Source organism: Cupriavidus sp. 2TAF22 (assembly GCF_052115045.1).
In the GTDB taxonomy this organism is placed as follows: Bacteria; Pseudomonadota; Gammaproteobacteria; order Burkholderiales; family Burkholderiaceae; genus Cupriavidus.
Window position 1 is genome coordinate 56,094 of record NZ_JBFRFX010000029.1, and the last position, 42,242, is coordinate 98,335.

Sequence of the window (42,242 nt, forward strand, 5' to 3'; positions counted from 1 at the left end):
CAGCCCGATGCCGAGCACCAGCAGGGCGAACAGATAGGACAGCCCATCCAGGCGCAGGCTGAGGTTCAGGCCGATCTCTTCCAGCCAGGGCTGGCGCCACGCGATCACGCCGCCGTCCAGCGCCTGCCCGCCCATGCCCAGCAGCAGCGCCAGGCCCGCCAGCGGCGCGCCTGCCACGATGGGTGCGGCCAGCACGCGCGCATGGCGGCGCGCCGGCAGTACCAGCATCGCCGCCAGCAGCGGTAGCGCGATCAGGCAAACCATCAACATCGCCCATCTCCAGGAACCGGCTTGCCAGGCACCGCCATGCGCGCAATGCAGATGCGCGCGGTCCCGGGCATGCTCAATGGTGGTCGGCGCCCGCCGTGGGCGGCCGCGCTTCGGGCACGCTCAGGCCATGTTCGGTAATGTCTTGGACCATCTCCAGTCGTCGGCAGAAGGTGAGTCGGGCATTCTGATGGCTGTTCATCCGGCTGGGCTCCTGGAAGTCTGGGAGTCCACTGTCATTGTGCAAGACCCTCCAGTCCGGCGCGGTCCCGGCGGGCGCCTGCGGTCATTCTGCGCCACAACGGCCATGGCCCGCCCGCACGGGGCCATGGCAGGGAAAAAATTCAGATCGGCTGCGAAAACGCTAAAGTCGGCGCCCCGGCGAACCGGGCGGCGCTCACGCCATCGCCGTGAACAGCAGGCCGGCGATGCCAAGCCCCACCGCGGCCAGCGCGTCGCCCGCGATCAGCCCGCCGCCCAGCAGCGAGGTCGTGCTCATGTCCTGCGGCAACGGATCCGCCGCGCCGCGGCGTCCCGGCAGGCCGTTGGCCACGCTGGCCACCACGCCGCCGGCGGCGAACCAGGCCGAAGTCGGCAGGTTCACGAAGCCGCCGAACGACGACGCATAGGGCGAAGGCAGCAAGACCGTATCCACCAGGAAATCCACCGCCCTGCCCCGCCCGCCCCCATCGACGAAGCGCCGGTACGCCGGCCACGACCGGACCAGCAGCCGCAGTACCGCCGTGGCCAGGCCGATGCCCATGCCGATCGCCACCGCCAGCCGCTGGTGCGGCAGGTCCTGCGCCAGCCCGCGCAGCGCGCCGACGATCTTGTAGGTCATGGCGGACGCCCAGCGGTGCGGCTGCGCGTCCGCCGCCAGCACCGTCTGGTCCAGCGCCAGCTCGGGATAGGCGCGCATGAACAGCCGCGCGAACAGCACCGCCAGCACCGCGCCGGCCACGATCCCGGCCACCTGGAAACGGAACTGGACGGTACGGTCCGTGCCCAGGCGCCACCCGGTGGAGCGGTCCTGCTGCATGTCGCAGGCCTGGCTGGTGGAGACCAGCAGCACCGTCGCCGCGATCAGCCCCACCTGCGGATCCTTCAGGCCGAGCGCCGCCATCAGGATCACCGACAGCACGAAGGCCGAGGAAATCGGGTTCTGGTCCACCATGCCGACCGAGATGCCATTGACCATCGCGAACACGAACACCAGCACCACCGCCAGCAGCAGGTAGCCCGCCGGCTGGTGCAGCAGGCCCGAGCCCACCGCGACGATGGCCGCCCCCCAGAACACCACCCACGCCAGCAGCCGCCATGAGGCGCCGCGCCCTTGCGCAGCCAGCCGCGCGCCGGGTGCGGCCCGGGCCTGGCGCAAGGCCCGGCGCAGGATCAGGGAGATATCGACCAGCGCCGCGCCCATGATCATGCCGAGCGCGATCAGGAAGGTGATCTTGCGGAACGGATCGCCCGGTGCCAGCCAGCCGATCGAGACGAAGTAAGGCACCAGCGCCTGGCCCGCGAGACCCGCCACCAGCGCCGCCAGCCCGATCCGCGCCCCCACGATCATGCCAGCGCCAAAGGTGGAGGCAGACAGATCGATGGCCGCCAGCCGCGCCACGCGCGCCGCGCCGACGCCGCACGCGATGCCCAGCAGCGTGCCGCCGGCCAGGCGCGACACCGAGTGCCGCAGCAGCACCGGATCGGTCAGCGCGCGCAGGATATTGGCCACCGCCAGCCCCGACGGGAACGTCAGTTGCAGGCGGTCCACCAGGACCGGCGTATACAACATGCCCACGCCCACGCCGAACATGCCCACGCAGAGCATGTACAGGATCAGCTGCCACAGCGGCGGCTCCGGCAGGCCCAGCCACGTCATCGCCTGGATCACCACGGCCATGCCGCTCATGCCGGCGACCGACGCGGCGATGGTCTGGATATAGTTGGCGCCGTGGCGGCCATCCGCGCCGTAGCCGTAGGTGATGGTCGAGCCGAGGATGCCGGCCAGCACCTGCCCGCCCACGAAGAACCCGAGCGAGAAGTTCATATAGGCCGCGGCGATCCCGCCCAGCGGGCCCAGCACCAGCACCCCGATGGCGCCCAGCAGCGTGTAGTAGCCCCACCCGCCCTGGGCGGGCAGCCAGGCCCAGCGGCGGCCGCTGGCGGCATCCGCGACCGGCGGGGCGTCGTATGGCGGTGGACCGCCGGCTTCCGTCATTGGTTTGCCCATGCGCGTTGGCGGGGATCGGATCTGCGGGTTGGAACGAGACGACGAGAACGACCAGGACGACGAAAAAACCCGGGAAAGCCGGGCGACGGGAACGCGGGGGATACAGGGACAGATGCTACCGCAACGCCGCGCGACCGGGCGATGCCGGGCGATGCCGGGCTATTTCTGGCGGTGCCGGGCGATTCCGGGCGGTGCCGGGCGATTCCGGGCGGTGTCGGGAGAACGAGATGCCGGAGGGAGACGGGCGCGGTGAATCCGCTGCCTGGAAAAAAAGTCCGGACACGAAGCGTGTCCGGAAACCCATTTGCTGACTCAGATCGTGTCACAAACCTGAGACTCAAATAATAATGATTATCATTTGATTGGTCAAGGAAGGAACGCGCCGGGCCCGGAGATTGCCGTCACGGACAGGCGCCGGGTCTGCTCCACCGCACCTCAATGCGCCGCCGGCACGGCAGGACGCGCCGCAATGACCACCCCGGCCCGATACCGCCCCAGCCGAAGCATGGTGGCACCCGCGATCACCGCCGGCACGCCCACGATCAGGAACAGCGCCGGCATGGTCAGCCCCATCGACAACATGGCGCCGCCCCCGACCGATCCCACCACCGAGCCCATGCGCCCTACGGCGTTGGCCCAGCTCACGCCGGTGGCGCGGCAGTCGGTGGGATAGTAGGCGGCCGACAAGGCGTTGGCACCGACCTGCGAGCCTGAGATGCAGAAGCCGGCGGCGAATACGGCCACGCTTGCCAGCCACGGCGCCGACGTCAGGCTGCCGATGGCGGCGATGAACAAACCCGCCAGGGCGTAGGTCACGGCCAGCACGTAGTGCGGGTTGATGCGGTCCATCAGCCAGCCAAGCACGATGGCGCCGACGGTGCCGCCGACCTGGAACATCATGGTCACCAGCGCCGCGGTCTTGAGCGACGCGCCGGTGGCGCGCAGCAGCGTGGGCAGCCAGCTCGACAGCAGGTAGATCACCAGCAGGCTCATGAAGAAGGTGAGCCACAACAGCAGCGTGCCGCGCACCAGTTCGGGCTTGAACAGGTGGGCCACCGGCGAGCCGGGCCGGGGCGCGTCGGTGATTTTGAAGCTGCCGGCAACGACCTGCTCGCCCGGTGCGATGCGCTGCAGGGTCGCCGCCACGCGCAGCGGATGCTTGCCGCGCATCACGAGATAGCGCACGGATTCCGGCAGTTGCCACAGCAGCAAGGGCAGCAGCAACAGCGGCAGCACACCGCCCAGCAACAGCACCGAACGCCAGCCGTGCTCTTCGATCAGGCTGGCCGAGGCCAGGCCGCCCAGCGCGGAGCCAACGGTGAAACCGCAGAACATCGTGGTCACCAGGAAGGAGCGGCGCCGCGCAGGGCAGTACTCCGAGGTCAGGGTGATCGTGTTGGGCATGGCGCCGCCGAGGCCGAGGCCGGTCAGGAAGCGCAGCGCGACCAGTCCCCACAGCGAGCCGGCAAAAGCACTGGCCAGGCTGGCGATGCCGAAGAACAGCACGCAGAAGACCAGCACGCCCTTGCGGCCGAAGCGGTCCGCCAGCGGGCCGAACAGGAAGGCACCGGCCATCAGGCCGGCCAGCCCGGCGCCGAACAGGGGCGCCAGATGGGCCGGGCCGAGCTGCCATTCGGCGCGGATGGCCGGGGCGATGAAGCCGATCGCGGCGGTGTCGAAGCCGTCGATGGCGACGATCAGGAAACAAAGCGCGACGATCATGACCTGGTATGCCGATAGCGGCCGGCCGTCGATGAACTCGGTGATGCCGATGGATGGCTTGGGGGTGGGCACTGCGGTCTCCTTTGTCTTTCTCAGGCGGCCGGCTGGAGCCGGCCCGTCCCTGCCCGGCCGGGTATCGCTGACCCTGGCGCGGCTTTGCTGCCTGTCGTTGTCTGCTGCACCCAGGGTGCTTAGCGCGCGCCCTCCAGGCAGTCCTCGGCACGCCAGCCATGCAGCCATTGCAGCGCGTCGTAGAACTGCTCCTGCGTGCGGCCCACCCAGAGCGAGTTGCGCACCAGCCGCTCCACGCCCTTGGCGTGGTAGAGCCGGCCCATCTCGCGGGCGGAATACAGCACGCGCGCGGTACGCGGGATGCGGACCTTCTCGTACAGCGCGAAGGCAGCCTCGAAATCGCCGTCCCTGGCCGCGACGGCCGCGCCCAGCGTGACGGCATCCTCCAGCGCCTGGCAGGCGCCCTGCGCGAGGTACTGCGTCATCGGGTGCGCGGCATCGCCGAGGATGGTGGCGCGACCGAAGCTCCAGCGCTCGACCGGGTCGCGGTCGGCGGTGGCCCAGCGGCGCCAGGAGGTCGGACGGTCCAGCATCTGGCGGGGACGCGCGTGGATGCCCTCGAAATAGGACAGCACTTCTTCCTTGCTACCGTCGCGCACGCCCCATACCTCCTGCTCGCGGCTGTGGAAGGTCACCACCAGGTTGTACTGTTCGCCGCCGCGCAGCGGGTAGTGCACGAGATGGCAGTGCGGGCCCGCCCAGACCACCGGCGCATTGATCTGCAGGTCGGCGGGCATGTCGGCCACGTCCACCACGGCGCGATACACCACATGGCCGGTCACCCTGGGTTCGTCGCCCAGCAAGGCCTCGCGCACGGCCGATTTCACGCCGTCGCAGCCGATCACCGCATCGGCCCGGTGACGTTCGCCATGCTGGTCGACCACGGTCACGCCGCGTTCGTCCTGCTCCAGGGCGCGCACCTGCGTGGCGGTGCGAAAGCGGATCAGCGCATGGTCCTGCACCGCTTCCAGGATGGAGAGATGGATGTCGGCACGGTGGATGACCGCGTAGGGGTTGCCGAAGCGCTGGCGGTAACGCTCGCCGACATCCACCCTGGCCACTTCGGTGGCGTCGATGGCGTCCATCATCACCAGGTGGTCGGTGAAGACCGAGCGCCTGCGCGCCGCCTCGCCCACGCCCAGCGCGTCGAGCGCGGCAAAGGCGTTGGCGCCGAGCTGGATGCCCGCGCCGATCTCGCCGATCTTCTCGGCCTGTTCGAGCAACTCCACGCGGATGCCCTGCCGGGCCAGCGCCAGCGCTGCGGCCAGGCCGCCGATGCCGCCGCCCACGACGATCACCTTGCGGTCCGTGCTGCGAATGTCATTCATATTGGTCTCCTGGTTGCGGGCCCCGGCCTTGGCGCCGGCTGCCCGCGCTACCGGTTAGCGCGCCGTGTAGTCCGGCTGGCGCTGGGGTTCTGCCTGCACGAACGCAGGGTGTTCGCTGGCGTGACGGTAGACGGCCATGGCGCGCGCAAAGGCGGTGGTGTCGCAACCCATGCGCTGCGCGTTGGCGATCTGCGGCACCAGGCAGCAATCGGCCAGCGTGGGCTGGTCGCCGAAGCACCACGGGCCGCGGCCGTCCCCGGCCAGCAGGCGCTCGACCATGCCCAGGCCGTCCTCGACCCAGTGCCGGTACCACGCGTCCTTCTGCTCCGGCGATGCGCCCAGCTTGTCCTGCAGGTAGCGCAGGACGCGCAGGTTGTTGACCGGATGGATGTCGCAGGCAACGGCATAGCTCAGTTCCAGCACCCGCGCGCGCAGCGCGGGCTCCAGCGGGATCAGGCGCGGCTGCGGGTGGCGGGCATCCAGATAGTCGATGATCGCCAGCGACTGGCCGAGGTGGAAATCGCCGTCCGCCAGCGCCGGTACCGCGGCCGACGGGTTGATGGCGCTCACATAGTCCGCGGCGCGATGCTCGCCGGTGCGGATATTGACCCCCCGGTAGTCGTACGGCAGGCCCTTGAGCGCCAGCGCGATGCGCACGCGGTAGGACGTGGAGCTGTTGAAGAAACTATAGATCTGCACGATGCAGCCCTCCTGCTGAAAGCCGCCGGTACATCAGGCCACGCGCACCGACAACTCGCCCAGGCGCTCCACGCCCACCGCCATCAGGTCGCCCGGCTTGACGGCGCCCACGCCTTCGGGCGTGCCGGTGTAGATCAGGTCGCCCGGTTCCAGGCGGAAGAACTTCGACAGGTCCGCCACGGTTTCGGCCACCGACCAGATCAGGTGGGTCACGTCGCTGCGCTGCTTGTCCGCGCCGTTCACGGTCAGCCAGATCGCGCCCTGCTCGAAATGGCCCACGTCGCCGGCCGGGTGGATCGGGCCGATCGGCGCGGACACGTCGAAGGCCTTGCCGATTTCCCACGGGCGGCCCATCTCGCGCATCTTCATCTGCAGGTCGCGGCGGGTCATGTCCAGGCCCACGGCGTAGCCCCACACATGCTCCAGCGCCTGTTCCAGCGCGATGTCGGAGCCGCCCTTGCCGATCGCCACCACCAGCTCGGCCTCATAGTGGAAGTTGGCGGTCTGGGCGGGGTACGGCAGCGTCAGCGTCTCGCCGTAGGCCACGGGCACCACGGCATCGGCCGGCTTGCAGAAGAAGAACGGCGGCTCGCGGTCCGGATCGAAACCCATTTCACGGGCATGGGCGGCGTAGTTGCGGCCGACGCAGTAGACGCGGCGCACGGGAAACTGATCCTGGCTGCCGACGACCGGAATGGCGACGGTGGCGGGCGGGGTGACAACGAACGACATGCGGAACCTCATGGATAAATGGAAAACGGGAGGGCGTGCCGGCAGGCGCGCGCGGCTCAGGCGCGGCGCCTTGCCTTGCCTGCCGGAAAGCGTGAGATCAGCTGCGCTCTTCGCGCAGCAGGTTGAGCGCGGACAGCACCGGGCGGTCCGAATAGCTGAACAACACCGTATCGTCCAGCGAGGCCAGTTGCACCGGCGCCCATGAGGGCACCACGAAGGTGTCGCGCGGCTCGAACTGGAACTGCGCATCGCCGATGCGCACGGTGCCGCGCCCTTCCACCACGGAATACACGGTGGCATCGGTGCTGCGGTAGGTCTTGCCCTGGAAACCCGCCGGCAGGTACTGCATGAAGGTCGCCATGGTTGGCATCGGCCAGCCGCCGGTGGCGGGATTCACATAACGCAGCTTCACGCCGTCCCAGGCGTCCAGCTCGCCATTGCGGTAAAGCTGGTCGAGCGCCTCGCGGCTGCGGGCATAGGGATAGCTGAAGATCGGCGAAGTCGGATCGGTCACGCGGTGGCGCACCGGCAGCATGTTGTGGCCGAAGCGCGCGAAGCTGTCGCCCTCGGGGCGCAGCACGGGCTGCGAAGCCTCCGGGTAGTTCTCGGCAAAGCCGGCATCCAGGTGCACCAGCAGCGGGATGTCCAGTCCGTCGAGCCAGACCACCGGCTCGCCGCCGTCTTCCAGCGAAGGATTGCCATGGTCGTGCCAGGTCCACGACGGCGTGATGATGAAGTCACCGGGTTGCATGGTGGTGCGCTCGCCGTTGACGGCGGTCCAGGCGCCGCGGCCTTCCACGATGAAGCGCAACGCGGACTGCGTATGCCGGTGGCTGGGCGCGATCTCGCCGGGCAGGATCAGCTGCAGGCCGGCATAGAGGGTAGAAGTGATGCTCGACTTGCCTGGCAGGCCCGGGTTTTCCAGCACCAGCACGCGGCGCACCGCCTCGGCCGCGCTGATGACATTGCCCGCCTGCATCACCAGCGGGCGCACCTCGGCGTACTTCCAGATGGCAGGCTGCGCCTGCGGGCGCGGCTGCGGCGGCACCAGGGCGTGCAGGGATTCCCACAGCGGCGTCATCTGGTTGCGGCCGATGCGGTCGTAGTAGGCCGCGCGCTCTGCATTCCTGTTTGCGTCTGACATGGTTGTCTCCGGATCCTGCGCCGTGGTCCGGCGAGGTGCAGCCGCGGGTGAATGGAAGGATGCGGGCTGCGATGACGTATTTATACTTCCGGAGATATACCCTGTAAAATAATCAATTCCTCTTATCCATATTCCAATGGATATACCTCAAAGGGATAACCCTTATGGATTGGACCCAGCGCCTCCGTCTGCGCAACCTTCAGATGCTGCTCAGCCTGGCCCAGACCGGCAATATGAGCCAGACCGCCGTGGCGCTCAGCACCACGCAGCCGGCCTTGTCGAAGTGGCTCAAGGAACTGGAGGACGACATCGGGCTGCCATTGTTCGAGCGCCATGCGCGGGGCCTGCGGCCAACGCCCTACGGCGAGTCGATGATCGCGCATGCCCGGCGCATCGAAGCGCACCTGGACACCGCCCGCGACGACATGCTGGCCATGCGCGAAGGCGGCAGCGGGCTGGTGGTGCTCGGTACCTCGGGCGCGTCGGCCGCCGATACCGTGCCGCTGGCCGTCACCGCACTGCTGCAACGCCTGCCCAGGGCACGAGTGCGGCTGGTCGAAAGCACCATGAACCTGCTGATGGCGCAGCTCGCGCGCGGCGAGGTCGACATCGTGGTGGGGCGTTCCGCGCCGGAACTGCAGGACGGCCATATGCGCACCGAAGCGCTATACATGGAGCCGATCCACTTCGTGACGCGCCCGCGCCATCCGCTGTTCGAACTGGCGGAGCCCGGCTGGAGCGATGTGCAGGCCTACCGCTGGATCATCTGGCCGCGCGGCACGCCAATCCGCAATACGCTGGAATCCGCCCTGAACGCCGCCGGCAAGAGCATGCCGGCCGACTGCGTGGAATCGAACTCGGTCATCCTGAACCTGACCCTGCTCAACCACAGCAATATGATCGGCGTGGCCTCCCATCGCACCGCGCGGCGGCTGGAACAGCTGGGCGCGCTGCGCATCCTGCCGCTGCGCCTCGCCGGGTTCGGCTCCGTGTCGATGTACTGGCGTGAAGATGGCTTCGGCAGGATTGCCGTCAGTGCCGCCCTGGACGCGTTGCGCCGGGTCGCGGCGCGCTCCGCCCTGGATGCTCCGGACGAGGAGGAAAGAAGCGTATGAGTCGCTTTTCGCCGCGCCGCGATTAGCGGTTTTCCTCCATTTTTTCCGCACATTGCTGCGGTGCACCGGCGCCGGAAAAACGGCCACATCCGCCAGCCCGCCCCAGTGCTGGCCTGGCGGACGCCTCGCCAGCCAAGGTGGCAAGTGCGTCATAATTTCTTGCAGTGCAATATATCGTTTCGCCTGCTTGTCATGACAAGCTTTCGGGCTCAGTGTATGGGGCGTACAGCAGGAGTCCGTCATGAACGCCACCAATCTCGCCTGGCACTACACCACGGGGAGCCATCTACCGACGATCGCCCAGTCCCAAGGGCTGATCCCGACCGCCTTGCCGGTGTCCGCCGGCGCCGCCAAGGTGCTGTGGTTCTCGCGCCGGCAACAATGGGATCCGTCCGCGGCCAAGACCGAATGGAAGCGCCGCGACATGTTCCGCCACCGCCCGCAGGCCGGCCTGCGCGCGCAGGCTCCCCTGTTCCGCTTCGGCCTGCCGCGCAACGACACCCGCCTGCTGCCGTGGCCGGCCATCACCCGCGTGGCAGGCATCGATGTGCCCGAAGCCATGGTCATGGTGACCAAGGGGCTGCGCGCCGGCGCGAACCCGACCGACTGGCTGGGAACGATGTCCGCCATCCCGCTGGCCGACCTGCATTTCCAGGCCTGGGACGGCAAGCAGTGGCAGGACGCCAGCCTGCATGAGCATGAACTGGCGGCGCGCCACGGCGATGCCGCCGCGCCGGCCGCATCGCCGGGCGTGCCGGGCGTCGCGGCCCGCAGGGGCGCGGCACACGATCTGCATTGAGCACGGCCGCGGCACCAGCCGACGAGCACGCTGGCGATGGCGCAGGAGATTCCGGCCGCGGACGCGGAACTGCCGCAGCGGCGCCCGGGCCATTCAAGCCATTCAAGCCATTCAGGCCGTCTTGCCCCGGCTCGCCAGGTGACGCCCCGCGTCCGGCGCAAGGCGGACATAGCCGATCAACGACACCAGCGTCAGGACCCCCGCGAACAGGAAGGCCCAGCGGAAATCGCCGAGGGTGAAATGCGGCATATCGGCCTGGCCGCTCTCCCCGCGCATCGACGCCGCCACGCGCAGCGACAGCGAGCCGAACGCGATGCCCAGGCCGATCGTCATCTGCTGGGCGGCGTTCCACAGCGTGTTGGCGCTGCTCATCTGCGGCTGCGGGATATCGGCATAGGCCAGCGTGGCGAGTGTGGAAAACTGCATCGAGCGCGTCACGCCGTAGACGAACACCACCAGCAGGACCACGGCCAGCGGCGTTGCGGGGGTGAGCAGGCCGCACGCGACGATAAACAGGCTGGCGAAAGCCACGTCCACGATCGCCGTGGTGCGGAAACCGTAGCGGTGCAGCACGCGCGTGGTCAGCGCCTTCATGCCGAGGTTGCCCAGCGCACTGGCCAGCAGCAGCAGGCCCGAGCGGAACGCCGACAGCCCGAAGCCGATCTGGAACAGCAGCGGCATCAGGTACGGCACCGCGCCGATGCCCACCCGCGTGACCGAACCGGTGAGCACCGTGACCGAGAACGTCGGCACGCGCAGCGTGGTGAAGTCGAGCAGCGGATGCGGGTGGCCCGCCGCGTGGCGCACGGCCAGCACGCCCAGCACCAGCCCCGCGGCCACGAAGCCGCCTGCCGTCGCCAGGCTGGAGCCTTGCTGGCTGGCCAGCTCGGTGCCGTACAGGACGAAGGTCAGCGTGGCGCCGCTGAGCAGGAAACCGACCACATCGAGCGGCCTGGGCTCGGTCTCGCGCACGTTGCGGATCATCATCAGCGTGGCGACCAGCGCCGCGATGCCGAACGGCACATTGAGCAGGAAGATCCAGCGCCAGGACGCGTAGGTCGTGATGAAGCCACCGATGGGCGGCCCCACCACCGGCGCCACGATGGCCGGCCAGGTGATGGTGGAGATGGCCTTGATAAGGTGGCGCTTGTCCGTATTGCGCACCACGATCAGGCGCCCCACCGGTACCATCATCGCCCCGCCGATGCCCTGCAGCACGCGCGCCGCGGTGAATTCGGCGAGCCCGCTGGACGCGCCGCACAGCACCGACGCCACCGTGAACACCACGATCGCGGCGCCGAACACGGTCCTGGAGCCAAAGCGGTCGGCCACCCAGCCGCTGACCGGGATAAACACCGCCAGCGCCAGCATGTAGGAAGTCATGCCCAGGCTGAGGTCGTTCGGCCCGACCCCGAACGAGTGTGCCATCTGTGGCAAGGCCGTGGCCAGCACGGTGGTGTCCAGGTACTCCATGAAAAAGGTAGCGGCGACGAGATACGGCAGGAATCTCATCGAGGACTGGCTTTGCGTGGTTTCCATTGACGGGCGTGCGTGGAGCGGCGCGATGCCGTCCGGGGCGGAGGATTGGCAGTCTCGGGAAGCGCACCGGGGCCGGCGCGCCGGGGCAAAAGCGCCATCATACCGGGCATCGCCATTTGCCGTTGCGCCCCGGGCACCCCGCCCTGCCGCGCGCTCAGCCCCGCGGGCGCACCGGATCCACGTGCGTCATCACGTCCAGCACGTCGGTCACCTGCATGGCGCGCCGGCGCGCTTCCACCGCGATGCGGTGGCCCGCCTCCACCGTGATCGCGCCGTCGATCTCCAGATGCACGTCGGCCAGGATGAAGTCGCCCATCTTGCGCGTGCGCAGATCGTGCAGGCCTTGCACGCCGGGGGTGGCGGCCATGGCCTGGCGGATGGCTTCCACGGTCTGCGCGTCGACGGCGCCGTCCATCAGGTCATGCAGCGCCGACCACGAGAAGCGCCAGCCCATCTTGCTCACCATCAGGCCGACCACCAGCGCCGCGATCGGATCCAGCATGTGCATGCCCAGCATATTGCCGCCGACCCCCAGCGCCACCACCAGCGAAGACGCCGCGTCCGAGCGCGCGTGCCAGGCATTGGCCACCAGCATGCCCGAGCGCACGCGCTGCGCCACCGCCAGCATGTAGCGGAACAGCAGTTCCTTGGCCACCAGCGCGCCCAGCGCCACCCACAGGGCAATGCCCTTGACCGCCTGCAGCAATTCGGGATGCTCGAGCTTCTGCACCGCCGTCCACAGCATGCCGACGCCCACGGCCAGCAACAGCACGCCGATGGCCAGCGAGGCGGCCGTTTCGAAACGCTGGTGGCCATACTGGTGATCGGCATCCGCGCCCTTGCGGCTATGGTGGCTGGCGAACAGCACCACGAAGTCCGAGACCAGGTCCGACAAGGAATGCACGGCGTCGGCGATCAGCGCCTGCGAGCCAGCGACCAGCCCGGCCACCATCTGGGTGCAGGACAGCAGGATATTCACCCCGACGCTGACCCAGGTGCTGCGGCGCGCCGCCGCCGACTTGGCGGGCGTGTCGGGGGCGTCTTTCTCGTTGATTGCGTGGGCTTCGGCCTTCATGCGTTCCATGTCTTCAGTGCGTGCCGCGGTTTGCCTGCGTCCCCGGCGCGCGGGTCCGCCCGAGCCGTTCCAGCCATTCGAACAAGACCATGCCCGCCAGCATGGCCAGCACGAAAACCATGCCCTGCCACACGCCGGAGCCCAGCAGCACCAGCGCCGGGCCCGGGCAGATGCCCGCCAGTCCCCAGCCGATGCCGAACAGCAGGCTGCCGGCGAGCAGGCGCCGGTCGATCTGGCGCGTGGCGGGCAGCTGCATGGGCAGCCCAAGCCATGACGCGCTGCGCCGCCGCGCCAGCGCGAACGCCGCCAGGCCGACCGCGACGGCGCCGCCCATCACCAGTGCCAGCGAGGGATCCCAGGCCCCCGCCAGATCGAGAAAGCCAAGCACCTTGGCCGGATTCGCCATGCCGGCCAGGATCAGCCCGAAGCCGAACACCAGGCCGGCCAGCAGCGCAGACAGCAAGGGCGCGACACGGCGAACCAGAGGGAATGGGGAAGCACGTACTGTCATCTCAGCCGCCCCACAGGTGGCGAACGCCATAGACAGTGGCGAAGCCGGCCGCCATGAACGCCAGCGTGGCCACCAGTGAACGCGGCGACAGCCGGGACAGTCCGCACACGCCATGCCCGCTGGTGCAGCCCGCGCCGTAGCGGGTGCCCACGCCGACCAGCAGGCCGGCCACGACCAGCACCCCGGTGCCCGCCTCGACGTGGATCCCGGGCAGGGCCGCGAACAAGCGCCAGGCCAGGGGCGCGCCGAGCAGGCCCGCCACGAAAGCCAGCCGCCACGCCACCTCCCGCCGCGCGGGGCGCAGCAGCCCGCCCACGATGCCGCTGATGCCGGCGATGCGTCCGTTGCACAGGACAAGGAGGGCCGCGGCCAGCCCGATCAGCAAGCCGCCGGCCAGCGCGGGCAGCGGCGTGAAATGCGCCCAGTCGATAGTCATGGTGAGCCCTTGGTGGTCCAGTCAGTGCGACATGAATACGGGGATGTCGGCCTGCCGCATCAGCGTGCGCGTCGTGCCGCCGGTGACCAGCTCGCGCAGCCGCGCGTGGCCGTAGCCGCCTGCGACCAGCAGGTCGGCCTGCAGGGTGCCCACCGCCTCCAGCAACAGCGGCCCGGGCCGCTGGCTGCCGCTCACGGCATGCACCGAGGCGGCGATGCCGTGCCGCGCCAGGTGCGCGCACAATGCTTCGGCGGTGGCGGGCGGCTGGAGCACGCCGGCGTCCGCGCCAGTGGCCGATACCACGGTCACGCGCGCGGCCTCGCGCAGCAGCGGCATGGCGTCGGCCACCGCGCGGGCCGCTTCCCGGCCACCATCCCAGGCGATCGCGATGTGCCCGCAGGACAGGCTGCGCACGCCGGGCGGCACCAGCAGCACCGGCCTGCCCGCTTCCAGCATCACGTATTCGGCGGTCTGCGCCACCAGCACGGGCAGCGCTTCCGGGCCCGCCAGCCGGGCCAGCACGATCAGGTCGGCCAGCCGGCCTTCCCTGGCCAGCGCCCAGCCCGTGTCTTCCTCGACGACGCGGTGGGCGCAGCTCACCGCGGGCGCCGTCTCCTGCATGACGCGGTGGAAGTCGGCACCGGCGGCGGCACCCTGCGCCAGCAACTGGCGCCTCGCCAGCTCGGCATAGCGGCCAGCATCATCGCCGGCGCCGCGGAACGGCTCGAGCCGCATGCCGGTCGCGGTCAGGCCGGTCACATGCGCCGCGCTGCGCTGCGCCAGCCCGGCCGCCAGCCGCACGCGATCGGCGCAGCCGGGGTCCGGGCCAAGTTCGACCAGCAGGCTCTTGTATTCCATCATGTCGGTGGCTCCGGGCGGAAGACGGTTGGCGGTTGACGGTTGACGGCTGCGAAACGCGCCGCGGCCAGGGGCAACGCGGCGTGCACTGCCGGGACTCGCCGCAATTATGCCAAGGCCAGGCGCCGCGTGGCAGGCCATTCGCCACCTGCCGGCCCAGACCGGCCCGCACCGTGCCGGGCCGGGCCGGGCCAGCGCCGAAAAAATAACTTCAGGTTCCAGCCCCGGATGCCGATAGCTGTCCCAGAGCCGAGTCATTGTCCCGCGAGGCCAAGCCGGGGCGGGCAGGCATTATCGGTCGTTAGCGACGCATACTCACTCATGTCAGACAGAGACAAAGCGCTCAGCATAGCCGACCCACATCAGCTGTTCCGCAACTCGCTCGAGCAGGCCACCGACGCTGTCTTCGTCCTGAACGCAGACAACCATGTGCTCTTCCTCAACGCTGCGGCGGAAGCGCTCTATGGCGCGAGCCGCAAGCAGGTCGTTGGCATGGATGCCGCGACGGTGGTGCAGCGGCTGCCCGCCGGCGCCGCGCCCGGCGCGCACCCGGGGCCGGCCGGCGAGCACGGCGAGCCCCTGCCGGCGGTGCAGATCCTGCGCGCGGATGGCCAGGTGCGCTTTGGCTTCGTCGCGGAATCGAGCACCACGCTGGGCGATGTCACCCTGCGCACGCTGCTGGTCAAGGTGGCCGGCGGCGCCGGCGCACGCCGCGAAGACCATCCGGTGCTGTCCGTGATCGCCGACGAGATCGACAGCGCGGTCCTGGTGGTGGATGCCGACTGGCGCATCGTCTATGTCAACGCCGGCCTGACGCGCATGCTCGGCTACGCGCCGCACGACATGGTAGGCAGGATGCCCTGCGAGGTCCTGGCCGGCGAATTCACCAATATGGCCGCCATGCAGCGCCTGCAGGCCAACCGTCCCACGCCGGGCGTGGAACGCCACGAGGCCCTGATCTACGCGAGCTGCGGCAGCCCGCTGTGGGTATCGGCCACCGTGCGGCATCTGGTCAGCACCGCGGGCCAGCACCACCACGGCATCGTCATCCTGTCCGACATCACGCAGAAAAAGACCTACGAGCTGCTCCAGCGCAAGGTGCTGCACGCCATGGTGATGGAACAGCCCCTGCCGGCCGTGCTGGAGCTGATCTGCCAGGAGGTGCAGCGCGTGGCGCCTTCGGTGATCGCCACGGTGCTGCGCGTGGATAGCGAACGGCGCCTGCGCCCGCTGGCGGCGCCGGCACTGCCGCCCGAGTATGCGGCCGTGCTCGACGGGCTGCGCATCGGCCCGCAGGTGGGCTCCTGCGGCACCGCCGCCTGGCTGGGCGAGGCGGTGGTGGCCAGCGATATCTCCACCGATCCGCGCTGGGTGGATTATCGCCACCTGGCCTTGCCGCTCGGCCTGGCGGCCTGCTGGTCGTACCCGATCAAGGCCGGCGACGGCCGCGTGCTTGCTACCCTGGCCTTCTATTTCCGCAGCGTGCGCGCGCCCGACGCCTTCCACCAGCAGGTGGTGGAGGTGTGCGCTTCGCTGTGCAAGCTGGCTTTCGAGCGCGACGACGCCGCCGAACGGATCCAGCAGCTTGACCAGTACGACTCCCTCACCGGCCTGCCCAACCGCAGCCTGCTGCAGCGCCAGGCCGGCAAGCTGCTGCTGGCCACGCGCCAGGCTGGCGCGGCGCTCAGCGTGCTGTTCGTCGACCTGGACCGCTTCAAGTACATCAACGACTCGCTCGGCCACAGCGGCGGCGACAAGATGCTGCGCGAGGTGGCCAAGCGCCTGACCGCCCATGCCGGCGAGAGCGCGCTGGTGGCGCGCCTGTCGGGCGACGAATTTGCCCTGGTGCTGCCGGAATCCGACCGCACCAAGACCATCGCCACGGGCCAGCGCCTGCTGGCCGCGCTGCGCCTGCCGCTGCGCATCGACCATGCCAGCATCGCCCCCTCGGCCAGCATCGGCATCAGCCTGTTCCCGTCGGACGGCGACACGCTGGACTACCTGCTGCATTGCGCCGAGATGGCCATGTACGACGCCAAGGCAGCCGGGCGCAATCTGTTCCGCTTTTTCAGCATCGAGATGAACTGGGCCGCGCAGGAGCGCCTGGCCCTGGAGTCGGCCCTGCGCGAAGCGCTGCTGGGCAACGAGCTGCACCTGAATTTCCAGCCACAGGTATTCCTCAGCGACGGCCGGCTGTATGGGCTCGAAGTGCTGGTGCGATGGCACCACCCGCATTTCGGCAAGGTCCCGCCCGACCGCTTCGTGCCGCTGGCCGAAGACAGCGGCCTGATCGGCACGCTGGACCGCTGGGTGCTCGAGCGCGCCTGCGCGCAGATGGCCGCCTGGCGCCGCGACGGCATCCCGGTGCCGACCATCTCCGTGAATATCTCCCCGGCCAGCTTCCGCGACCCGGCGCTGGCCGGCCATGTCGCCGAGACGCTGTCGCGGCACGGCCTGCCCGCCCAAGCGCTGGTGCTGGAGATGACCGAAGGCCTGCTGATGGAAGACGATGCCGGCATCGCCGCCACCGTGGCCGCCATCCACGCGCAGGGCGTGCGCCTGTCGATGGACGACTTCGGCACCGGCTACTCGAGCCTGGGCTACCTGCGCCAGCTACCGGTGCACCAGCTCAAGCTCGACAAGAGCTTCGTGATCGACCTGGAGAGCGACGCCGCCGCGCGCGAGCTGGCCAGCGCCGTGATCCGCATTGGCGACAGCCTGAAGCTCGCGGTGGTCGCCGAAGGCGTGGAGAACGAGGCCCAGCGCCAGTTCCTGCTCGCGCAGGGCTGCCACATGGGCCAGGGCTACCTGTTCTCGCGTCCGCTGGACGCCGGCGCGGTAGCGCAATGGATCAACACGCCGCGGCCGCTGGAGCGCCCCGCGCCACCGCCCGGCCATTCGCTGCGATAGGCGCCGCACCCGGCGGCGGCGGCCCGAGGGCCGGGGCCTGCGCGCGCGGGGCCTACTTCGCCGCCGGGCGCTTTTCCAGCAGCGGCTGGCTCACGCCCTGCACGCCCACCAGGCCAAGCACGGTGGTGAGCCCGACCTGGGCGCCTTCCCAGGCGTTGGCCGGGTCATACCATTCGTCGCGCGCGTGGAAACCGCCGGTCTTGCCGCCGCTGCCGATGATGATGGCCGGAATGCCGAGCGCCATCGGCACGTTGGCGTCGGTGCTGCCGCCGCGCAGGCTGGGCTTGCCCTTGCCGTAGCCGTCGATGGCGCGCACCGCGGCCTGCACGATCACCGCGTCGGGCGGCGTGCGGCCGGCCGGGCGGTCACCGATCTGGCGCACCTGGTAGGTGATCTGGCTGCCGGCGTGGGCCGGGTGCCAGCGCCGGTTTTCCTCGGCCACGCCGGCATCGATCGCCGCCATGATCTGCTTTTCCGTCTCGAGCAGCGACGGCGTGGCGTTGGAGCGGATATCCACGGCCATGCGCGCATCGCCGGCAATCGCGTTGACCGACGTGCCGCCGCCTACGGTGCCCACGGTGAAGGTGGTCTTGGGATCCTCGGGCGGACGTACGTCGCTCACCTTGGCGATCGCGCGGCCCATCGCATGGATGGCGCTGGGCAGGCCGAACGCGCCGAAGCTGTGGCCACCGGGGCCGCGGAAGGTCACTTCGTAACGGTGGCTGCCGGTGCCCAGCGCCAGCACGCGGTCGCCCTCGCCCGGCTCCATCCCGACCATGCCGTCGATCTCCGGATGATCGCGGAACACCGCCTTCATGCCACGCAGGTTGCCCAGCTCTTCCTCGCCCACATTGCCCACGAAGACCAGGTCGCCGACGGTGCGGACATTGTTGTCGTTGAGCACCTTCAGCCACGACAGCAGCACGGTCAGGCCGCGCGTGTCGTCCGAGATGCCGGGCGCGTACAGGCGGCCGCCGCGCGGCTTGACGGTGACGTCGGTGCCCTCGGGGAACACGGTGTCGAGGTGGGCGGAGATCAGCAGCACGGGGCCGTTGCCGCTGCCCTTGCGGGTCCCGATGGCGTTGCCTTCGGCGTCGAGATGGGCGTCGGCCAGCCCCAGCGCCTTGAGGCGGCCCAGGAAATATTCGGCGCGGGCGCGCTCCTTGAAAGGCGGCGCGGGGATCTCGGTCAGGGCCTTGAGGTCGCCCAGCGAGCGCGCATCGTCCGCCTTCACATCGGCCAGGACCTTCTTGAACAATGGATCGGCTTCCAGGCTGGCGTAGGCGCGGTCCACCGCGGGCGACACCGCCGGCACCGGAATGGTCTGCGCGAAGGCCGGCGTGGCGGCCAGCACCAGCGCCGCGAGGGTCAGCGAGAACGGGCGGGACGCGATGGCATCGGGTTGGGGGCGTGCTTGCATGTTGTGGCAATGGCTCCGGTGACGTTGGGTCGATGGGCTGAGATGGGGGCGCGCGCGCACGACGCGGGCCAGGCGAGGCGCCGCCGCGTGCGGGCGAACCGCCATTCTGCCAGCGGATGGCCTCCGGCGTGGCGTATCGGGCATGCCGGCGCAAGGCCCGGGGTGGATTACCATCTGAGGCAAACGCCCACGGCCCCACGGCCGCCCACGGAACCCGCCATCATGCCGATCCCTTACCTGCGCAGCCTTGCCGGACGCCGGCGCAGCCCGCAGGCCAACCGGCAGCTCGCCTGCTACCTCAGCTTCGTCGCCGGCGCCACCAACGCGGGCGGCTTCCTGGCGGTCCAGCAGTACACCTCGCATATGAGCGGCATCGTCTCCGCCATGGCCGACCACCTCGCGCTCGGCCAGGTGGCGCTGATCCTGGAAGGGCTTGGCGCGCTGCTGTCGTTCGTGGCGGGCGCCGCGACCTCGGCCATCCTGATCAACTGGGCGCGGCGCGAAGACCTCCACAGCGAATATGCCCTGCCCCTGCTGCTGGAGGCCGTGCTGCTGTTGTGCTTCGGCTTGCTCGGCGGCAACCTCGGGACCCACAAATGGATCCTCGGCACGGCCACGGTGATGTTGCTGTGTTTCATCATGGGCCTGCAGAACGCCATGATCACCAAGGTCTCCAATGCCGAGATCCGCACCACCCACATCACCGGCATGGTCACGGATATCGGCATCGAACTCGGCAAGCTGTTCTACTGGAACGCGGCCGGCGCCGGCCGGCCGCCGGTGCTGGCCAACCGCGCCAGGCTGCGCACGCTGGCCACGCTGGTGGCGCTGTTCTTCATCGGCGGCGTGACCGGGGCGCTGGGATTCAAGCATCTGGGCTTCAGTGCCACGCTCTGGCTGGCGGCGCTGCTGCTGGCGCTGGCCGTGGTGCCGGTGGCCGACGACGTGCGCCGCCACCTGCTGCGCCTGGGCGCGTGCTGGCGCGGCTGGGCCCGCGATGCGCTGCGCGATGTGCATGCCCTGTGGCTGGCCGCGCGCGACGCGCGCACGCCCTGGTATGCGAAGGCAATGGCCCTGCTGGTGGCGGGCTACGCGCTGTCCCCGATCGACCTGATCCCGGATTTCATCCCCGTGCTGGGCTACCTGGATGACGTGGTGCTGGTCCCGCTCGGCGTGCTGCTGGCCGTACGGATGATCCCGCCCGAGCTGATGCACGAATACCGCGCGGCAGCCGTTGCTGCACAGCAACGCCCCCGCAGCCGGGCCGCGGCGGTGGTGATCGTGGTGTTGTGGATTTGCACTACCTTGCTGGCTGCGGGGCTGCTTGCCCGCCACTTTGGCTGGATCTGAAGTGGCGCTTCGAATCCTTGCGCCACAAAGGGTTCGCGCGGACACATTCCCTTGCATTTGCCCTGCCCCCGGCTCACTACACTCGAATCATCGAGCGGCACAAACCGCCTATCCAGAGCCAGCAACGCATCATGCAGCAAGAAGCCAATATCCCCACCGTGATCGGCCTGCAGGGCCTGCGCGATCTCGCGGCCCTGCTGACCACCGGATCCCTGCTCCAGCGCGCCACCCTGCAGGTCATCGCCGAGTACGAGCGCGAGGCGCGCAGCTCCGAAGACCGCTACTGCGCCCTGCGCCATTGCTGGGACTAGGTCGCTCAGGCAACACGGGCGGCACGGGCGGCACAGACAACACAGGGCAACACAGGGCAGCGCAGGCGGCAGCCCCCGCTCCCCCGCTCAGTGCTTGCAGGCCAGCGGCGAGCGCACGCCACCGTCGCGCACCAGCGGCAGGATGGTCGGCGCCAGCGATCTCAGCAGCGCCACCGACAAGGCACTCGTGAAGTTGTAGCGTGCCGCATAGGGTTCCTGCACGTAGGCGGTGACATTGCCGAAGTAGCGCTCGCCAAGGAAAAACACGAAGGTGGCCGAGCGGCTGACCACGCGCGACGAGATCAGCCTGCCGCCCGGCCCGTAGACCTCGTAGCGGTGGTCGCCGGTACCGGTCTTGCCGCCGGCCACGATGCCGCTGCTGCCCAGCGCGGTCCGCAGCGACCCCGCCGTGCCCGACTGCACCACGCCCACCAGCGCCGCGCGCACCACCGTGGACAGTTCCTCGCTCAGCAGCCGCTTGCCCTCCATGCCCAGTCCGAAATCGGTGGCATACGGCGTGCCTTGCGCAAAGTCCAGGTTGCGCAGCGCGGTGGCCTGCTGGCGCACGCCGTTGTTCTGGATGATGCCGACCAACTCGGCCAGGGCCGCCGGGCGGTCGCCGGCGGCGCCGATGGCCGAGGCATAGGACGGCGTGATGGCGCTGAACGGATAGCCCAGCCGCTGCCAGCGGCGCGCGATCTCGGCGAAGGCCTGGCGCTCGAGCTGCCCGCGGATGCGCCGGGTCTGGCCGCCCGGATTGCGGGTCTTGAACAGCCAGGCGTAAACCTCCTGGCGCTGCTCGGTGCTGTCGCGCAGGACCTCATCCAGGCTGGCATCGGGGCGCTCGCGCAGGTAGTCCAGCAGCCATAGCTCGAGCGGATGCACGCGCGCCAGGTAGCCGCGATCGTTCAGGTTGAAGCTGCGCGGGCCGTACTTGTTGTACATCTTGGCCAAGACTTCGTCGGTCAGCGGCGCGCCCGCGATCTTCGGCAGCGTGGCCCGCATGGTCTTGCTGAACTGCTCGAGGTCGGCGTCCGGCTCGATGCTGCGCAGCGTGACCGCCAGCCCGACCTGGCTGAAGCGCCGGTTCTCCAGCGCGCGCCGGACCCGCTCCGGCCAGGTCTTGCCGCGGTACTTGCCGTAGAAGGCGCGCAGGTAGTCGCTGCCTTCCTTGTCGGCAAAGCGCACCAGGTAGCCACGGCGCTGCGGCGCGGCCGGGTTGTTGAGCCATTCGTCGGCATCGGGATGCAGCCGGTAGGTCTCGTAGCGCACGATGTCGCGCATCAGGCGGACAAAGACCAGGTTGACCGAATGCTCGAAGGCTTCGCGCACCGGCATGATCTTCAGGTTTTCCCAGCGCTCGAAATTGGTGAAGGTTTGCAGCCCGCCGCCGGTGAAGAAGGCTTCGCCCGCGCCGCCGGAATACTTGCGCAGCATGGCGGCATCCAGTATGGCGCGCAGGCTCTTGTCCGGCGCGGTGAGCATGAAGTTCTGCACCCACAGGCTGAGCGCGTCGAGCTTGGCCGGCTTGACCTCCTTGAGTTGCTCGGGCGTTATCGAGGAGAACTTCTCGTGCAGCTCCGAGATGATCTCCAGGTAGGCCACCAGGGTGCGCAGCTTGGCGGTCGAGCCCAGGTTCAGCCGCGCGCCGCGGTTGAGGTCGAATGGCAGGTCGAGGTTGTCGGCCTGTACGCGCAGCAGGTTGGCGCCACCGATGCGCTCGTACAGGGTGAAACTGATCGCCAGGCGGCCGGGGTCGTCGCCCTCGCGCAGGAGGTTGTGCCCGTATAGCCCGGTGGCGCGCGCGCCGTCGCGCGTGCCGGCCTTCAGCAGGGCATCGGTCACCACGCCCTGCAAGGTGGTGTTGATGGTGCTGTGCGCGGTCAGGTCGAGCCGGTCCAGCTCGTAGCTGCTGTCCAGGTTGAGGTAGCGCAGCAGGTCCGTGCGCACGCCGCTGATGGCCTTGCGCGACACAAAGGAGATCTCCGGGCGATCCTGCGCGCCGGCGGCCAGCTTCAGCGGCTGGGCCAGCGAGGCGTCGCGCAGCCAGGGCGGGATGGCGCCGGCGGCCGAGAGCAGCCGGATATAGCTGTCGGTCAGCGTGGACAGCGTGGCGGTATCGCGCCGCAGGAAATGCGACGGGCCGCGCTGCGCGATGATCAGCGAAAGCGCTTCCTTGAACACGCGGGCCTGCTTCTCGCCCTGCTCGCCGGCGGCCTGCCCGCTGTCCGGTCCCGGCCCCGCGCCGGCGGCGCCGGCCAGCAGCCGGTTGGTCTCGTCGAAATCCTGCCCGTACCAGGCCCACAGCCCGTCGCCCAGCCCGTTGACCTCCCCGAGGCCGGGGCGCGCCGACAGCGGCACGGTGTTCAGGTAATCCAGCAGGATGCGCTGGCGCGCGCCGATGGTGTCCGGGCCGTCGAGATAGGCCCGCATGGACGCGCTCGCCATCTGCTTGAGCTTCTCGCGCGGCGAGCCGGTGCGCCCGGCGCGCGAATGACGGTATTTCTCGATCTGGGTGGCCAGCGTGCTGCCGCCGGGCGCCTCGTGGCGCTCGTTGAAGAAACGCAGCCCCTGGTCCATCGCGGCGCGCGTAAAGCGGCGCACGTCCAGCGCGGGGTTGCGAGTGGGAAACTCCGGATCGAGCAGGTCGCGGTTCTCGATATAGAGCAAGGCGTTCACCAGCACCACCGGAATGTCATGGAAGCTGCCATAGGCGCGGCGCGGCACGCTGCGGACATTGAATGGCTCGTCATTGCAGTCGAGCAGCTCCAGCCCTGCGAAGGTCTTCTCGCGGTACGGCGCAAACAGCCCGGAATCGGTCAGCTCCAGCATGCGGTCGGACCAGCGCGCCTGCCGCTCGCGCTTGTAGCCGCGCGCTTCCAGCAGCTCGGTGAACTGCGGCAGGCGGCTATAGCCGAAACGCACGTCATAGGGCCCGTCTTCCGGGAAACGGATGCGCTCGCTCGGCCCCGGCGCTTCTTCGTAGGCCACGCCCTTGACGCGCCCGCTGAAGTAGCGTGCCTGCAGGCGCGAGGTGGCAAGTTCCTCCGCGACGATCGCGCACAAAACGTAGATGCCCCCCACGAGCAGGGCCAGTATCACGAGCCTGGGCCAGAGACGTCGTCGCACGATTCAGGTCCGTTTGCGAGGAAACCGGGGAATGCCCGGCGCTTCGGCCAATGCTGGCATGCTGGCCGCCTGCTGGCAACGATGGCACCATTCAGGCGCCCTCGTCACAGCGTATACCCTAGTCCAATGGGGCCTAACGCACAAAGTGCGCGTGCTGCATCTTGACCACGGAAGCTGCGGCGTGCCGTGGACAAGCCGGAAAGCGCCTCGCGTGGCGGCAGCCACCGCCGGCGAATGCCCGGACCGGACTCCGGACCGGGCGCCTTCGCCCGCGGGCGCGACGCGGCGCCGCCGGGGGCCAGTGCCGCGCCGCGCCCGCGCGGGTGAACGCCGACGCACCCCGGCAACGGTGCCTCCGGTTTGATCTGGCGCAAAAATCCGGCACCCGCGCGCGCGGCGACCATCAAGTCCTGACCGCGCCGTCCGTTAGCGTAAGGATCCCAATTTCCGGCCTGTCCCGGCCTGTTCCCGAGCATGAAAAACCTGAGCGTACGCACAGCCTTGCTGGCGATTCTGGTGACCTTTGCATTGATGATCGTGTTCGGCGCGGTGGTCGGCGTGTTCGCCCTCGGCGCCGCCAACCAGGCCACCGGACGCGTGCAGCAGCTCTCGGCCAGCACCCTGCTGCTCAACGATGCCTACAAGGACATGACGCGGGCCCGCTCCGCGCTGACCCGCGCCTATGCCTCGGCGCGCGAAGGCGGCGGCGACGTGAATGCCAGCGCGCTGGAATCCGCCGCCAAATCGCTGGGCCGCTCGGCACAGCAGATGCAGCGCTTCGCCGCGCAGCCCGCGCAGGAAGGCGAGGCCGACGGCCAGCGCCGCCTGCTCGCCGAGGCCGCGCAGCGGCATGCCGGCGCGGTCGAACGCGCCGCCGCGGCGCTGCGCGCGGGCGACCCTGCCGGCTATGCGGCGATCAACGACAAGGAGATCACGAGCTCCGGCGCCGATTTCTCCGGCGGCGTGGAACGGTTCCAGCAACAGGCGAGCGAACTCGCCCAGCACGAAACCGAGGCCAGCAGCGCGCGCTACCGCCTGGTGGTCAAGCTGGTGGCGGTCGGCATCGCCGCCGCGCTGGCCTTGATCGTGGCCGTGCACCTGGGCCTGCGCGCCTTCGTGGTGGCGCCGCTGGCCGCCGCCGCCGAGCATCTCGACCGCGTGGCCGAGGGCGACCTGACCCAGCGCGCCGAAGCCGCCAGCGGCAACGAGGTCGGCCGCGTGCTGGGCGCCGTGGCGCGCATGCAGGCGGCGCTCACCCGCACCGTCAGCCAGGTGCGCGCCAGCTCGGACTCCGTCAATATCGGCGCGCGCGAGATCGCCGCCGGCAATACGGACCTCTCCTCGCGCACCGAACAGCAGTCCGCGTCGCTCGAACAGACCGCCGCCAGCATGGAGCAGCTCACCTCCACCGTCGGCAACAACACCGAAAGCGCACGCCAGGCCAGCGAGCTGGCCGCCGAAGCGGCCCGCCTGGCCACGCGCGGCGGCGACGACGTGCGCGGCGTGGTGCAGACCATGGGCGATATCAGCAGCAGTTCGCAGCGCATCGCCGACATCATCGGCGTGATCGACGGCATCGCCTTCCAGACCAATATCCTGGCGCTCAACGCCGCCGTGGAGGCCGCCCGCGCCGGCGAGTCGGGCCGCGGCTTCGCCGTGGTGGCGGGCGAGGTGCGCGCACTGGCGCAACGCAGCGCGCAAGCCGCGCGCGAGATCAAGAACCTGATCGACGATTCCGCCGGCAAGGTCGCCGCCGGCAATGCGCTGGTGGCCCAGGCCGGCCAGACCATGAGCGAGACCGTGGACGCCGTGCAGCGCGTGGCGAGGATCGTGGAAGACATCTCGGCGGCCTCGCTCGAGCAGAGCGCGGGCATCGTCCAGGTCAGCCGCGCGGTGACGCAGATGGAGGACGTCACCCAGCAGAACGCGGCGCTGGTGGAACAGGCCGCGGCCGCGGCCGGCTCGCTGGAGACGCAGGCACGGCAGCTGGCCGAGGCGGTGGGCGCGTTCCGGCTGGCGCCGGCGGCCTGAGCGGCGGCAGTTCTCCGGGGCGCCGGCGCCACGCCGCCGCCCCCGGGTCCGTCATCCCGCCAGCCCGCGTTGCAAGGTGGTCTTGAGCATCGAGAAGACCTGGCGCGCGACCGGGTTGGCCGCGTTGGGCCGGGCCCACAGGTAATACGTCACGTCCGGCAGGCGCGGCAGGCCATCCTTGTCGCCCAGCACCCGCATGTCCGCGCCGAGCAGATCGATGCTGCGGGCGGTGATGCCCAGCCCCGCGCGGATCGCTGCCTTGATGCCGATCAGGCTGGGCGCCAGGTATGCCGCGCGCCACGGCACGCCAGCCTCCTTGAGCGCCTCGAGCGCCAGCTTGCGGAACAGGCTGGGCTCGTCGGCCAGGATCAGCGGCACGGTGCTGCCTTGCTCGTAGGCAAAATCCGCCGCGCATACCCAGATGGTGGGCGAAGTGCGCAGCACCAGGCCGTCCAGGCTGGCGTCTTCGCGCGTGGACACCGTCAGGTCGATCTCGCCGCGCCGCAGCGACTCCATCAGGAAGGGGCTGCGCCCCACGTGAATCTCCAGCCGCAGCGCCGGCGACGCCTTCGCGATATGCGACAGCAGCGGCGGCAGCATGGTGTCGGCCACGTCGTGCGGTGCGCCGATGCGCAGCGAGCCGGTCAGGTCGCCCTCGCGCAGCACGCGCAGCGCTTCGTCGTTCAGGCCGAGCAGCTGCCGCGCATATTCCACCAGCTTGTTGCCGTGCCGGGTGAGCTGCTTGCCGCGCCCCTGCCGCTCGAACAGCGCCAGCGCCACCTGTTCTTCGAGCCGCTGCATCTGCTGGGTCACGGCGGACTGCGTGCGGTGCAGGCGCTCGGCGGCGGCGGCGAAGGTGCCGTGGTCGGCAATGGCGACCAGGGTGCGCAGCAGGTCCAGATCGAGATTACGCATTCATTAGACTTGCTTAAGTGTTTTCATGGCTGATTTAGTGGTTTCGGGCGGCTGTCTTCATTAAAGTGAAACCCAGCAACGATAGCCAGCGCCCCGCAAACCCCGAAACATCAAGATTCAGCAAGGATTCTAAAGACATGTCGATCGTACAACAACGCCAGGAAGCCGTTGGGGACACCATCCGATCCATCAAGGAAATCGTAGCCGGCGGCGTTACGCGCGCTTCGCTGGCGGCCGTGCTGGGCCAGGTCGAGGCGCTCGCGGCGCGCCCGCAGTTGTGGGCCGAGAGCGAGTTCGCCCCGCCCGAGGAAGGCGAGCGCCAGGCCCGCTACCTGATCGCCGAAGACCCGGACCAGACCTTCGCGCTGTACCTGAACGTGATGCGGCCCGGCAAGCGCATCCCGCCGCACAATCACACCACCTGGGCCTGCGTGGCCGGCGTGGTGGGCACCGAGTTCAACGACGTCTACCTGCGCACCGACGACGGCAGCGAACCGGGCGTCGGCACGCTCGCGCACTCGCACACGGTGGAAGTCGGCCCCGGCGGCGGCATCGCGCTGCTGGCCGACGACATCCACTCCGTGGAGATCCGCGGCGACAGCGTGATCCGCCACCTGCATATGTACGGCCGCGCGCTGGAAACCCTGACCGAGCGCCTGTCCTTCGACCTCGAGACCGGGCGCTGCCAGGTCATGAGCATGGGCGTCAAGACACGGCGCTGAGCGGCACCGGGCTGGTGCACCGCACCAGCCCCGCACCCTCCGGGGCCGCCCCGGATCCCCATTCGAACGCATTACCGCTTGCCTTCCGCCCTTAGCACGGCCAGGAGGTCAGGCCCCCTTCTTGCCTGGACAAACACACATGCCGGACAACGCTCACGACCTGCCCCGCCACATCGACCCCGCCACGCTCAAGACCTGGCTGCACGGCGAAGGGGAAATCGCCCTGTTCGATATCCGCGAGCACGGCCAGTATGGCGAAGGCCATCCCTTCCATGCGGTGCCGCTGCCGTACAGCCGGCTGGAACTCGAGATCGGCCGCCTGGCGCCGAATACGGCTGCGCGCATCGTGCTGGCCGACGATGGCGACGGCGTGGCGGCGCGCGCCGCGCGGGCGCTGGCCGGCCTCGGCTATGCGCAGGTATTCGTGCTCGCGGGCGGCGTGCCGGGCTGGCAGGCTGCCGGCCATGCGCTGTTCGCCGGCGTCAACGTGCCCTCCAAGACCTTCGGCGAACTGGCCGAGCATCACTACGGCACGCCGCGCGTATCGGCCGCGGAACTGGCCGCCATGCAGGCCGGGGAGCGCCCGCCGGTGGTGCTCGACGGACGGCCCGCGGCGGAATTCCGCAAGATGAATATTCCGGGCGCGATCTGTTGCCCGAACGGCGAACTGGCCTACCGCCTGCGCGACCTCGTGCCCGACCCCGCCACGCCCGTCGTGATCAACTGCGCCGGGCGCACCCGCAGCATCATCGGCGCGCAGACGCTGATCAACTTCGGCGTGCCGAACCCGGTGTTCGCGCTGGAGAACGGAACGCAGGGCTGGTACCTGAACGATTTCAAGCTGGAGCATGGCGGCACGCGGCGCTACCCGGACAACGCCGTGCCGTCGGGGCTGGCCGATGCCCGCGACGCCGCGCAAGCCATGGCCACGCGCTTTGCCGTGCCGCGCATCGGCGCCGCCGAAGCCGCTGCCTGGCTGCGCGACGCCTCGCGCACCACCTTCCTGTGCGATGTGCGCACGCCGGAGGAATTCGCCGCCGGCTCGGTGCCCGGCGCGCAAAGCACGCCCGGCGGCCAGCTGATCCAGGCCACCGACCAGTACGTCGGCGTGCGCCGCGCGCGGCTGGTGCTGATTGACGCCGATGGCGTGCGGGCCACCGTGGTGGCGAGCTGGTTGCGCCAGATGGGCCATGACGCAGTCGTGCTCGAAGGCGGGCTCGATGCCGCCCGCCCGGCACAGCTGGCCGCGCCGTCCGGCCCGCGGGCGCCTGCCTGCGCGCTGCCGCGCATCGACGCCCGGACGCTGGCCGCCGGGCTGGCCGGCCAGGGGCTTGTGGCGCTCGACGTGCGCCCCAGCATGGCGTACCGGGCTGGCCACGTGCCTGGCAGCCGCTGGTCGATCCGCCCGGTCTTCGCGCGCGGCCTTGACAGCGTGCCGCGCGATACGCCGCTGGCGCTGGTCAGCGACGAAGACGGCGTGGCCGCGCTGGCCGCGGCAGAGCTGGCGGCGCTGGGCTACCGCGACGTGCGCCTGCTCGACGGCGGCACGCAGGCCTGGCAGTCGGCCGGCCTGCCGCTCGCCAGCGACGGCGGCGAACACACCCTGCCGGACGCGCGCTGCATCGATTTCCTGTTCTTCGTGCACGACCGCCACGACGGCAACAAGGAGGCCGCCCGCCGCTACCTGGCCTGGGAGACCAACCTTATCGGCCAGCTCGACGCCCAGGAACTGGCCACCTTCCGCTTTGCCTGACCCGCACTTCCCCTGCCCCAGACGTCCCCCACGAACAAAGCACAGAAGGAGGTTCTCATGTCCCGCCCCACGCAAGTCCTCGCCGGCGCGTTCGCCGCCATTGCCGTGCTTTGCGCCGGCGCCGCCGCGGCCCAGCCGCTGGCGCCGCTCGCCCCCGTAGGCGGCTTTCCCGCCCAGCCGTTGCGCATCGTCTCGCCCTTCCCGGCCGGCGGCGGCAACGACGCCGTCACCCGCATCGTGGCCACGCGGCTGGGCGAAGTGCTGGGGCAGACCGCCGTGACCGACAACCGCGGCGGCGCCGGCGGCAATATCGGCACGCGCTTCGTGGCCGAGGCCAAGCCGGACGGCTATACCTTGCTGACCTCGCAGGTGTCGGTGATGGCGGTCAACCCGACGCTGTACAGCGCGCCCGGCTTCGACCCGGTGAAGAATTTCGCGCCGGTCACGCAGATCAACGCCGCGCCGCTGGCCATCGTGGTGGCCGCCAACGCGCCGTGGCAGAGCTTCGCCGAGCTGGCCGCGCAGGCCAGGGCGCAGCCGCAGAAGATCACCTTCGCCACGCCCGGCAACGGTACCTTGTCGCACCTGGTCGGCGTGGTGCTAGACAAGGACAGCGGCATTGCCTTGCAGCACGTGCCGTACAAGGGCGCCGGCCCCGCCATCAACGACCTGATGGGCGGACAGGTCAACGTGCTGATCACGTCGACGTCCTCGGTGGCAAGCTTTATCCAGAGCGGGCGCATGCGCGCGCTGGCCGTCACCAGCCCGCGCCGCCTGGGCGTGTTCGCCAAGGTGCCGACGCTGGAAGAGCTCGGCTACCGCAATGCCCGCTTCGAAGACTGGTATGGCGTGTTCGCGCCGGCCGGCACCTCGCCCGAACGCATCGCCCTGCTCAATCGCGCCATCGTGCAGGTGCTGCAGATGCCCGACGTGGTCAGGCTGATCAACGAGGGCGGCAGCGACGTGGTGGCCAGCAAGCCCGAGGCCTTCGCCAGCCAGCTCAAGGGCGACATCGCACGCTGGTCGCAGATCGTGAAGCTGTCCGGCGCGCGGGTGGACTGAGGCCATGCCGATGAAACACAGCGCCCTGACCCAGCTCGCGCACGGCGGCCGCGCAGCCGCCGTGGACGGCGGCCGGCCGGTCAACCCGCCGGTGGTGCGTGCCAGCACCGTATTGTTCGAATCCACCGCGCAGATGCGCGAGATGCGCAGCCGGCGCGGCAGCGAACGGCTGTTTACCTATGGCGCGCGCGGCAACCCCACCGCCTTCGCCCTGGAGGACATGGTCACCGAACTGGAGGGCGGCTACCGCACGCGCCTGTTTCCCAGCGGGCTGGCCGCCGCCGCGATGACCCTGCTGGCCTTCCTGCGCCCCGGCCAGCACGTGCTGCTGCCCGACTGCGTCTACGAGCCGGTGCGCAAGCTGGCCGCTGGATTCCTCGCCCGGCATGGCATCGCCGCCAGCTTCTACGCGGCCGACGGCCATGACCTGCAGCGCTGCCTGCGCCCGGAAACCCGGCTGGTCTACGTGGAAACGCCCGGCTCGCTCGCCTACGAGATGTGTGACCTGCCCGCCATCGCCGCCATCGCGCACCGCCATGGCGCGCTGGTCGCCGCCGACAACACCTGGGGCTCCGGGCTGCTCTACCGCCCGCTGGCGCTCGGCGCCGATATCTCCCTGATGGCCGCCACCAAATACCTGTCCGGCCATTCCGACGTGATGATGGGCACCGTGTGCACCACCGAAGCCGCGTGGCCGGCGCTGGCCGACGTGGCCGATGCCTTCGGCATCGCCGTCAGCCCGGATGATGCTTACCTGGTACAGCGCGGCATGCGCTCGCTCGGCGCGCGCATGGCCCAGCACGAACGCAGCGCGCTGGGCGTGGCCCGCTGGCTGCAGGCGCGTGCCGAAGTGGCCGAAGTCTTCTGCCCCGCCCTGCCCGGCGACCCCGGGCATGCGCTCTGGCTGCGCGACTGCCACGGCACCAACGGCCTGCTGTCGTTCTCGCTGCGCAGCGCCGCGCCCGGCGCCGCCGAGCGCTTGGTCGACAGCCTCGCGCTGTTCGGCATCGGCGCCTCCTGGGGCGGCTTCGAAAGCCTCGCCGTGGTCGCCGACATGCGCGGCGCGCGCAGCGTGACCGACTGGTCCACGCGCGGGCAGGTGATCAGGCTGCATATCGGCCTGGAAGACGTGGACGATCTCGTCGCGGACCTGGCGCGGGGATTCGCGGCCATCGCGCAGCAAGCGCAGGTGGGCGAACCGGCGGCAATGTAACGCGGCGGTGGCCGGCAAATCTGCCGGCATGCGCGTTCGCGACCGGCCCGCCTGCGGGGCACAGGCGGGCGCCGCACGCCTGCGCGCCTACAATGCCGCCTTTGGCGTCCGCGCTCCCAAGGCATTGCCCATGACCGACACCCCCAGCACCGTCTTCTCGCCCGAGGAACGCGAGAGCTTCTACCGTCTCGTGGCGGCGCGCCGGGATATGCGCCATTTCATCGCCGGGGCGTCGGTCGACGAAGCGGTGCTGCTGCGGATCCTGCAGGCTGCGCATGCCGCGCCTTCGGTCGGCCTGATGCAGCCCTGGCGCTTTATCCGCATCGCCGATCCTGCCGCGCGGCTGGATATTGCGGCGCTGGTGGAGGCGGAGCGGCAACAGACCGCGCAGGCGATGGGCGAGCGCAACAGCGAATTCCTGCGGCTGAAGGTGGAAGGCGTGCGCGAATGCGCGGAGCTGCTGGTGGTCGCGCTGGCGCCCGACGACGGCACCGTGTTCGGGCGCCGTACCATGCCGCGCGAGATGGCGCTGTGCTCGGCGGCCTGCGCCATCCAGAACCTGTGGCTGGCGGCGCGCGCCGAGAACCTGGGCATGGGCTGGGTCTCGATGTTCGCGCCCGCTGCGCTGGCGCAACTGTTGCGGCTGCCGCCAGGCGGCGAGGCGGTCGCCATCCTCTGCCTGGGCCCCGTGCAGGCTTTCTATCCGGCGCCGATGCTGGAACTGGAGGACTGGCGCCACGCCCGCCCGCTGGCCGCGTTCCTCTGCACCGATCGCTGGGAAACGCCCGCGGCCTGAGCGCCGACCCTCTCAGGGCTCGACGGAGGGCTCGCGCTTCATGGTGCGCAGCACGAAGGTGGAATGGCTGTGCCGCAACCCGGGCAGCTTGTAGAGCTTGTGGCGCAGGAATTGCTCATAGCCCTCCGTGCCGGCCACCGCCACCTTGATGAGGTAGTCGTACTCACCCGTCAGCAGGTAAGCCTCCATCACCTCGGGCAGTTCCGCCAGGGCCTCGCCGAAGCGGTCGAGCATGTCGTCGTCGTGCCGGTCGAGCGTGACTTCGATCAGCACGGTGTCGGGCAGGCCCAGCGCCTTCTGGTTCAGCAGCGCCGCGTACCCCTCGATCACCCCGCCTTCCTCCAGTGCGCGCACGCGGTTCCAGCACGGCGTAGGCGAGAGGCCGACCTGCTCCGCGAGCTTGAGGTTGGAGAGCCTGCCGTCGCGCCGCAGCGCGCGCAGGATGCGGCGGTCGGTTTCGTCGAGCTTGGGAGAGGTTGGCATGGCTTCACGGGTCAAAGAAGAATAATTCACCAACATTAGCACATATCAAAGACAAATTATCCACAATCAAGGCAAAACAGAAGACAACAAAGAAGCTCATTCCGGGCCGGCGCTGGTAAATTTTCTGCATGTATCCGGTACCTCTTTCCTACTTCTTTGCGCTTGCGCCCTGTCTCCCATGCCTACCCTGAATCTCGCACTCCGGCTCGATCGCAGCGATGTCTTCGGCACCATCGAATGGACGCTTGCCAATGCCCGCCGCACCGGCCTGACACTGGCCGGCATGGACTTCGATCCTGCCGCGCCCTATCCGCTCGCGCTGTCGGTCGCCGCCGAGGACGCGGACCTGCTGTCCTTGTTCGTCAGGCGCCTGGAGAACGGCGTGGACGTGCTCGAAGTGCGGGAGATGCCCGGCCTGGCCGGACTTGCCGGTGATGCGCACGAACACGATGCGCGCACGCCCGCCCTGCCCGCCCTTGCGGCCGCAACCCCGGCTCGGTATGCTCAGGCCGCCAACAGGCTGCCTTCTGGACCGTCTCATGCCGCTTCGTCTTCCGCCCCTCTCGGCGCTGCGCTTCTTTGAAGCCGCCGGGAGGCACCAGAGTTTCAAGCTGGCCGCCGCCGAGCTGAACGTGACGCCGGGCGCCGTGAGCCACGGCATCGCCGGCCTGGAACAGGCGCTCGGCGTGGCGCTGTTCGTGCGCGAGCCGCGCGGCCTTTCGCTGACGCCGGCGGGCGCGGACTACCTGAGCTATATATCGGAAGCTTTCGCGCTGATCGCCACCGGCACGCAGCGCCTGCCGGACCGCCGCGCCGGCCGCACCATCGCCGTGAGCTGCGCGCCGACCCTGGCCTCGCGCTGGCTGTTGCCGCGCCTGCACGATTTCCGCCAGCGCTGGCCGGAGATCAATGTCACCGTCGATACCTCGCGCCGGCAGGTAGGCTTTCCCGCCGACGGCTTCGACTTTGCCATCCGCATGAGCCGGGCGCCGGCCGCCAGCGCGGCCTGGTGCCGCCTGTTCGGCGAGCAATTGCTGCCGGTGTGCAGCCCGGCCTGCCGCGCTACGGTGCTCGATGCGCAAGGCAACTTCGATCCGCGCCGCGCCACGCTGATCCATGTCGAGCCGGCCAGCGAGGACTGGCCGGCCTGGCTCGACAGCACCGGCATGGCGCACGTGACGCCTGCGGGACACCTGCGCCTGGACACCTTCGGGCTCGCGCTGGAAGCCGCCGCCGCCGGCCTCGGCGTGGCGCTGGGACGACGCCCGCTGGTCGATCGCGATCTGGCGGCCGGCACGCTGGTCGCGCTCGGCGCGCAGCCGCTTGCCGCGCAGACGGCGTACTGGCTGGTCAGCGCCGAAGGCAGCGGCGAGGCAAGGCAGCGCCCCGATCTCGCCGGTTTCCGCCAGTGGCTGCTCGACCAGGCCCGGACCTGCGATGCCGGCGCCGTGGCCGGGCACGCTGCCGCCCCGTGATCGCCGGCCGCGCCCTGCGCAAGTGAGAAATCCTCACTTGTAGTCGACGTCTTTTCCTTTGCCGCGCCATCCGCCCGCTGCCACTATTGGCGCCAGGAGGAACCCGACATGCTGACGGCACAAGGCAACGACCAACGCTTTGCCACCCTGAAGAACCCGGCGCTGCTGGTGGTGATCTCGGCCGCGCTGATCCTGAGCGCGGCGATAGGCGTGCGGCAGACCTTCGGGCTGTTCCTGGGGCCTTTGTCATTCGACCGCGGCATGCCGGTCACGCTGATCGCCTTCGCGATAGCGCTGCACAATCTCGTGTGGGGTCTCGCCCAGCCGTTTGCCGGTGCCGCCGCCGACCGCTACGGCTGCGCCCCGGTGGTGGCCTTCGGCGCGGCGGCGTTTGCCGCGGGCCTGGGCCTGGCGGCGGTGGCGCCCACTGGCGCGATGCTGGTGGTCGGCATGGGGATGCTGGTGGGCATCGGCATCAGTTGCACCAGCTTCGGCGTAGTGCTGACGGCGGTCGGGCGCGTGGCCAGTCCGGAACAGCGCAGCATGGCGATGGGCCTTGCCAGTGCCGGCGGCTCGCTCGGGCAGGTGCTGCTGGTGCCGCTGGCGCAATCGGTCCGCGCGGGTGCCGGCGTGAGCGCCTCGCTGTTCACGATGGCGGCCGTGATCCTGCTGGCGGCGCCACTCGGCCTCCTGCTCGAAAAACGCAAGCCGGGGAGCGCCCATGCGCCCGCGGTGCCGGCGGCTTCCCTGCGCGCGGTGCTGGCGCTGGCGTGCCGGCATCGCGGCTACCGCCTGCTCACGCTCGGCTTCTTCACCTGCGGCTTCCAGCTCGCCTTCATCGGCACGCATCTGCCGGGCTACCTGACGCTGTGCCACCTGCCGGCAGGGCTGGGGGCAACCGCGCTGGCGCTGATCGGCTTGTTCAATATGGCCGGCAGTTGGGCATGCGGCTGGCTGGGCGGGCGTTTCCGGCAGCAATACGTGCTGGGCTGGCTGTACCTGACAAGGGGCGCCGCCATCGGGATCTTCGTGCTGCTGCCCAAGAGCGCCGTCTCGGTGATCGTCTTCGCGGCCGTGATGGGCCTGACCTGGCTGGGCACGGTGCCGCTCACGAGCGGGCTGGTGGCCAAGGTGTTCGGCACGCGCCACCTGGGCACGCTGTTCGGCGTGTGTTTCCTCAGCCATCAGGTCGGCTCCTTCCTCGGCGCCTGGCTGGGCGGCTTCATGTTCGACCTGACCGGCTCCTACTCGATCGTGTGGGCCGGCACGGCGCTGGCCGGGCTGGTGGCCGCGCTGCTGCACTTCCCGATCGACGACACCGCGGCCGGCACGCCCGCGCCGCAGCCGGCAGCGCTCAGCGCTGCTCGAAACTCCGCGTGAAATACACCAGCCCGGCCTGTTCCCGCAGCTTGTAGAGCGACGCGGGGCGGCGCCCGGTCTCCTTCTGTTCGCCCAGGTCTTCCAGCAGGTCGGCGGCCAGCATGCGCGTGCGGAAGGCCTTCTTCTCCAGCGCCCGGCCGAGCACGGTTTCATATACCTGCTGCAGCTCGCCCAGCGTAAACGCCGCCGGCAACAGATGCGCCGGCAGCGAGGTGTACTCCGTCTTGCCGCGCACGCGCGCCAGCGCCGCGCCCAGCAGCACCGCGTGATCGAAGGCCAGCGGCACGGCCACGCCGTCGCCCTCCACCGGCGCCCAGCGCAGGTCCGCCGCGTTGCCGCCCTTGTGCGGCGCCAGGCTGGCATCGGCCAGCAGCGCCACATACACATGGGTGGCCGACCAGCCGCGCGGATCCCGCGTGGCGCCGCCCCAGCTGCCTACCTGTTCGAGGTAGGGACTTGCCACGCCCGTCTTCTCCGCCAGCTTGCGCAAGGCGCAGCCTTGCAGGTCTGCGTCGCGCGCGATATCGACAAAGCCGCCCGGCAATGCCCAGCGCCCGGGATACGGCTCGCCCGCCTGGTCCGGACGCTGCACCAGCAGTACCTGCAGCGCACCGCCGCGCACGGTGAGGATGACGACGTCCACCGTGGTCAGCGGCCGCGGAAAATCGGCGCCGGCCGCGTCTTCCCTGGCGGGTGTCGTGGCGGAGGTCGGTGCGTTCCTGGCGGGCGTGGGCATCTTGGGGTGGCGTCCGGTGTGCGATGAGGCGGATTATAAATTGACAAGTGTCACAGTGCCACTTATATTAGTGGCACACACACACTTATTCGCGCCGGACCGGCCAGGCCGGCGCGGGCACCACGGCAACCAGGAAAGGAACCATCATGTTCGGCATCCGTTTCATCAAGGCAGATCCCACCACCTACCTGATGCAGATGAAGGGCGGCAGGATCCTGCGCGAAGGCAGCGGCCAGTCGTTCTACTACTACGCGCCCACCACGTCGCTGGTCGCGGTGCCGGTGGGCAGCCAGGTGCTGCCCTACATCTTCGAGCTGATCACGGCGGATTTCCAGTCGGTCACGGTGCAGGGCAACCTCTCCTACCGCATCACCGAGCCACGCAAGACCGCGGCCATGCTGAACTTCGCGCTCAAGCCGGACGGCCGCAGCTATATATCCGAAGACCCGCAGAACCTGCGCGCACGCGTCGAAGGCGTGGTCGAAGTGCTGGTGCAGCAAGCCGTGAGCGCCGAGACGCTGCGCGCCGCGCTGCAGGGCTCGGACCGCATGGCACGGCAGGTCGAAGCTGCGCTCAAGAGCCACCCGGACGTGCTGGCGCTGGGGCTGGAGGTGCTGTCCTTCTCGATGGTGGCCGTGAAGCCGCGCGCCGAAACCGCACGGGCGCTGGAAGCCGAAGTCCGCGAGCAGATCCTGAAGGCCGCCGACGACGCCATCTACGCGCGCCGCAATGCCGCGGTGGAGAACGAGCGCGCCATCAAGGAAAGCGAGCTCGATACCGAGGTGGCCGTCGAGCTCAAGCAGCGCACCATCCGCGAGACGCAGATGGAGGCCGAGGCCGCCGTGCAGGAAAAGCAGGCGCAACTGCAGGCCAGCGCCATGGAAGCGCGGATCACGCTGGAAGCGCGGCGCAAGGAGTTCGTCGGACTCGAGGCGGACAATACCCGCACCACGGCCGAGGCCGAGGCGCACCGCCTGGGCGCCGTGATGCAGGCGCTGCAAGGCGCGGACGCGCGCATCGTGCAGGCGCTGGCCGCCTCCGGCATGGCGCCGGGACAGCTGATAGCGCAGGCCTTCGGCGGCATCGCCGACAAGGCCGAACGGATCGGGCAGCTCAATATGTCGCCGGAGCTGCTGCAATCGCTGCTGGCACCGCAGGCCAGGGGCCGCGCCCGCGATTGAGCCACGCTTGCTTCAAGCCTCGGGAGCAGACACACCATGAGCAACGCCGCCGACCGCAAGGTAGTGCTGGTCACGCGCAAGACGCGCCTGGAGGAACTGCTGGCGCGCTATCACTCGCTGGCGCAGGCACGCTTCTACCTGGAGCACCTGGGGGCGGACATCAGCGACTACCAGCGCGAACACGACGCCTACCAGGCCGCGCGCGCCCAGGTGGGCAACGCGCTGTCGCGCTACCAGCGGCGGCAGGTGGTGGACCGGCAGTTCCTGCCCAACTTCCTGTTCGGCCCGGACGATATCGTGGTGGCGCTAGGCCAGGATGGCCTGGTCGCCAACACCATGAAATACCTGGACGGCCAGCCGCTGCTTGGCGTGAACCCGGACCCGGCGCGCCATGACGGCGTGCTGCTGCCGTTCCGGCCCGGCGATGTGGCGCGCGTGCTGGCCGAGGCCATGCAGGACCGCCGCCCCGCCCGCCCGGTCACGATGGCACGCGCCGAGCTCTCCGACCAGCAGGTGCTGTACGCGGTCAACGACTTCTTCGTCGGGCCGCGCAGCCACACCTCGGCGCGCTACGAGATCCAGCTCGGCGGGCGTGGCGAGGTGCAATCGTCGAGCGGCATCATCGTCTCCACCGGTCTCGGATCCACCGCCTGGCTCAAGAGCATCGTCACGGGCGCGCGCGCCATCGCGCTGCCGGACGGTGGCGAGGCGCCCTACCAGCCGCTGCCCTGGGATACCGACCGGCTGGTGTTCGCCGTGCGCGAGCCCTTTCCCAGCCGCGCCAGCCAGGCCACGCTGGTGTACGGCGAGATCCCGCGCGGCGAGCAGATCGTGCTGCGCTCCCTGATGCCCGAGGCCGGCGTGATCTTCAGCGACGGCATCGAGGCGGATTTCCTGCAATTCAATGCAGGCACCGAGGCGCGCATCGGCGTGGCGCAGCGCCGCGGACAACTGGTGCAATAGCGCGGCTCTGCGCCGCTATCTTCCTTCCGCCAGCAGTTCGATGCCGTCCAGCTCGGCGGCGCAGGTATCGCGCACGATAGAGACGAAATCGCGCACATAGGGCCGCCCGGCCAGTCCCGCCGGCGTGGTGGCGTACAGCTCGCTCCACAAGCCCTTGGCCCCGATGCGCTTGGCCAGCACGTAGTCATGGTCCACGTAGTTCTTGACGCCCCAGTTGGGCAGCGCGGCCACGCCGCGGCGGCTGGCCACCAGTTGCAGCACCGCCACCGTCAGTTCGGCCGTGCGCCGCTGCAGCTTGATGCCAGCCGGCTCCAGCACTTCGCGGATCAGGTCGATGCGCTGCTCGGGCACCGGGTAGGTGATGAGGGTCTCACCGTCCAGGTCGGCTGCCTCGATACGGCGCTTGTTGCGCAGCCGGTGCTCGTTGGCGATCACCGCCAGGATCTCGAAACGGAACAGCGGCGCCACCGCCAGCCCGCGCTTGGCCGGCGGCAGCGAGCCGATCACCATGTCGGTCCGGCCCTCGGCCAGCAGCGCCAGCGGATCGGCGTGGAAGCCCGCCACCAGGTCCACCTCGACCTCGGGCCAGCGGCGGCGGAACTCGTCCATCACCGGCATCAGCCAGTCGAAGCAGGTGTGGCACTCCAGCACGATGCGCAGTTCGCCGCGCGTGTCGCCCTTGAGCCGGATCAGGTCGCGCTCGGCCGTACTGATGGCAGCCAGCGTCTCGCGCGCCAGCGCCAGCAGGCGCTCCCCCGCCGGCGTGAAGCGCAGGCCCTGGCGGGTGCGGTCGAACAGCGGCAGGCCGTAGTGCGCCTCGATGCCCTTGATCTGGTGGGACAGCGCAGACTGGCTCACGTGCACGCGCTCGGCGGCGGCCGCGAGCTTGCCGGACTCCGCGATGGCCACCAGGGAACGCAGGTGCCTGACTTCGATCACGGCGCGCTCCACCCTGTACATCCGCACGCCCGAAAACCTGGATATGGTTTGATATGAAATCCATTCATACGTTGATTAAATCTTATCGCTTGATTCATTTTACGCCGGATTCCACACTGGGCGCCATCGTCACATACCAATTGCGAGAGCACCTGATGGCAAGCACACATATCGCGGGCTTCCCCCGCATCGGCGCCCAGCGCGAGCTGAAATTCGCCCAGGAGGCATTCTGGCGCGGCGAGACCGGCGAAGCCAACCTGCGCGAAGTGGCCGCCGGCCTGCGCCAGCGCCACTGGCAGGCCCAGGCCGAAGCGGGCCTGGACAGCGTGGCGGTGGGGGACTTCGCCTACTACGACCAGGTGCTCGGCCTGAGCGCGCTGCTCGGCGCCCTGCCCGCGCGCTTCGGCTTCGAGCCCAGGCAGCTGAGCCTGGCGCAGTATTTCGAGCTGGCGCGCGGCAACAAGGCGCAGCCCGCCATGGAAATGACCAAGTGGTTCGATACCAACTACCACTACCTGGTCCCTGAACTAGGGCCGCAAACGCGCTTCGACGGCGGCGTGGACTGGTTCTTCGATGAAGTGGACGAAGCGCTCGCGCTGGGCCTGGCAGCCAAGCCGGTGCTGATCGGGCCGGTCACCTACCTGTGGCTGTCCAAGAGCCATGCGGAGGGCTTCGAGCGCCTCAGCCTGCTGCCGGCGCTGGTATCCGCCTACGCCCGCGTCCTGGGCCGCCTGCGCGAACGCGGCATCGAATGGGTGCAGATCGACGAGCCGGCGCTGTGCCTGGATCTGGAGCCGGCCTGGCTCGACGCCTATGACAGCGCCTACGCCGCGCTTGCCGGCTCGGGCGTCAAGCTGCTGCTGGCCACCTACTTCGACACCGCGGCCGACCACGCGGCGCGCGCCGCCGCGCTGCCGGTGCAGGGCTTCCATCTCGACCTGGTGCGCGCGCCGCAGCAGCTCGACGCCTGGCGCAAGGTCCTGCCGGCCGGCGCGGTGCTGTCCGCCGGCGTGATCGACGGCCGCAATATCTGGCGCACCGACCTGCGCCGCGCGCTGGCCGTGCTGGCGCCGCTGCACGCGGAGCTGGGCGAGCGCCTGTGGGTGGCGCCGTCCTGCTCGCTGCTGCATGTGCCGGTGTCGCTCGAGGCCGAGCAGAGCCTCGATGCCGAGATCCGCGACTGGCTGGCCTTCGCCACCGAGAAGCTCGACGAGGTAAGCGTGCTGGCACGCGCGCTCAACGAGGGCGAAGCCGCCGTCGCGGCGGAACTGGCCGCCAACGAGGCCGCGCTGGCCTCGCGCCGCGACTCGCGTCGCGTGGTCAACCGGCAGGTGCAGGCGCGCGTGGCCGCGCTCACCGCCGGCATGGCCGAGCGCAACAGCCCGTTCGACGCGCGCATCGCCCGCCAGCGCGACGCGCTGCAATTGCCGGCGCTGCCCACCACCACCATCGGCTCCTTCCCGCAGACCACGGCGATCCGCCAGACGCGCGCGGCCTACAAGCGCGGGGACATCGGCGCGCTGGAATACCTGCAGCGCATCCGCGCCGAGATCGAGACCGCCGTGCGCAAGCAAGAAGCACTGGGCCTGGACGTGCTGGTGCACGGCGAGGCCGAGCGCAATGACATGGTGGAATATTTCGGCGAACAACTGTGCGGCTACGCCTTCACCGCCAATGGCTGGGTGCAGAGCTATGGCTCGCGCTGCGTCAAGCCGCCGGTGATCTACGGCGACGTGTACCGGCCCGAACCGATGACCGTGGAGACCACGCGCTACGCGCAGTCCCTCACCGAGCGGCCGATGAAGGGCATGCTCACGGGCCCGGTGACCATGCTGCAATGGTCCTTCGTGCGCGACGACCAGCCGCGCGCGGCCACCACGCTGCAGCTCGCCCTGGCGATCCGCGATGAGGTGTCCGACCTGGAACAGGCCGGCATCCGCATCATCCAGATCGACGAGCCGGCGCTGCGCGAAGGCCTGCCGCTGCGCAAGGGCGACTGGGAAGCCTACCTCGCCTGGGCCGTGCATGCGTTCAAGATCTCGGCCGCCTCGGTAGCGGACCAAACGCAGATTCACACCCATATGTGCTACGCGGAGTTCAACGACATCCTGCCCGCCATCGCGGCGCTGGACGCCGACGTGATCACCATCGAGACGTCCCGCTCGGCGATGGAGCTGCTCGAGGGCTTCGGCGCGTTCGACTACCCCAACGAGATCGGGCCGGGCGTATACGACATCCACTCGCCGCGCGTGCCGAGCGTGGAAGCCATCACGCACCTGCTCGAACGCGCCTGCGAGGTGATCCCGCCGCAGCGCCTGTGGGTCAACCCGGACTGCGGCCTCAAGACGCGCGCCTGGCCGGAAACCGAAGCGGCGCTGGCCAATATGGTGACAGCCGCGCGCAGCCTGCGCGAGCGGGTCGGCAAGGCTGGCGCCACCCGGTGGCAGCGCGCCACGCGGGCGGCCGGGCCGGGCGGCCTCACGGGCCATCACGTAGCGCATCAGGCAACACATCAGGCAGCACATCACGCCGGCCATGCGGCGGGCTGCGTCGATTGCGCGACGCACGCCAGCTAGCCCGGCATCCTCCCGCGCCCCCCTTGCGCGGCGCGCCAACCGGCCGGTGTGCTGCGCCAGTTCCATGGCCAGAGCTATGGCGTGCTGGCCGGTTAGCTGTATTGTGTTCCCTTGAGCGCCTGCAGGCGGCAGGAATGTGCCGCATTCCACACGGTTGCGGCACTGTGTCACATAGCGCGCGGCGGGCGATATTCCGTATCGTACGCGGCTATCCAAGCACGGTAAAAAAGGCGCGGCCCCACGCAGGTCCGGCGCCACAAGGGAAAACATGAAGAGAGCCAGACACTGGAAGCGGCGCGCCGCCGCCCTGCCCGCCGCGGCATTCACGACCGCCGCACTGGCCCAGGCCACCGCCCCGGCAGCGCCGGAT

The 42,242-nt window shown here is 69.7% G+C and carries 36 protein-coding genes (1 of these 36 only partly in view); 17 read left to right on the forward strand and 19 right to left on the reverse strand.

The window, feature by feature from the left end; all coding sequences use genetic code 11:
* The 8 genes from AB4Z48_RS28735 to gtdA all read right to left on the reverse strand — a co-directional run.
* Positions 1–270, reverse strand: partial view of a monovalent cation/H+ antiporter subunit A gene (locus AB4Z48_RS28735; RefSeq protein WP_441620274.1) — the beginning only. It extends 2,544 nt beyond the left edge of the window; 270 of the gene's 2,814 nt are visible here — the first part of the coding sequence; the start codon lies at positions 268–270; its stop codon lies beyond the left edge, outside the window.
* Between the two features lie 73 nt (positions 271–343).
* On the reverse strand, positions 344–469 hold the full coding sequence (locus AB4Z48_RS28740; protein ID WP_441620346.1) for a hypothetical protein: 126 nt from the start codon (positions 467–469) through the stop codon (positions 344–346).
* Positions 470–664: 195 nt separating this feature from the next.
* Positions 665–2,497: an OPT/YSL family transporter gene (locus AB4Z48_RS28745; RefSeq protein WP_441620276.1), complete on the reverse strand. Its 1,833-nt coding sequence runs from the start codon at positions 2,495–2,497 to the stop codon at positions 665–667.
* A gap of 435 nt (positions 2,498–2,932) precedes the next feature.
* Positions 2,933–4,291, reverse strand: a complete 1,359-nt coding sequence (locus AB4Z48_RS28750) for an MFS transporter (RefSeq protein WP_441620278.1) — start codon at positions 4,289–4,291, stop codon at positions 2,933–2,935.
* A gap of 119 nt (positions 4,292–4,410) precedes the next feature.
* Positions 4,411–5,619, reverse strand: coding sequence for a 3-hydroxybenzoate 6-monooxygenase (locus AB4Z48_RS28755; RefSeq protein WP_441620280.1), 1,209 nt, complete (start codon positions 5,617–5,619; stop codon positions 4,411–4,413).
* Positions 5,620–5,673: 54 nt separating this feature from the next.
* Complete coding sequence (maiA, locus tag AB4Z48_RS28760) at positions 5,674–6,318, reverse strand: maleylacetoacetate isomerase (RefSeq protein ID WP_441620282.1); 645 nt, start codon at positions 6,316–6,318, stop codon at positions 5,674–5,676.
* A 33-nt stretch (positions 6,319–6,351) separates the two neighbouring features.
* Entirely contained in the window at positions 6,352–7,050 is a 699-nt protein-coding gene (locus tag AB4Z48_RS28765; protein WP_441620284.1) for a fumarylacetoacetate hydrolase family protein, read from the reverse strand.
* 97 nt (positions 7,051–7,147) lie between these two features.
* Positions 7,148–8,194, reverse strand: a complete 1,047-nt coding sequence (gtdA, locus tag AB4Z48_RS28770) for a gentisate 1,2-dioxygenase (RefSeq protein ID WP_441620286.1) — start codon at positions 8,192–8,194, stop codon at positions 7,148–7,150.
* A 164-nt stretch (positions 8,195–8,358) separates the two neighbouring features.
* On the opposite strand from gtdA, the gene AB4Z48_RS28775 reads away from it, so the two are divergent.
* The gene (locus AB4Z48_RS28775; RefSeq protein ID WP_441620288.1) at positions 8,359–9,309 is read left to right on the forward strand and encodes a LysR substrate-binding domain-containing protein; all 951 of its coding nucleotides are present in this window, start codon (positions 8,359–8,361) and stop codon (positions 9,307–9,309) included.
* Positions 9,310–9,550: 241 nt separating this feature from the next.
* Positions 9,551–10,108 carry a hypothetical protein gene (locus tag AB4Z48_RS28780; protein WP_441620290.1) on the forward strand — a complete coding sequence of 186 codons (558 nt, stop codon included), beginning with the start codon at positions 9,551–9,553 and terminating at the stop codon, positions 10,106–10,108.
* 111 nt (positions 10,109–10,219) lie between these two features.
* Here AB4Z48_RS28780 and AB4Z48_RS28785 read toward each other — a convergent pair whose 3' ends face one another.
* The 5 genes from AB4Z48_RS28785 to AB4Z48_RS28805 all read right to left on the reverse strand — a co-directional run bounded on the left by AB4Z48_RS28785 (position 10,220) and on the right by AB4Z48_RS28805 (position 14,530).
* Positions 10,220–11,647 (reverse strand): MFS transporter, encoded by a 1,428-nt coding sequence (locus AB4Z48_RS28785; protein WP_441620291.1) that lies wholly within the window; start codon positions 11,645–11,647, stop codon positions 10,220–10,222.
* A 154-nt stretch (positions 11,648–11,801) separates the two neighbouring features.
* Entirely contained in the window at positions 11,802–12,722 is a 921-nt protein-coding gene (locus tag AB4Z48_RS28790; RefSeq protein ID WP_441620344.1) for a cation diffusion facilitator family transporter, read from the reverse strand.
* Between the two features lie 13 nt (positions 12,723–12,735).
* Positions 12,736–13,233 carry a DUF6691 family protein gene (locus AB4Z48_RS28795; protein WP_441620293.1) on the reverse strand — a complete coding sequence of 166 codons (498 nt, stop codon included), beginning with the start codon at positions 13,231–13,233 and terminating at the stop codon, positions 12,736–12,738.
* Position 13,234: 1 nt separating this feature from the next.
* The gene (locus AB4Z48_RS28800) at positions 13,235–13,669 is read right to left on the reverse strand and encodes a YeeE/YedE family protein (RefSeq protein ID WP_441620295.1); all 435 of its coding nucleotides are present in this window, start codon (positions 13,667–13,669) and stop codon (positions 13,235–13,237) included.
* Positions 13,670–13,690: 21 nt separating this feature from the next.
* Complete coding sequence (locus tag AB4Z48_RS28805) at positions 13,691–14,530, reverse strand: universal stress protein (RefSeq protein ID WP_441620297.1); 840 nt, start codon at positions 14,528–14,530, stop codon at positions 13,691–13,693.
* A 318-nt stretch (positions 14,531–14,848) separates the two neighbouring features.
* Here AB4Z48_RS28805 and AB4Z48_RS28810 point away from each other — a divergent pair, with 318 nt between their 5' ends.
* Complete coding sequence (locus AB4Z48_RS28810; protein WP_441620299.1) at positions 14,849–17,437, forward strand: EAL domain-containing protein; 2,589 nt, start codon at positions 14,849–14,851, stop codon at positions 17,435–17,437.
* Between the two features lie 52 nt (positions 17,438–17,489).
* Here the strand turns inward: AB4Z48_RS28810 and AB4Z48_RS28815 are convergent, their stop codons facing one another.
* The gene (locus AB4Z48_RS28815) at positions 17,490–18,857 is read right to left on the reverse strand and encodes a M20/M25/M40 family metallo-hydrolase (RefSeq protein ID WP_441620301.1); all 1,368 of its coding nucleotides are present in this window, start codon (positions 18,855–18,857) and stop codon (positions 17,490–17,492) included.
* A gap of 222 nt (positions 18,858–19,079) precedes the next feature.
* Here AB4Z48_RS28815 and AB4Z48_RS28820 point away from each other — a divergent pair, with 222 nt between their 5' ends.
* Complete coding sequence (locus AB4Z48_RS28820) at positions 19,080–20,207, forward strand: DUF1275 domain-containing transporter (protein WP_441620303.1); 1,128 nt, start codon at positions 19,080–19,082, stop codon at positions 20,205–20,207.
* A 131-nt stretch (positions 20,208–20,338) separates the two neighbouring features.
* Positions 20,339–20,518 carry a hypothetical protein gene (locus tag AB4Z48_RS28825; protein ID WP_441620305.1) on the forward strand — a complete coding sequence of 60 codons (180 nt, stop codon included), beginning with the start codon at positions 20,339–20,341 and terminating at the stop codon, positions 20,516–20,518.
* Between the two features lie 87 nt (positions 20,519–20,605).
* Here the strand turns inward: AB4Z48_RS28825 and AB4Z48_RS28830 are convergent, their stop codons facing one another.
* Positions 20,606–23,647 carry a transglycosylase domain-containing protein gene (locus tag AB4Z48_RS28830; protein WP_441620306.1) on the reverse strand — a complete coding sequence of 1,014 codons (3,042 nt, stop codon included), beginning with the start codon at positions 23,645–23,647 and terminating at the stop codon, positions 20,606–20,608.
* A 474-nt stretch (positions 23,648–24,121) separates the two neighbouring features.
* Between AB4Z48_RS28830 and AB4Z48_RS28835 the strand changes: the two genes are divergently transcribed.
* Positions 24,122–25,678: a methyl-accepting chemotaxis protein gene (locus AB4Z48_RS28835; RefSeq protein WP_441620308.1), complete on the forward strand. Its 1,557-nt coding sequence runs from the start codon at positions 24,122–24,124 to the stop codon at positions 25,676–25,678.
* A gap of 51 nt (positions 25,679–25,729) precedes the next feature.
* Here the strand turns inward: AB4Z48_RS28835 and AB4Z48_RS28840 are convergent, their stop codons facing one another.
* Positions 25,730–26,593 carry a LysR substrate-binding domain-containing protein gene (locus AB4Z48_RS28840; protein WP_441620310.1) on the reverse strand — a complete coding sequence of 288 codons (864 nt, stop codon included), beginning with the start codon at positions 26,591–26,593 and terminating at the stop codon, positions 25,730–25,732.
* Positions 26,594–26,730: 137 nt separating this feature from the next.
* On the opposite strand from AB4Z48_RS28840, the gene AB4Z48_RS28845 reads away from it, so the two are divergent.
* The 5 genes from AB4Z48_RS28845 (at position 26,731) to bluB (ending at position 32,139) form a co-directional block, all read left to right on the forward strand.
* Positions 26,731–27,315, forward strand: a complete 585-nt coding sequence (locus tag AB4Z48_RS28845) for a hypothetical protein (protein ID WP_441620312.1) — start codon at positions 26,731–26,733, stop codon at positions 27,313–27,315.
* Between the two features lie 139 nt (positions 27,316–27,454).
* Positions 27,455–29,068 (forward strand): rhodanese-like domain-containing protein, encoded by a 1,614-nt coding sequence (locus AB4Z48_RS28850; RefSeq protein WP_441620314.1) that lies wholly within the window; start codon positions 27,455–27,457, stop codon positions 29,066–29,068.
* 57 nt (positions 29,069–29,125) lie between these two features.
* Positions 29,126–30,130, forward strand: coding sequence for a Bug family tripartite tricarboxylate transporter substrate binding protein (locus AB4Z48_RS28855; RefSeq protein WP_441620316.1), 1,005 nt, complete (start codon positions 29,126–29,128; stop codon positions 30,128–30,130).
* A 10-nt stretch (positions 30,131–30,140) separates the two neighbouring features.
* Positions 30,141–31,343, forward strand: a complete 1,203-nt coding sequence (gene metC / locus AB4Z48_RS28860) for a cystathionine beta-lyase (protein WP_441620318.1) — start codon at positions 30,141–30,143, stop codon at positions 31,341–31,343.
* Between the two features lie 130 nt (positions 31,344–31,473).
* Complete coding sequence (bluB, locus tag AB4Z48_RS28865; RefSeq protein WP_441620320.1) at positions 31,474–32,139, forward strand: 5,6-dimethylbenzimidazole synthase; 666 nt, start codon at positions 31,474–31,476, stop codon at positions 32,137–32,139.
* 12 nt (positions 32,140–32,151) lie between these two features.
* On the opposite strand, the gene AB4Z48_RS28870 is transcribed toward bluB, so the two are convergent.
* A complete protein-coding gene (locus tag AB4Z48_RS28870) occupies positions 32,152–32,622 on the reverse strand; it encodes an Lrp/AsnC family transcriptional regulator (RefSeq protein WP_441620322.1) in 471 nt (156 codons plus the stop codon).
* Between the two features lie 178 nt (positions 32,623–32,800).
* Here AB4Z48_RS28870 and AB4Z48_RS28875 point away from each other — a divergent pair, with 178 nt between their 5' ends.
* From AB4Z48_RS28875 to AB4Z48_RS28885, 3 genes are all read left to right on the forward strand, one after another.
* Complete coding sequence (locus AB4Z48_RS28875) at positions 32,801–33,205, forward strand: hypothetical protein (RefSeq protein ID WP_441620324.1); 405 nt, start codon at positions 32,801–32,803, stop codon at positions 33,203–33,205.
* Positions 33,162–34,097: a LysR substrate-binding domain-containing protein gene (locus AB4Z48_RS28880; RefSeq protein ID WP_441620326.1), complete on the forward strand. Its 936-nt coding sequence runs from the start codon at positions 33,162–33,164 to the stop codon at positions 34,095–34,097. The genes AB4Z48_RS28875 and AB4Z48_RS28880 overlap by 44 nt, the downstream gene beginning before the upstream one ends.
* Before the next feature lie 108 nt (positions 34,098–34,205).
* Positions 34,206–35,477 (forward strand): MFS transporter, encoded by a 1,272-nt coding sequence (locus tag AB4Z48_RS28885; protein WP_441620328.1) that lies wholly within the window; start codon positions 34,206–34,208, stop codon positions 35,475–35,477.
* Here the strand turns inward: AB4Z48_RS28885 and AB4Z48_RS28890 are convergent.
* Complete coding sequence (locus AB4Z48_RS28890) at positions 35,452–36,213, reverse strand: NUDIX hydrolase (RefSeq protein WP_441620330.1); 762 nt, start codon at positions 36,211–36,213, stop codon at positions 35,452–35,454. The genes AB4Z48_RS28885 and AB4Z48_RS28890 overlap by 26 nt on opposite strands.
* 146 nt (positions 36,214–36,359) lie before the next feature.
* Here AB4Z48_RS28890 and AB4Z48_RS28895 point away from each other — a divergent pair, with 146 nt between their 5' ends.
* Entirely contained in the window at positions 36,360–37,394 is a 1,035-nt protein-coding gene (locus AB4Z48_RS28895; RefSeq protein WP_441620332.1) for an SPFH domain-containing protein, read from the forward strand.
* Positions 37,395–37,430: 36 nt separating this feature from the next.
* Complete coding sequence (locus AB4Z48_RS28900; RefSeq protein WP_441620334.1) at positions 37,431–38,357, forward strand: sugar kinase; 927 nt, start codon at positions 37,431–37,433, stop codon at positions 38,355–38,357.
* Between the two features lie 15 nt (positions 38,358–38,372).
* Here the strand turns inward: AB4Z48_RS28900 and AB4Z48_RS28905 are convergent, their stop codons facing one another.
* The gene (locus AB4Z48_RS28905) at positions 38,373–39,296 is read right to left on the reverse strand and encodes a LysR family transcriptional regulator (RefSeq protein ID WP_441620336.1); all 924 of its coding nucleotides are present in this window, start codon (positions 39,294–39,296) and stop codon (positions 38,373–38,375) included.
* A gap of 155 nt (positions 39,297–39,451) precedes the next feature.
* Here AB4Z48_RS28905 and metE point away from each other — a divergent pair, with 155 nt between their 5' ends.
* A complete protein-coding gene (gene metE, locus AB4Z48_RS28910; protein WP_441620338.1) occupies positions 39,452–41,872 on the forward strand; it encodes a 5-methyltetrahydropteroyltriglutamate--homocysteine S-methyltransferase in 2,421 nt (806 codons plus the stop codon).
* Positions 41,873–42,242: the final 370 nt, after the last annotated feature.

Bases quoted from the DNA above. Each gene is read 5' to 3' on its own strand.
- AB4Z48_RS28875 (WP_441620324.1), top strand. From the start codon at position 32,801: ATGCCTACCCTGAATCTCGCACTCCGGCTCGATCGCAGCGATGTCTTC.
- AB4Z48_RS28800 (WP_441620295.1), bottom strand. From the start codon at position 13,669: ATGACTATCGACTGGGCGCATTTCACGCCGCTGCCCGCGCTGGCCGGC.
- AB4Z48_RS28820 (WP_441620303.1), top strand. From the start codon at position 19,080: ATGCCGATCCCTTACCTGCGCAGCCTTGCCGGACGCCGGCGCAGCCCG.
- metE (WP_441620338.1), top strand. From the start codon at position 39,452: ATGGCAAGCACACATATCGCGGGCTTCCCCCGCATCGGCGCCCAGCGC.
- AB4Z48_RS28805 (WP_441620297.1), bottom strand. From the start codon at position 14,530: ATGATGGAATACAAGAGCCTGCTGGTCGAACTTGGCCCGGACCCCGGC.
- AB4Z48_RS28825 (WP_441620305.1), top strand. From the start codon at position 20,339: ATGCAGCAAGAAGCCAATATCCCCACCGTGATCGGCCTGCAGGGCCTG.
- AB4Z48_RS28790 (WP_441620344.1), bottom strand. From the start codon at position 12,722: ATGAAGGCCGAAGCCCACGCAATCAACGAGAAAGACGCCCCCGACACG.
- AB4Z48_RS28855 (WP_441620316.1), top strand. From the start codon at position 29,126: ATGTCCCGCCCCACGCAAGTCCTCGCCGGCGCGTTCGCCGCCATTGCC.
- AB4Z48_RS28885 (WP_441620328.1), top strand. From the start codon at position 34,206: ATGCTGACGGCACAAGGCAACGACCAACGCTTTGCCACCCTGAAGAAC.
- AB4Z48_RS28845 (WP_441620312.1), top strand. From the start codon at position 26,731: ATGTCGATCGTACAACAACGCCAGGAAGCCGTTGGGGACACCATCCGA.
- AB4Z48_RS28795 (WP_441620293.1), bottom strand. From the start codon at position 13,233: ATGACAGTACGTGCTTCCCCATTCCCTCTGGTTCGCCGTGTCGCGCCC.
- AB4Z48_RS28870 (WP_441620322.1), bottom strand. From the start codon at position 32,622: ATGCCAACCTCTCCCAAGCTCGACGAAACCGACCGCCGCATCCTGCGC.
- AB4Z48_RS28755 (WP_441620280.1), bottom strand. From the start codon at position 5,619: ATGAATGACATTCGCAGCACGGACCGCAAGGTGATCGTCGTGGGCGGC.
- AB4Z48_RS28835 (WP_441620308.1), top strand. From the start codon at position 24,122: ATGAAAAACCTGAGCGTACGCACAGCCTTGCTGGCGATTCTGGTGACC.
- metC (WP_441620318.1), top strand. From the start codon at position 30,141: ATGAAACACAGCGCCCTGACCCAGCTCGCGCACGGCGGCCGCGCAGCC.
- AB4Z48_RS28850 (WP_441620314.1), top strand. From the start codon at position 27,455: ATGCCGGACAACGCTCACGACCTGCCCCGCCACATCGACCCCGCCACG.
- AB4Z48_RS28900 (WP_441620334.1), top strand. From the start codon at position 37,431: ATGAGCAACGCCGCCGACCGCAAGGTAGTGCTGGTCACGCGCAAGACG.
- AB4Z48_RS28780 (WP_441620290.1), top strand. From the start codon at position 9,551: ATGAACGCCACCAATCTCGCCTGGCACTACACCACGGGGAGCCATCTA.
- AB4Z48_RS28765 (WP_441620284.1), bottom strand. From the start codon at position 7,050: ATGTCGTTCGTTGTCACCCCGCCCGCCACCGTCGCCATTCCGGTCGTC.
- bluB (WP_441620320.1), top strand. From the start codon at position 31,474: ATGACCGACACCCCCAGCACCGTCTTCTCGCCCGAGGAACGCGAGAGC.
- AB4Z48_RS28895 (WP_441620332.1), top strand. From the start codon at position 36,360: ATGTTCGGCATCCGTTTCATCAAGGCAGATCCCACCACCTACCTGATG.
- AB4Z48_RS28745 (WP_441620276.1), bottom strand. From the start codon at position 2,497: ATGGGCAAACCAATGACGGAAGCCGGCGGTCCACCGCCATACGACGCC.
- AB4Z48_RS28740 (WP_441620346.1), bottom strand. From the start codon at position 469: ATGAACAGCCATCAGAATGCCCGACTCACCTTCTGCCGACGACTGGAG.
- AB4Z48_RS28840 (WP_441620310.1), bottom strand. From the start codon at position 26,593: ATGCGTAATCTCGATCTGGACCTGCTGCGCACCCTGGTCGCCATTGCC.
- AB4Z48_RS28775 (WP_441620288.1), top strand. From the start codon at position 8,359: ATGGATTGGACCCAGCGCCTCCGTCTGCGCAACCTTCAGATGCTGCTC.
- AB4Z48_RS28810 (WP_441620299.1), top strand. From the start codon at position 14,849: ATGTCAGACAGAGACAAAGCGCTCAGCATAGCCGACCCACATCAGCTG.
- AB4Z48_RS28785 (WP_441620291.1), bottom strand. From the start codon at position 11,647: ATGGAAACCACGCAAAGCCAGTCCTCGATGAGATTCCTGCCGTATCTC.
- AB4Z48_RS28880 (WP_441620326.1), top strand. From the start codon at position 33,162: ATGCCGCTTCGTCTTCCGCCCCTCTCGGCGCTGCGCTTCTTTGAAGCC.
- gtdA (WP_441620286.1), bottom strand. From the start codon at position 8,194: ATGTCAGACGCAAACAGGAATGCAGAGCGCGCGGCCTACTACGACCGC.
- AB4Z48_RS28815 (WP_441620301.1), bottom strand. From the start codon at position 18,857: ATGCAAGCACGCCCCCAACCCGATGCCATCGCGTCCCGCCCGTTCTCG.
- AB4Z48_RS28890 (WP_441620330.1), bottom strand. From the start codon at position 36,213: ATGCCCACGCCCGCCAGGAACGCACCGACCTCCGCCACGACACCCGCC.